Below are 51,999 nucleotides of genomic sequence, written 5' to 3'. Positions count from 1 at the left end.
CCTATTCCGACCCCGCGACCCCGGTCAATCCATTTTGTGATCTTTTTTGAAGGTTTTTTCAAACACCCACCCCAACCCGCTGAAATCAAACGGGTTGGGTGATGAAATTTCAAAACACGGATCATCTGACATCGGGATTGGGGGACATGGAATGTTTCGGGATCATAAGTATCCGAACAGATTCCGGTGACAATCCAGCCACGCGGCTAGGAACTTCCTACATGCTCGCGTTTTGAGCAAGCGACGTTGCCATTCAGAAGCCTTCCGGCAGGCATTTGCGAAGATGCAGCGTCACGGAAAATCCACCATTGGAGGGCAATGCTGCCGTCGCCTCTCCTCCACAGGCCTCGATGGCGGTGCGAACAATCGCCAAACCGAGCCCTGTCCCGCCAGTATCCCGGCTGCGGGAACGATCCGGGCGATAAAAGGGTTCGAAAAGCCGGGAAAGTTCGTCCGGAGGAACTCCCGGGCCATCGTCTGTCACAGTGATCTCTACAAAGTCGGGGCCATTTGCCGCATGGACCGCAATGTTCGCCTGAGGTCCGGCGTGAATCCTTGAATTGCGGATGAGATTCCCAATGGCTCTACCAAGCAACGAGCTGTCGGCAACAGCTGTTAGTTCCGGGGAAATCTGGATTTCAGGAGCTTTTTCTCCTCCCTCCCGTGCGGAGATTTCTCGAATGAGAGGCTCAAGGGAAACCATTTGAAGGCGGGGCGCACGGTTACCGGCTCGCGAGAAAGCCAGGATTTCCTCAACCAGCGTAGCAAGCTCTCCCGCATCGGATTCGATCTGGAGCAAGTTGGGCTGTTCGGATTCCGCCAGCTTCATTTCGAGGATTCCAAGCCCCGTTCGCAAGCGGGCAAGCGGGGCACAGAGCTCATGGGCGGCATCTCCAAGAAACCTCTTTTGTCCGGAAATCAGATGATCGAGACGGCTAGCCATTGTCTCGATCGCATGCCCCAGGTTTCCGAGTTCGTCATTACCACGGGAAGGCAGCGAGACATTGAACTGACCTGCCGCAATGCGATCGGCAGCGCCTGTTAGCCGCCGGATATAGCGGGTGATTCCCCAAACAAAGGGTGTCCAAAACGTAAGGCTTAGGGCAAGAACCGCCAAACCTCCCCACAGCCAGGGTTTGAAATCGAAGAACATTCCGGAGCCATCAAGGCTGTCGGCCCGCACTAAGAGCACCCTTGGATGTCGAGGTTGGCCGGGAGGCCCAGGAAGAACTACTTGGATACCGGCCCAGTAGCCATCTCCACCTTCACCCCGCACCAGAAAGGCGGGACGGCTGGGAGGAAGCGGATCATCCCGCCTGTTACCAACCACTCCCCCCAACGGTCTTCTGCCGGGTGGCGGCGGCCTCTCGTCAAAATCATCGGGAAACGGTAAATCATCGCCTTCCGGAGGTCCATCCGCGCCGATCGGAGGAGGCCCGCGACGAACCGGCGGACCGGGCTGGGGAGGAACCGAGGTCCTGGCCCTCTCCAACACATTTTTCGGAACCCGGAACGGAATGCTATCCGGACGCATCTGGTCGAACATCGCGGACCTAACATTTTTCGTCTTCGCCAGCGGCTCGATCAGGGCATTCCATTCCGTCGGCGGGTGATAGAGGATTTTTTCGCGGGCCTCATCGCCAAAAGCCCTCAGCCGGTCACCTGCGGAACCGCTGAGAAGCGAGTCGAGACCGAGGCCCAGCTGCCAACCCACGAATCCGACGAAGGCCAATGCCAGGATCAGGAGATGCAGAAGCAACCAACCTAACACCTTCGCCAGCAGGGGGACATGCGGGCGGGCATTCATGACTGGCTGAAATCGGAGGTCTCGGGCTCGTGGAGCGAGTATCCGATCCCGCGGATGGTGCGGATGAAACGCGGATTCTTCGCGTCATCGCCAAGTTTCCTCCGAAGCGACGAGACATGGACGTCGATGGAGCGGTCAAAGACATCGAAGCGCCGTTCAGACACCTCCTCGATGAGCCGTTCGCGGGTTTTTACGCGGCCTTTTGATTTGAGAAGGGCTGCTAGAATCGCGAATTCAAGAGTCGTTAGATCAAGCACGTTGTCGCCGAGGACAGCGGTATGGGTGTCTTCGCACAAACGCAGCGAGCCGGCAGTGAGTTCGCGAAGCCCATCTTCCTCCTCACTCACCCGAAGCCGCGAACGGCGGGTCACCGCCCGCAATCGCGCCAGCAACTCCCGCGACGAAAATGTCTTCGGCAGATAGTCGTCCGCACCGATCTCAAGCCCGACGATCCGATCCGCCTCATCACCCAGCGCGGTCAACATCAGAACGGGAACATCGGATTTTTTCCGAAGCTCGCGGAGGACGGCGAACCCATCCATTCCCGGCATCATCACGTCGAGAATCACCGCCTCGTAGGGAGAGGCCAACGCTTCCGCCAAGCCCTCCGGTCCGTTGTGGCGGAGTTCAACGTCATATCCCATCGGCGTCAAATAGTCGCGAATCAGACCGGCGAGCTTTCGATCGTCATCAACGACAAGGAGCCGGGGATTCCCCTGAGTTTTCATCATCGGTGATCTATTAGCAGGCCGGTTGGGGCCAAGCCCACCGCATTTACACAAATTTTACATTTTTGCGGTTGGTTCCACACACGGAGTTCACAAGAGGACTGTTTTATCGGCATCGTTCCCCATGGGAATGAGCCAACAAGCCACCTACAAAAACCATGAAAGCAAACCGAATCCCATTGTTACTCGCCTTGGCCGCCACCGCCGCGATCACCACTCTCACAGCCAGCGCCAAGGAGCCCAAGCCACCCCAACCCTTGCTTCCCGTTCTGGATGCCAATCGCGACGGCGAGCTCTCCCCGGACGAGATCAACAACTCTTCGAATGCTCTCGCCGACCTCGACAAGAACGGCGACGGCCAACTCACCCGCAAGGAACTCATGCCGCCACCGAAAAAGGGAAAAGACGCGGACATGGGGCCACCTCCACCACCTCCAGGCAAGCGTCCTCCCTTGCTGATCGCCGTGTTGGATCTGAATAAGGACGGTATTCTTTCCGCGGATGAAATCGAAGAAGCACCGACTTCACTCGCAACCCTGGACAAGGATGACGACGGCACCATTTCCCGCAAGGAATTGAATCCCGGAAAACCTCCGATCAAGGCCTGAATCCCCTCGGAGAAAATCCGCCAAAACAAAAGACCGGAGCCACGGTTCGATCCTTGGAAATCTCCACTCCGAACCAGCCCCGAAAATTATCTAACCATGAAAACACCAACCATCCAATTGGCCCTCGCCCTGGCAGCGTGCATCGCCGCCTCGGCCCAGCCACCCCCACCACGGGGCGACCGGCGTCCGCCGCCAGTCCCTCCCGTATTCGCCGCACTCGATACCGATCATGACCGGGTGCTTTCCGCAGATGAGATCAACGCCGCCGTCGAAGTCCTCAAGACCCTCGACAAGAATGGCGACGGTGAAATCACCCTCGAAGAACTGCGCTTGCCGCCGCCGAAGGACCCGAAACGTCCGAAGGATCCCAAAGGTCCGAAAGATCCCCCGCCTAACAAACCACCCGCTCCTCCGGTGATTGCCGCGCTGGATGCGGATCATGACGGCACGCTTTCCGCTGAAGAACTCGCGAACGCTCCGGAATCCCTCAAGGTTCTGGACAAAAACGGAGACGGCGAGCTTTCCCCCGAAGAACTGCGCCCGTTCGGACCACCACCGCCACCGCGCGATGATGCGAAGGACGAAGGCGTCGAATAAGAACGACCCGAAAAAACCCGATCCCGTTCCGGTGCAATGCCGGAGCGGGATTTTTGTTTCGGGATGGCAATCAAACGTCGTCCCAGAAACCGTGGATCTTGTCGATTTCCCGGCGGTCGCGCTTGGTCGGGCGGCCTTTGGTGGCTTCCCGTTTCGCGGCGAGCCAGAGTTTCAAAGCGTCGTAAACTTCCGGCTTGGTTAGATCTCCGTAACAGGCTTGGGCTTCCGGCGCGCCCACCCGCTTTTCAATCACTGCCTTCACGGAAATCAGCCGGAATCCCGGACCCTCGATGAAGGGAATCTCCAACAAATCCCCCGGCTGGACCGGCGAGGCGGATTTCATCGGATGGCCGTTGCGTTTCACCTTTCCGTTAGCGCATGCCTCCGCCGCGAGCCCGCGGGTTTTGAAAAACCGGGTCGCCCACAACCACTTGTCGGCACGGGAGGATTCAGACATGGCCGTTCATTTCGCCGGGGAATTTGCAAGAAACCACGGAAATCCGCAACAACGACCTCTTACATTCATCTCAGGCGATTGGAATAGCGGTTGCCGGGAAACCCGCTACAAGGAAGTCCTATGCAAACATTACCGTTTGGTCCGCCCTGCTACCTATCAGGAATCTTCGAAACCCTGTCACCCTACTCACTGTGGCTCTGGCCACTTGGCGCGCTGGTGGTGGTGCTGCTTTTTTGGCGAAAACTTCTCCAGGCACTCTTTGGCGTCGTCATCATTCCAGAAGACAGAATCGGACTCGTGACCAAGAAATTTGTCATTTTCGGCAAACACAAGGAGCTGCCCAGCGGCCGGATCATCGCGCTCAACGGCGAGGCCGGTTTTCAATCACAAACCCTCGCACCCGGCCTCTATTTCTGGAAATGGATCTGGCAGTATGAAATCACGCTGCAACCCCTGGCGGTCATCCCCGACGGCCTCATCGGACTGATCATGTCCAAGGATGGTGGAGAACTCCAAGCCGGTGCGGTGCTCGCGCGGCGGGTCGATTGCCAGATGTTTCAGGACGCGGAAATGTTCCTCCGTTCCGGCGGACAAAAAGGCCGCCAAGCCGCATTCCTTACGCCCGGAACCTATCGGATCAACACCTTCCTGTTCGAAGTCACGCTCGCGAAGATGACCCAGATCAAGGAAAACATGGTGGGCATCGTCACCACTCTTGACGGAGCTCCACTGCCCGAAGGCCAGATCGCCGGCCGCGTGACCGAGGGCCACAGCAACTTCCAGAACGCCGACGCTTTCCTCTCCGCCGGTGGCTGCCGCGGACTCCAACCGCAGGTGATTCTAGCAGGTTCTTATTTCCTCAACACCTGGTTCGTCCACATCGAGGAAATCCCGATGACTGAGATTTCCATCGGTTCCGTCGGCGTCGTCATCAGTTACTACGGTGACGACGGCGTGGACGTCAGCGGCCTTGATTTCAAACACGGCAACATCGTTGCCAAGGGCCACAAAGGCGTCTGGGCGGAACCGCTCGGACCTGGCAAATACCCGCTCAACACCTACATCCTGCGCATCGAGCATGTTCCCACCACCAACCTCGTCCTCAACTGGGCCAATGCCCGCAGCGAGGCGCACCAGCTCGACAAACACCTCTCCACCATCACCGTGCGAAGCAAGGACGGCTTCCCCTTCAACCTCGACGTCTCACAGATCATCCACATTCCCATGATCGAGGCCAGCAAGGTCATCGCCCGTTTCGGCAACATGAACAATCTGGTCTCTCAGGTGTTAGAGCCGACCATCGGCAACTACTTCCGAAACAGCGCGCAGGACAGCGACGTCATCGCCTTCCTCTCCACCCGTAAAGAACGCCAGGCCTCCGCCCGCAACCACATCAATGCCGTCCTCGACCAATACAACGTCAACGGCGTGGACACCCTCATCGGCGATATCGCCCCGCCCGATTCACTCATGAAAACCCTCACCGACCGGAAAATCGCCGAGGAGCAGAAGGTCACCTACGACACCCAGCGGATGGCACAGGAAACCCGCCAGAACCTCGAAAAACAAACCGCCATCGCGGACATTCAGAAACAGATCGTGCAAGCCGACCAAGGTGTGCAAATCGCCGAACGCGTCGCCGATGCCGCCGTGAAAAAAGCCGGTGGTGACGCCGCCAGCGTCAAGCTCAATGCCGCCGCCGAAGCCGAACGCGTCAAGGTCACCGCCGATGCCGAGGCCCGCCGCATCGCCCTCACCGGTAATGCGGAAGCCGAGAAGATTCTCGCGATCGGCAAGGCCAACGCCGAGTCCTATCAGCTCCAGGTCAACGCCATGGGCGGCGACAATTTCACCCGCACCAAGATCGCCGAAATCATCGGCAAGGACAAGGTGAAGGTCATGCCCGACATCCTCATCACCGGCGGTGGCAATGATTCTAACGGAGCGCTCTCCGGCTTGCTCGGGATGAAACTCATGGAAGAACTCGGCGGAAAAACCATTCCGGCGACGGTGCCGAAAGCGCAGACATCCGCACCTGCGGCTGATCCGCTGAGCTGAGTTTGAAATACGACATATGGGCCCCAATAGGACCTATGGGGCCCATATGTTTTCCATCCTGTTTCTAAAAACCCGCCATCACACTTGCGGGGTGGCCGCCCGGCCCGCTAAAACCGGGCGTGGCCGCAAAAAACATCGTTTATTTCGACTTGGAAACCCAACGCAGCTTCGGCGACGTGGGCGGATTTTCCCACAAGGCCAAGATGGGCGTCTCGGTGGGAGTGACTTACAGCACGGCTCGCGGGACCTATGAAATTTATGGAGAAAACGAGATGGAGAAGCTCGGCGAGGAGCTGGTAAAGGCCGACCTCGTCGTCGGCTGGAACCACATGCAGTTCGATTACCCGGTGCTCCAGCCCTACGTTTTCCACACGATGGTCGAGCAAACCATCAACCTCGACATGATGCTTGAGCTTGAAAAAATCATGGGCCACCGCCTCAAGCTCGACTCCGTGGCATCCGCCTCGCTGGGCACCGGAAAAACCGCCGACGGACTCGACGCCCTGCGCTGGTGGCAGGAGCACAAAAAATCCGGCCAGTTCGAACCACTCCGGAAAATCGCGGAATATTGCGCCTTCGACGTGAAGGTCACCAAATGCGTCCACGAATACGCCCTCGAACACGGGCTGCTCAAATACGACGACAAGAGCGGCAGGGTCGCCGAGGTCGCGGTGGACTGGAAATGAACCCTTGAGGAGGGCGGGACTTTGGCCCGCCCGGACGATGAGAAGAGATAGGAAAAGTGCTCCGCACAGCGCTTTCGCCATGCATCGGCTTCGTGGACGAGACGTCCACGCTCCTTATTTTACATCAAACCGATCTGCGCGAGCACCTTGGTCACGGTCCAGATAAAGACGATGGTCAGGGCGACGATGTAGATTTTCGCGGCGGCTTCGATGGAAGAACGGGTCATGGCGCGGGTTTTCTAGTATCCTCGTGAGATTTCGCCAAGGGCAAATAAGGACTCGACCGTCAAAAAACAGCAGCCGGATGACTCTTTAATAAATCATCATCGATAAATCCGGCTCCAGTCGATCACTCCAATGCGTAGTAAACCGAGTAAAGCGTATCAACCCCATCCACGATCTTCGACTTGAAGAAATTCAGTCCCACTGCGGTCGGCTTGTTCTTTTTGTTCTTATCCACGTGCGCGGTTTTCGGATTGGCCGGGCTTAGTGGATTATTCGCGCTGTATGCGTAGGAGAATTCCTCGTCGGTGACGTATTTCATGGAGAACCCGGGACCTGTCAGCTGGCCTTTGTTGCCAATGGTAAATTTGACGGTATCCCCCTTTTTGAATTTGGGAATTCCCAACGGAACCGGAGCTGGAACCTGCGCGACAGGATCGGCCGCCGGCCCCTTGGTCGAATAGGTATAAACCACCTTGAAACTGAAAGTCGTTCCCGGAGGGAAACCGCCCAAAGGCGCAGGTTGGCTAGGGGCGGCTGCATCGGCGAACGGGTTGGCCGAGGCCACGGAGCCGGATTCGAGCACAACGAGGGCGAGGAGGAATGCGAACAGCTGATTTTTCATGAATTGGGTATTTCTATCTGCCAAATCCACTAGCGGTTGCCGGCCTTCGCGGCAATCCCTGATTTCACGGCAGCGTCACCGCCCGAATGCCGCAGCCAGCGACGCAAGATCCGCCGGAGCGGCCTTATCGGCCGTTAGGATCGCCGCCTTTTGCAGGGAAATGATTTCTGAAATCCCTTTGCGCGAGAGTTCGAGCATGGCGGTCATTTCCTCGGACGAGAAAACCGCTTCCTCGCCGCTGCCCTGGACTTCAACAAACTCGGACGTCTCGGTCATGACGACGTTGAAATCAACCGATGCGTCCTTATCTTCCGGGTAGTTCAAATCGAGGACCGGCACGCCCTGATAGACTCCAGCGGAAACGGCTGCGACGAGTTTCTTGATCGGAAAATTCTTCAGTTTGCCCTGAGCCATCAGTTTATTGAAAGCGATGGCCATGGCCACACAACCGCCGGTGATGGAGGCGGTGCGGGTGCCGCCGTCGGCTTGCAGGACATCGCAATCGATCCAGATCGTGCGCTGGCCGACTTTTTTCAAATCGACTACGGCACGTAGCGCACGGCCGATGAGGCGCTGGATTTCCGACGACCGGCCATCGAGCTTGCCGCGTGAAATGTCGCGCGGTTTCCGTTCAAGGGTCGAGTAGGGCAGCATCGAGTATTCCGCCGTGAGCCAGCCGCCTTCGACGCGTTGGGCGCGCATCCAACGTGGCACGTCCTCCTCGATGGTCGCGGAGCAGATCACCCGCGTGTCGCCGAAGGAAACAAGCACCGAGCCGGTGGCATGCGGGGCCACGTTCGGGACGAAGGAAATCGGGCGAAGCTGGTCGTTCTGGCGGCCGTCGGGGCGTGTCATGAAAGAAGTGAAATCCACGCCCGCCCGCTCGGCAAGCGTGGAGAACTCCGGCGACCGGAATCAACCTTGCGGCGTCAGAATTCAAGCGATGCCCACGTGCCGAAAAAATCCACGTCGCGGCCACCATCGCCGGTAATCGCCGGGCCGACGAAGAAGTGGGAGTAATAAAAGGTCCAGGAAATGTTTTCCCGCAATTGCCACTCCAGCTCCAAGTTCACCTGATTTCCAACGTAGCGGGAATCACTTTGCCCAGCCGCCACCAGCGGACGTCCCGGCGGCGCGTAAACGGCATCGTTGACACGTTGCTTCCAGAAAACATTCCAGCTTGTCGTTAGGGTCACTTGATCTGACAGATCCAACGACAATGACGGATGCAAGTCCATGATGTTGGCCGGGGCGATCAACGATGCCTCGCTGAAATAGGGCTGCTTCGGAAAGAGGGCGTTGAAGGTGTTGAGGGAACCGTCTGACGGGTCTCCATCCCCACTCGCAATGTCCGCCTTGAAGCCGAGGCGGGGGGTGAATGGGGATGACTTCCACGTGAATCCGGTATCCGTTGCGATGGTCCATGCAACGATGTCCGCATCGCCAAAAGTTCCTGTCTGGATCAATGCCTCGTAGTTGTAGTCCCAACCACCCGGCTTGCCCCAGAGCCGTGTCCCGAATGAATTCCGGCGCTCGTCCCCAGTCCCCTGTTCAAATACGGCGTCATCGCGCTCCAGGCCCAGATAGTAGAGATCGACGTGACCATCCGGCAAAGCCTTCACGGGCAGAACGCCATACATTCCCCAGAGCGCTTCTCCCGGATTTGAATTGTCATTGAAACCACCGACTTCCAGTTCGACGGTGCGCAACGCGAAGGCATCGAACGTCGCCCCTCCCGAAGAAATAGTTAGACGAAGCCCATCAAAACTGCGGCGGATGTTAGCCCCTTCGCGCACGGACACCAGCCGTCCCGATCCAAGAGTCATTTGCTGCCTTCCCGCTCGGATCAACAGCGTGGCATTTTCCAAGGGAGTTGTGAAATCAACGAACGCCTGTTGAAAATCGATTTCATCCACATCCGTCGGGCTTCGCTGCGCTTCCTTGCCCGCTTCCAAATAATCTCCAAGCTGCACAAAGAACCGCAGACGGTCACCCACATGCACATCGGCATCAACCAACAACCGGTGCAACAGATAATCGTCCTGATCCAGTCCGCGCAACCCGAAGAATGGTTCGCTGTAGGCTTCGTATCGTTCGCGGATCTCACCACCGATCGACCATTGGAAATCGCCGGAACTCCGCACATCCCCCGCCCTAACTGCCGATGCGCAGATGAGACCAACAAGACTTTGTGCCCACGATCTCATCCAACGCATCCCTTCGGTAGAATCAACCGCGGATAAACTCCAGGAGATCCTCGTTAAGCTTGTCCTTGCTGGTATCGCCGAGACTGTGCGTGCCGCCCGGATAGATTTTCAAAATCGCATTGGGGACAAGCTTGGACGAAAGCATGGCGGACGCGCCGATGGGCACGATCTGGTCGTCGTCGCCATGGATAATGAGTGTCGGAACATCGAATTTTTTCAGATCTTCGGTGAAGTCGGTTTCCGAAAACGCCTTGATGCAATCGTAGGCATTCTTGTGGCCGGTCATCATGCCTTGAAGCCACCACGACTGGATCAACCCTTGGGAAATCTTGGCTCCCGGCCGGTTGAATCCGAAAAACGGACCGCTGGCGACATCGAGGAAAAACTGTGCCCGGTCGGCCAGATAGGCGGATCGGAATCCATCGAACACTTCGATGGGAAGTCCGCCGGGATTAGCCTCGGTCTTCAACATGATCGGCGGCACCGCGCCCATCAGCACCGCTTTAGCCACGCGCTTCGTGCCATGGCGTCCGATGAAGCGCGCGACTTCGCCGCCGCCGGTCGAGTGGCCGATCATGACGGCATCTGTCAGATCAAGCGCCTCGAACAATTCCCCGAGATCATCGGCATAGGTATCCATATCGTTTCCGTTCCACGGTTGGCTCGACCGCCCATGGCCGCGGCGGTCGTGGGCGATGCAGCGGTAGCCGTTCGAGGCGAGGAAAAACATCTGCGCTTCCCACGCGTCCGAGCTTAGCGGCCAGCCGTGGCTGAAGGTAACGACGGGTCCCGTGCCCCAGTCCTTGTAGTAAATTCCCGTGCCGTCCTTGGTGATGAATGTGCTCATGATATCGTTTGTTAGTTGGTTGGATCAAAAGGCGAAACAGTCGCAACCGGATCCCCAGAGGCCCGACAAGCCGGGCTTGTCATAGCCACCGCAGGTCGTCGTGTGGTTGTGCCCGAGTGGCGCGGCGAGTCGTTGATAATCGGGTGCGCCATAGCCGCCGAATCTAGCGACAGGCGACCAGTCGGGCATGACGGGAAGCGTTGGCGGAGCAAGTTCCTGGAAATCGCCGGTCGCATAAACCGGCTTGCCGTCGACGATTGTCAGGGTGGATTCGAGGTCGCGGATGCGCTCTTCGGAAATTTGAAAATAGTCGTCAGTTAGAACAACCAGGTCGGCGTAACGACCGGCAGATAGAATTCCCTTTTCCTCCTGCTCGCCGGAGAACCACGCGCTGCCGCTGGTGTAGAGCCGCAATGCTTCCTCACGGCTGAGCCGGTTCTGTTCCGGATAGAGTTCCAGCCCGCCTAGCGTGCGGCCGCTGACCAGCCAGTAGAGCGAGTTGAACGGGTTGTAGTTGGCCACGCGCGTCGCATCGGTGCCGGCGCCGACGGGGATGCCCATCTCCAACATGCGGCGGATCGGCGGAGTGCGTTCGGCGGCTTTCGCACCGTATCGATCCACGAAATACTCGCCTTGGAAGGCCATCCGATGCTGGACCGCAATGCCGCCGCCGAGCGCGCGGAGTCGTTCGAGGTTGCGGTCGGAGATGGTTTCGCAATGGTCGAGAAACCAGTGCAGATCGTGCAACGGTGCCTCGCGATTGACCTGCTCGAAGACATCGAGGAAGCGGGTGATCGATTCATCGTAGGTCGCGTGCAGACGGAAAGGCCAGCGGTTCGAGGCGAGCATCGTCACCACTTCCTGCAATTCACTCTCCATGTTAGGAGATAGGTCGGGCCTGGGTTCCAGGAAGTCTTCAAAATCCGCCGCGGAGAAGACCAGCATTTCCCCTGCCCCGTTCATCCTGAAAAACGGATCGCCTTCGCCGGGCTTGGTCATCCGCATCCAGCGGGCGAAGTCGTCTTTTTCCTCCTTCGGTTTTTGAGTGAAAAGGTTGTAGGCAATTCTAACGGTCAGTTCTCCGCGATCATGGAGCTGGCGAACGATTTCATAGTCATCCGGATAATTTTGAAACCCGCCACCGGCGTCAATACAACTGGTGATGCCGAGCCGGTTCAGCTCGCGCATGAACTGGCGCGACGAATTATACTGATACTCCGGCGGCAGCTTCGGGCCCTTCGCCAGCGTGGCGTAGAGGATCATCGCGTTCGGCCGGGCAATGAGCAGGCCGGTCGGCTCGCCGTTTTTGTCGCGTTGGATTTCGCCACCGGGCGGATTCGGCGTGTCGCGGGTATAACCACAGGCTTTCAACGCGGCGCGGTTCAACAGCGCGCGGCAATACAGGTGGAGAATGAAAACAGGCGTGTCGGGAGCGGCGGCGTTGATTTCATCCAACGTCGGCATCCGGCGTTCGGCGAATTGGAACTCGCTCCAGCTTCCGACCACGCGCACCCACTGCGGCGCGGGCGTCCGCTCGGCCTGTAGCTTCAACATCCGAAGCGCGTCTGCTAGAGAGGGGACTCCATCCCAGCGAAGCTCAAGATTGTAGTTAAGGCCACCGCGGATGAGGTGGAGGTGCGAGTCGTTGAGGCCGGGAATAACGCGGCGCCCCTTGAGGTCGATCGTTTTGGTGTCCGGGCCTGACTGATAGTCCTCAGCATCGTCCACTCCCACGATCCGGCCGTCCTTGATGGCAAGATTCGCCGCTTCCGGATACTTCGGATCGAGCGTGGTGATGCGGCCGTTGTATAAGATCAAATCGGGATAAGTATTCATTTCTTTGATTCCGTTTCAGGGTGCAACCAGGTGTGCAAAATGCGGGTGACCAGCGGCATGACCACCCAAGTCAGCAAGATCACCATCGAGATCGCAAAAACCGCCGATCGCAGCAACAGGGGCAACTCGTGCGTCAGGCGTCCGACCGTTTCCCCGAGAAACAAACTCGTCGGATAGACGCCGAGCGCCGTTGTTACCGCCATTTTCCAACGCGGCGGAGGATTGGAAGGCGAGCGGAACCATGCTTCGAGCCCATGCATTTGCCGATACTCCGGCTCGTCTTCGGTCAATACCCGGGCGCGTTCATCCCACGCCTTGAACATCGGTGTCCGATAGAAAGCATCGCGGTCCGCTTCGTTGGTGAAGGTGCGCAGGATGCCGTATTCCCGTGAATCGGAACCCGGCGGCGGCGTGAGCATGCTTGCGCCCAGGACGCTGCCGTGGCCGAACGAAGTCTGGAAAAATTCGCGCAATTCGTTTTGAAACTCGGCCTCGTGACCGGGCAGCACCCGCCGCGTGATGGCAACATGAATGGGCATGACGATTGATCAATCAAAGTGCGCGGGCAATCCACGATCGCCCGCTTCGTGTGTTGGTTAGTGATCCGCCTTCTTCGGCACAATCTGTGGCTTCTGCGCCGACTGTGGCGCGTGATGGACCATCGTGTAGGCATACTCGACGCCGACGCCGTAAGCGCCGCCCTGTCCCTTGATCAGGCCCATGAGATTGTTGTAATGTTCGCGCTTCGCCCAGTCGCGCTGCCATTCGAGCAGGGCGGGAATCGTGGTAACACGGATCGCACCCGCCTGCACCATGCGCGAGAGCGCCGCGTCATGCGCCGCCTGCGAGGTAGCGCCGCAGCAGTCTTCGACGACGTAAATGTTGTAACCCGCGCCGAGCATTTCGATCGTCGGCCAGGTCACGCAGACCTCGGTCCACAAGCCGGTCATCAGGATATTTTTTCTTCCTGTGGCTTCGATCGCCGCGCGGAAACCGGCGTCGTCCCATGAGTTCATCGAAGTCCGCTCGACGATGGGCTGGCCGGGAAAAACATCGAGCAACTGTGGCCAGATGTAGCCGCTGAATGATTCGGTTTCCACGGCGGTGAGCACGGTCGGGACGTTAAATTCCTTCGCGACTTTCGCGAGCAACGTAACATTGTTGATCAGCGAGGCGCGATCGATGTTTGCGACACCGAAGGTCATCTGCGGCTGGTGGTCGATGAAGACAACGGCGCTGTCTTCCGGAGTAAAGAGTTTGGTATAATGGTTCATCACGCTGCGAAGGTAGCAAGCATCGCGGGGCACGCCTATTGCCCGAGACGCTGATTTTTTTCTCCTTCGAAAGGAGGATGACAGACTTGGCGACGGCCGGCATGATCTGCGGCTGTTATTGCCGGGTGAAGAGATCGCCCGCTTACAATCTCCCCATCCCCATGAACCTCGCGACATTCACTCTCGTTCACATTCTGATCAGTCTCGCCGGGATCACCACGGGCTTCATTGTGGTCGGAGAATGGCTGGGTGGAAAACATCCGCGGGCGTGGACGAACTGGTTCCTCGCCACCTCAGCGGCGACCAGCATCACCGGATTCTTCTTCCCGTTCAAAGGCTTCACCCCGCCCTATGCTTTCGGAATCCTCTCGTTGCTGGTGCTCGGCGTGGCGGGTTACGCACTCTATTCCGCGCGGCTCGCGGGCGGCTGGCGCAAGATCCACGTCATCAGCGCGACCGTGGCCCTCTATCTGAATTTCTTCGTCCTGATCGCCGAGCTTTTCCTGAGATTGCCTGCTCTTAAAGAATTGGCACCGACAGGCACCGAACCATCTTTCGGCATTACCCAAGGTCTCGTGCTGGTGCTGTTCATTTTGCTTGGCCAGGCGGCGGTTCGGAAGTTTCCCGCCGCCGCCTTATACCGTCCGACAGCACCTCTCCAAATTCAACTAGAGCCGGATCAAACCGCGCTTGCTCGCCACGGTGAGCGCTTCGGTGCGGCTGAGCACGTTGAGCTTCCCGAAAACGCTGCGCAGGTGAGACTTCACGGTCGTCTCGCTGATGCAGAGGTTCGCACCGATTTCCTTGTTGCTCCAGCCCCTGGCTAACAGCTCAAGCACATTGAGTTCGCGGCCGGTGAGCGATTCGCTGCTCACGTTTGCCGCCAGCTTCGCGACGAGCGGCGCGGGAATGCACATCTCTCCGCGGTGGACCCGCCGGATGCAGTCGAGCAGTTCCTCGCGCGGCGTATCCTTGAGCAGATAGGCGCGGGCACCGGCCTTGATCGCACGGGTGATTTCGTGGTCGGTGTCGAAAGTGGTGAGTACGATCACACGGGCGGAAGGATCAAGCTTGCGGATTTCCTCCATGGTGCCGACGCCATCGAGTTCCGGCATCCGCAGATCTAGCAGCGCGACGTCCGGCCGGTGTTTCGCCCAAAGTGATAGAGCGGCCAGCCCGTCGGCCGCATCACCGACCACGGTCATGTCAGGCTGACGGTTGATGATCGCCGTCAGTCCTTCGAGCACGGTGACATGATCATCGGCGATGAGGAGGCGGATTTTTTTTGAATGGGGCATGGAAGTTAGATCGTCGCGGCGGAAAAGGGCAGAACGATGCGGATGGCGCAGCCTTGGCCGATGGCACTGTGGATCGTCAACAGACCGCTCATCTGTTGGACCCGCTCTTTCATTCCAAGCAAACCGAACCCCTCCGAATGCGCTTCCGGATCGAAGCCGGATCCGTTGTCGGAAAATTCCATACACAGCTCGCCGTCGGTAAAAACGAGCACTCCCTCGAAACGGGAGGCGCTGGCGTGGCGCAGCGAATTGGTGAGAATTTCCTGCCCCACGCGCAGAAGATTATCCTCCCATACCTCGGGCAGCGGCTTGGGTTCTCCGCTGGCTGAAAATGAACCCCGCAACGCTGTGCCCACCGTCCGTTTTTCTATCATCTCCGCAAGCGCCCCGCACAGGTCGTTTTTGGTCAGCGCTTGCGGACGCAAAGCCTGCACGGATCGGCGGGCTTCGTTCAGACTCTCACCGGCGAGCGCGCGGGCGCGGGCGAGGTGGGCGTCGGATTCGGCTTCCAGTCCACGGGAACGCGCGTCTTCGGCCGCTTCCAGTTGGACGATGACGCCCGTGAAACCCTGCGCCAGCGTGTCGTGGATGTCGCGTGCCATGCGGTTGCGCTCGGCGGCCACAGCGGTGAGACGGCTTCGCGAGGAGAGCCTAACAAGCTGGATCGCGAGCATCGCCTGATGCGCGAGCGCGCGTGCCAGTTCGAATTCGGCACAACCGAGAGGCCGCTTCTCCTTGAAGCGCAGACTGATCAACCCACGCACTTCGCCTGATAGAAGCAGCGGCACGCAGAGCGTCGCCACCACTCCCGAATCGATGAAGCGCTGCTGCATATTCACCACCATGGGATTGCCCACGACCGAGCTCAGCCACGAATGCCACTTGTTCCCGTCATCCAGACGGATGCGGGGCGGGTTCGCTTCGAGATCGCCGATGACACAACGCTCACCGCTGAGGAAAAACTCACTCCAGAGAGGGTGCGCGTCCGGTGGAATCATGCTTAGCAGAGGATCACCGCGCTCTTCGTCGGCGGCGAAAGTGACATGGTCGTTCTCGCATTCCCCCACCAGTTCCATGCGTCCGGTATGCTCGTTCATTTCCCATACTCCGAGGCTATCAGCCGCAAGCTGCCTCACGAACATCCGCAGCACGTGTTCGAGAAATTTTCCCGGCTCGGACTCCTTCGCGAGCGCTTCGAGTGTCCGGGTGAGGCCTTCGACCTGTCCGCGTGCGAGGTGCTTCGAAGCCCGAAGATCCTCGATATCGACATTCGCGCCGTACCATTTCGTGACCTGTCCTTGTGCGTCACGGAGAGGAACCGCCCGGAAGAGAAACCAGCGATACAGGCCGTCGTGACGCCGCAGCCGAGCTTCGTGTTCACCCGCCTCGCCCGCACCGAGGATCGATTTCCAATAGGCGACGAGCCCCGGCAAATCATCCGGATGAATCGCCGCCTGCCATCCCCAACCGCTCGCGTCCTCCAGCATGAGGCCCGTATATTCGAGCCAGCGCTGATTCAGATAGTCGATGTATCCATCCGATTGCGAACTCCAGACCAGGCCCGGGATCGTATCGATCGCAAGCCGCAGCTCGCGCTTGTTTTGCATCAGCTCGCGCTCGGCACACTTGCGTTCCTCGATCTCGAGTTCCAGCGCGGCATTGATGCGGGCCAGCTCCGCAGTGCGCGAGGCGATGCCTTCTTCAAGCACGGTTTGCAGACGGGCCGCCGATTCCTCCGTCCGTTTGCGCTCCGTGATATCCATCACCGTGCCGATGAAACGAACCGCCTGTCCCTCCGTGTCGAAAAATGCCTGCCCGCGCGCCCTGACCCAGCGCGGCGATTCGTCATCGGGGTGAATGATTTGATATTCGGAGGAATACTCGCCGCCGTTAGCTCCTGCCAACGCCTGCATCACGCCATCGTTGACCCGCTCGCGGTCGTCCGGATGCACGCGTTGCAAAAATATTTCATGGGTGACCTCCGTATCTAACGGTATGGCGAAAATTTCCTTCAACCGCGGCGACCAGTCACCCGAGTTGGCGACATCGGTCGAGTTCCAGACCCATAGGCCGATCCGTCCCGTTTCGATCGCCAGACGCAGGCGTTGCTCGCTGTCCACCAGAGTCCGGTTGACCTCTAGCAAGTCCGCCGCCTGTCGATGCACCAGCGCATCCGGGCCATCAATCTGGTGGGTGGTTCCTTCCATTTGAATCGTTTGGAAGCTGTAGTCCGAACCCGAAGGATTGGCAATATCACAGACCGAACGAGCCGGCGGGAGTTTCCTGACCCTACTCCCCCGGTTCCAGCAAGGAAGGACGCGCAGCCAGTTTTCCCTGGTTCACTTGGTCTTGCAGGCGCTTCATCGTCTCGCGCTTCTCGATGATAGCCGCCTGGTATTGACCCATCTGGCCGGGCGTTAGAATCCCATCGAAACACTTGAGGGTTTCCTCCAGCTCCTGCTTCTGGCGGTTCATCAGATTTTTCTGGATCTCTTCGGGATTGCCCATCGTGATCTTCTCGCCCATTTGGTTGAGCAGAAGGACGCCCTCCGGGGTCATCTCCTTGCCGCCGGTGGGCAGGATCGATTTCGAGAACAACAGGGTCGCCGCAGCCGGGATCGACTGCAGATCGGATTTCGATTTCTGGCGCAGGCGGCTGGCGATTTCCTCGCGCTGCTCGGGCGAAAGATCGATGTATTCGATGGCTTCGGTGAGCATCCGCTGGGCGCGGAACTCGTTCCGATTGTCGCGCTCGCGCTCTTGGATTTCCTGAAATTTCGCGAACTGCTCGGGGGTGAGGATTTTCTGCAAACCCGCCTCGATCGCCTTGCCACGGGTGGTCAGGTCCTCGATGGCGGACACGTCCAGATTCACCGCGGCCTGCGAGTCGCTGATGAGTTGGATGACGGAACCCTGCTGGTCGATCGATAGGCCAAGCGCTTCCGTGAGGCGCAGCATTTTCGCTTCCTCACCCGTCTTCGGCCCTTTTTCCGCTTGCTCGGCTAGCGGGAAATCCCCGGCTTTCACCTCGACGGGGCGCTTGCCGACATTCGTCGGCGTTTTTGGATTCGTCTCAGTCCGGGGCGGTCGAGCGGCGGTGGATTCCTCCGTTTTTGAAGCCACTGGAGCGGAAACCATCGTGACGCCCGGCTTGGCGATCCAAGCGAGGGAAAACCCGATCAGGGCGGTGGCGGCGGGAAGAATGACGTTGGATTTCATGAGTTGCGAATGGAGCGAATGGCGGCGGCCATATCCGGCGCGCGGAAGGTGGAGGAACCGGCGACCATCACATTTGCCCCCGCGGCAAAGCAGCGGGCGGCGGTGACGGCGTCGATGCCTCCATCCACTTCAACGTGGTAGGACAGGCCATTTGTCTCCCGAAACTTCGCCGCGGCTTCGATTTTCTCAAGCACTTCCGGCATGAACGCCTGTCCACCGAAGCCGGGAACAACCGTCATGCACAGCAGCAGGTCGATTTGATCGAGAAACGGTTCGGCCGCCTTCAATGGCGTCGCCGGATTGATCGCGAGCCCCGCCTGGCAGCCCGCCTCGCGGATCCGGCCCAGCGTTTCCGCCACATCGTGCTCCGCCTCGACATGCACCGTGATCAGGTCCGATCCGGCAGCAATGAACCGCGACAAATAGTGATCCGGCCGCGAAATCATCAGATGCACATCCAGGAAAATATCGTTCGACTCATGCACCGTCTGGATCACCGCCGGGCCGAAGGAAATGTTGTCCACGAAATGCCCGTCCATGACGTCCATGTGCATCCAGTCCGCCCCGGAGTGGATCGCCCGGCTGACCTCGTCGCCGATCCGTGAAAAATCCGCTGCCAGCAACGAAGGGGCAATCACCCGGTCTTTGAAATTTTTAGGAATCACGGGCGGAATACGAACCGCGAACTGCAGGCGATGCACGGAAAATTTTCCGGGGATATCAGTGTTCGATTGAAAAAATAGCACATTGACGGACACATGAACGTCCCGTTAGGGTACCTGTTCATGAAACTAAGCCGTGGTCACATGAAACCAGTCACGCCGCTGCTTGGAGCTGCCGGACTCCTTTATCTGAGCCAGCCTATTTCGGCCGCGGTTCTCACCTTGTTGGACTGGACCACGGTTCCTGTTCCTTCGGGAACGGACCATTCCGATACCTATACGCTTCCATGGGATATTAATTCCTTGTTGGCAGGGGGCCGGACGATCACCAGTTTGGAGTTGGATTACAATAATCTACCATTGGTGAGCGGATTGGGCATCCACCAGATTCTCGGCGCGGCCTTCCTATTTAAATCGAGCGATCTTGCGAGCACGACGGTAATCGAGAGTACGGCAGAAAGGTATTGGGCACGCATTGTTTTCAAAACCGTTCCTACCAACCGACAGTTAAACGGGCTCACGAACCAAAATGCACCCGCCTTTGTGGCGATGCACACGAACGCGTTTGGGAGCGCTACTACTTCAGCATATTGGACCGCAACCTTTTCGGATGGCAGCACTTCGTCATCCAACAACGGAATCATTCCCGAGCCCTGCGGTTTGGCATTGATCTCCGTTTCAGCGGTCTTTGCCATCTTCAGAAGAACGAATCGAAGGGGATCCCACTTTTGACGCCTATTGGAGGAAAAACTTCCGCTTGAGGGAGGACCGTCGCACACTTCCTGCGTGGAAAACGAAGGCCCCATCATCGACCTGCACAGCGACGCCTATTTCATGGGCCAGGCGCTGCGCGAAGCCCGTAAAGCCTATGCCGCCGGGGAAGTCCCCGTCGGTGCCGTCGTCGTCCGCGAAGGAAAGATCATTTCCCGCGCTTGGAATCAGGTGGAAATCCTCAAGGACGCCACCGCTCACGCGGAAATGCTCGCATTGACCGCTGCCCAGGAGGCTCTCGGCGATTGGCGGCTGGAAAAATGCACGCTCTACGTCACCAAGGAACCCTGCCCGATGTGTGCCGGAGCGATCGTCCATTGCCGGCCCGAGCGAGTCGTTTTTGGTTGCCCGGACAACAAGGCCGGAGCCGCCGGCGGCTGGATCAACCTGCTTGAGGCCAATCCCCCGCTCAACCACCGTTGCGACGTGACCGCTGGCGTCCTCGGCGAGGAATGCCTCTATTTACTCCAAAGCTTCTTCCGCGAAGCAAGGGAGCGGAAAAAAATCGAGCGCCTGAATGGCGACTCGCCGGAACCGGAGATCTGAAAACGTGTCCCGGCTGTCTCAGCCGGATTCCCCACTCCCGACTGAGACAGTCGGGACACATTTTTCCCCACACTTGCGCCGCCCTCCTCGCCCCTTTAAAAAATCCCCGTGGCCGCGAAACCGAAGACAACTCCCCAGAAATCCGGAAATTTCTACGCCGTCGTCGGCAGCGATGAAGGGCTCGTCCGCGAAAAGGCGCTGCTCCTCTATAACCAGCTCACCGGCGGCGTGGACGACGGATTCACCCACGAGACCATCGACGGCATCGCCGACAACTCCGAGTCCGCCTTCGAAATTTGCTCCAGCACCGTCCAAGCCCTGCTCACCCTCCCAATGTTCGGCGGCGACAAGGTCGTCTGGCTGCGCAACGCGAATTTCCTCGCCGACAACGTCACCGGCCGTTCCCAACGCACCGAAGCCGGAGTCGAATCCCTCCGCACCACTCTGGAAAAAGGCATCCCGGACGGCGTGAAATTCCTCATGACCGCCCAAGGCATCGACAAGCGCCGCGGGTTCTGGAAATTCATCGAAAAAGCCGCCGACGTCCAAGTCCACGACCGCATCGACACCAGCCGCGACGATTGGCAGGACCAGGTCGCCTCGCTCGTCACCAAGCGCGCCCGCGAACTCGGTCTCAGCTTCCATCGCGATGCCATGGAGCTCTTCGTCATGCTCGCCGGCGAGCAGTCCCAACAGATCGGCAACGAGCTGGAAAAACTCGACCTCTATCTGGGAGAAGAGCGCCGCGAAGTCACCGAGGACGACGTCCGCGTGCTCGTCCCGCTCAGCCGCGCCGCCGTCGTTTTTGAAATCGGCAAGGCCATCCAGTTAGGCAACGCCGGCCGCGCCATCCAGCTCATCGACCAACAGCTCGAAGCCGACGAATCCGCCATCGGCATCATGCGCGCCTCCATCATCGGCGTGGTTAGAAACCTCTTCATGGCCAAGCTGATCATCGAGAAATTCAAAGTCCCGACCGGCAACTACAGCGCCTTCTCCGGCGGCCTCAACCGCCTCCCCGAATCCGACCGCGCCTGGCTCCCGCAGAAAAAAGACGGCTCCGGCGTCAACGTCTTCCCCATCTTCCTCGCCGCCGACAACGCGAAGAACTTCGAACTCACCGGCCTCCAACAAGTCATGGAAGCCACCCTCAAGGCCGACCAGGCGTTAGTCACCACCGGCCTCGACCACCGGCTCATCTTGCACCGCCTCATCGTGGAAATCGCGTCCGCTAGGAAAGCGCCGACACGGAGAAGGTAATATCTCGTGAACGGAGAAACTCCTGAAGAACCGATGAATGGCCCACAAAAATCCGGGTGGGATACCTATCGGTGGTGGCGGAAGGCGATGTGGATATCCATCCCCGGGTTTTTATTGTTATACTTCACGTTATCCTATCTACCTCTGCCCGAATGGTTGCGCGCATTCTTGGCCTTCCTCCCGCCTTTCGTATCTTTGACTCGCCTGCAACACTACAAGTGCCCGCGGTGCGGCAATCAGTTCTTTTATGACGGAAGTTGGAATCCTTGGACAAAAAATTGCCGTCACTGCGGGTTGCCCAAATGGGAGGAAGCAACTTTTGTCGAACCGGAAGCCTTTGCCGATTTACCGCACAACCCCAAACCTGATCCAGCGGTTGCCGAACGTCTTCGCGTAAAAAATTTCCTCACCCTCGTCCTTCGCGACGATCCGGGAGCCATTCACCTCACGCTGGATTCCGAAGGCTGGGCCGACGTGAACAACTTGCTGACCCGCGCGAATCGCTACGGTTTCAAGCTCATCCGCGAGAATCTCACAAACGTGACCGCATCCACGGAAGAATCTCTACTCGAATGGGATCAGTCCGGCGACCGCATCAGGGCGCGCCGATGACTGAGGAGATTCATTTGCGGATCCCGCCTTGGACTGCGTGCAGCCTGCTGCCGCTTTCATCAGCCAGCCTGCTGGCCGGGAGTGGACGCTGCTTTCACGGGGAACCGCCACCCCTCCATCCGGCCCGCAGCAGGCTGCGTTAGCCAAAGCGGCAGCAGGCTGCACGCAGTCCAAGGAGTCCTATCGGCTCACAGCAGACAGCGGAGCCATTTTCCACAAATCCTGATACACGGCAGTAGAGAATTTTCACGGGGACTCAAACGCCACCCGCGCCAAATAGCCGGAACGCGACTCCTCATTTTTCTGCGCAACAACATCAATGCGGCGGAGAACTCGCTCGGTAAAAAAGATGTTGAGCCGCTTGGATTTCCCGGATGCGAGGCGAGGTCCATGTGGACAACAGCCCGGATCTTGCGGAGAGTCTGAACCTGCTTTCCTTCGTGGTGAAAACCGTTATCGTTTCCGGACTGTTCCTTTCCGATGAAAAAGATCCAGCTCCTCCCCGCACTCGTGCTTTGCTTTCTCCCGATGGTCTGCAAGGCGGACGACGCCGACAAGGATCGGATCAAGGAACTTGAACGCAAGATGGCGGAGTTGGAAAACGAGAAGGCCAGGCTAGCCGCAAAAAACGAAACGCCGGAGCCCGTCACCGCGAACGGAATTTTCGAAAGCGACGGCCGGATCAACCCGCGGATTTCGAATGCCGTGCTCATCATCGAGGGCGATGTCTCGGTCGGCACCGGGTTCATTGTCTCTGCCGACGGAAAAAAGTATGTTTACACCGCCGCGCACGTTTTTTCCGGCAACAGCAAGCTGACGATCCGCAATGCCAACGGCACCGCGTTCAAAAAATTCGGCGCGCTCGAAGCGGCCGAGGGTGCCGACCTTGTTAGGTTGGAGGTTCTTGAGGACGTGAAGGATTTTCTGGAAATCGTCCCGGCGGATTCGCTGTTGCAGATCAACACGAAGATCGCCGCGCTCGGCAATGGCGGCGGCAACGGCGTGGTTTCCGTAGAGCAGGGAAAAATCCTCGGCACCAGCGGCGATACGCTGGAGGTCGATGCCGGAATCATCCAAGGCAACAGCGGCGGGCCGGTGGTGGAACAGGCGTCCGGCAAAGCCGTCGGACTCGTCACCCATCTAACCAGCGAACGGAAGGATCTCTGGTCGGAAGGCACGCGTCAGGGCGAGGTCCGTCGATTCGCCTGCCGGCTGAACAAGGAGTGGAAGTGGAAGCTAACGAAAATCGGCACTTTCCTTGCGGAAGGAAAATCGCTGGCGGAATTCGACAACCAGACGCGGCTTTGTTTCGCCGTGGCGCAATTGCAGCCGCTGAAATCCGGCCTGAGACTCGATACCGAGGTGGGACAAGGCACCACCGCCATGCAGATCATCCAACAGAATATGGAAAACGCATCGGTCAAGGCGTTGATCACCATGAACACCGAACTCGCTTCCCGCAAAACCGGAGTGAGCGATGCGGATTTGAGGAAAAAGTTCAGCAGTCTGCTAGGCCAGATCCAGTCGCAAGCCGTCAGATCCAATGAAGCGCTGAAACCGCAGGATTTCGCCTGGTTCCACCGCAACCACGCCGAGGCATCCGTCCAGGCCCGCAAGGAATGCCTCACCGCGCTGAAGACGAATCTGGAGAATCTGAGGTAGTGATAGAGCGTTCGGAAACAACGATGAGTGACGGGAAAAAATCCGCGTGGGATCATTACCGGCGGTGGAACAAAATTTCCCGGATCGCGCAATGCGTCGCCCTGCCTACCTGGATCGGTCTCGTGTTTGCGGATTCGCTGCACCTATCGCAAGCCATCTTGTTCCCGGTTTTCCTGTTGTGCGTATTCCTGGAGATGCCGGCGCGGAATTTCCGTTGCCCAAAATGCGACGAATTCTTTTTCTTCAAACCATTCGGGTTCAATTGGAATTTTTCACCACAGAAATGCGTGCACTGCGGGCTGCCCAAATGGGAAGAACCGCCGGAAAAAACCGAGATCTATCCGATCCCACGCAAAAGCGCCCCCCGACCGGACCCAGCGATTGCGGAATCCGCTCGTCTGAAAAATTTCCTCACCCTCGTCCTGCGCGACGACCCGCGCGCCATCGGCCTGAAATTGGATTCAGAGGGTTGGACCGCCGTGGATCAGCTATTTACAAGAGCCGGAAAATACGGCGTGAAGTTCACTCCCAACGCTCTCGAAAAACTGATGGGCGAAGATGGGAATCCCGGCTTCGAGTGGAACCGGGCGACCCAACGCATCCGGGCAATTCAGATATAGGGGGAAGGGATCTCCGGTCCCTTCTTCTCCAGCGTGGCCGCAATTGAATGGACCGGAGATCCATTCCCCTTATTTTCGCCGCATCCCATGAGCCACGCTTCACCCCCATCCTCCGCCACCGAAGTCCGCAGTCTTCGGGATCTATCACCGCAGCAGGTGCGGTCCGGACTCGCTGCATGGCTGGGGTGGTTGTTCGACGGGCTGGACATGCATCTTTACACGCTGGTCGCGACGGCGTTCGTGGCGCAGCTGCTGATGACGGGCGAATCGGACCCGGAGGTGGGGAAAAAAGCGTCGATCATCCAGGCAGCATTTCTTGTCGGCTGGGCGCTGGGCGGAGGATTTTTCGGACGGGTGGCGGATCTGCTAGGCCGGAGCAAGGCGCTGGTGCTGACGATCCTGACGTATGCCTGTTTCACCGGGCTGTCGTATTTCTCGCAGGAGTGGTGGCATCTGATGGTGTTCCGGTTTCTCGCCGCGCTCGGCATCGGCGGCGAGTGGGCGGTGGGGGCTTCGCTTCTATCGGAAACTTGGCCGAAAAAGTGGCGACCGTGGATCGCGGCGACACTGCAAAGCGCGGTGAACTGCGGAATTTTGTTAGCCTGTCTGGCCGGGGCATTGCTGAAAGGTCATCCGCCGCAGTGGATTTTCCTCGTCGGCGTGTTGCCCGCATTCATCACGCTGTGGATCCGCCGGGCGGTGCCGGAGACGGAGGAGTGGAGCGAGGCGCGGAAGGACCAGCCCGCGCCGAAGATCCGGGAATTGTTCGGGCCGGAGGTGCGGAGCATCACATGGCGGGTGATGCTGATCTGCGCGGTTTCCCTAACGGCGCATTGGACGTTCATGTTCTGGCAGCAGAGCTACATCCGCAGCATGGCGGAGGTGGGCAACACGAAAACGGCGAAGGACGGAGCGACGGTGATGGCGCTGTTGTGGATCATGGTCGGCTCGCTGATCGGAAATTTCACGGCGGGCGGGCTGGCGAAACTCATGGGCTACGGAAAAGCGATCGCGCTGATGTTAGCCGGCTATTTCGTGGTGATGTGGTTCACATTTTCCAGCATCCACAGCTTGCAGGTGACTTATGGACTGTTTGCCGTCATCGGCCTAATGCAAGGCTGTTTCGGTTTGTTCACGATGTGCCTGCCGCCGTTGTTCCCTGTGTTGCTGCGGAGCACGGGCGCGGGTTTCTGTTATAACATCGGCCGCATCCTGTCGGCGGCGGGGGTGGTGTTTTTCGGAATCTTCAATAAGGTCCAGGGCGACTTCGCCGGAGTGCTGCTGATGGCGTCATGGTTGTTCATCCCAGCGGCGTTTTTCGCGCTGCTGTTGCCGGAGCACAATCAGGCCGAATGATCATTTGGCCACGCTTGCCTGATCCTTCCGCCGGATCTCCTCCTTGAGCAGATCAAGTTCCTGTTTGAACTGAAACGCCACCGACTTCGTCCGGGCGCATTCCTGACTCAATGTTGAAATTTCGACTTGGAGGTTGGCAATTTTGACTTCCTGCGAATTTTTGCGCGTTCCGAGAACACTCAGTCCGCAGATGGCCAGCAAAAGGAATAGCGACCAGCGCAAGGCAATCCATTTGGCGTTATTCATGAATGGACTGTCTCACCATTCGCGAGGCCGTCCATTCATTTTCCTACCGCGCAGCAATGCGGCTCCGACGAGCCGGTTACACGAGTTTTTCCGAAATGGCGGTCCACACCCGGGCCGCCTCCAGCTCCTTCTGGCAACGCATGTCCAGCGGGCACTTGTCCAGCAGGCAGGGCGCGCATTCGACGTGCCGCCGGACCACGGCGTGCCGTCGGCCGAGCGGTCTTTTCCAAGCGGGATCATTCGGGCCGAAGAGCGTGACGCAGGTCGTCCCGGCGTGGGCGGCGAGGTGGGGCAGCGAGCCATCGGCAGAGATGACCAAGCCGTGCACCGCGAGCACCGGCAGGGTCGATCCGAGAGGATTGGCGTGGAAAAATTCCACCCCGTCGCCCAGCTTGTCGACGAGGCGCTTGGCCAAACGCCGACCGCCATCGATACTCGTCACGGTAATGCGGCGTCCGGTTTTTAAAATGGCATTCGCGATTTCCTCCCAGCCTTCGAGCGGCCACTCGTGATTCGGGCCGAAGTCGGACGCCGGACAAAGCATGACCGCGCCCGCCACCGGCTCGATTCCCAGATCGGCGGGCACAAAATATTCCGGCCGCGCGGTATCGATTCCCAATTCCTCGACCGCCGCGAGATAGTGCCTGACCCGATGCTCCAGCGGACCGGCGGCAAATCCCATCGGGTGGGTCAGCAGTTTTTTCAATTTCCGCTCGTCCGGCCCCAGGCGTCTGGGGATGCGGGCGAGTTTGAAAATCTCGGCGGCCGGCCCGTTTTCCCAAGCGAGCGAGGCTTGCCAGGTGTCAGAAATTTTCGCGGCGACGGCCTTGGTTTTCGACCGCGCCGGGAAATCGACCACCGTCAGACCTCCCACGGTTTCCCAAAATTCGCGCTGTTCCACGGTGCAGAGAATTCCAATTTCCAAGCCACTGGCGGCCAAGGCACGCACCGCCGGGACGGCAAAACACGCCTCATCCCACCGCTCCGGCGCGGCCACCAACATTTGTCCGGAATTTGTCGACACCGGCGGACGCTAACCGCCACAGGGCGGCACGGGAATCGCAAAATCAGGTGGTTTCATCATCCTCCCACGCCGCATCGGCCTTGGCCTTGGCTTGGGCAAGCCCCCCCATCGTTCCATGTTCGCCGCACCATTTCTCGATGTAGGGCCAATCCAGCGCTTGTCCCTGCACCTGCATGACCGCCACCACATCCGCGAAATCCTTGGGCCTCTTCGCTCCGAGGCCCCAACGCAGCTTTTGGACAATCACATCTTCGGCCGTCGGAAGGAAAACCTTCACCCCTGAAAAAATTTCAACCCATTCCCGACGCTCGAAACGGGAGCGGTCGTGGGGATCGTCACTGAGGCGAAACAACTCGATCTGAAACAAGCTGTCTTTCACCCGTAACAATTCCCGCCGCGTTGAAGTGACCATTTCAAAGCTCGTTTGGTCATCCATCTCGATTCCTTCCGGCAGAATATCCGGCAATTTCGCCCATTCTGCCGAGGGCAGATGCACCACCAGATCCGCATCCTTTGTCGAACGCGGGATGCCGTAATAATTCGAGGAATACGACCCGACGATCATGTAGGGAATTTCGGCACGGTCAAAAACCACAACCAATTCCAACAGCGATTGCGTGCCGTTCATTGCATCAGGCGCTCGGCAAGTTCCAGCCTGCGGCGGAGTTCCCGGCGGCGTTCGCTTTCCGTGAAATGCGGGAACTTGGCGGCGATTCCCGCAAGCGTCCACAAGCAGGCTTCTTCGAACAGATCGGCACCCGCCCGGAATTTCATTTCCGGTGACATCGCACGGGCCTGCTTGATTTTCGCCCTCTCGGCAAATCGGGCATCGCTGGCGATCAATCCTTCCATCCGCGCAGTTTACACAACCCAAACGCCCGATCAAGCCCCCGGATTTGCGGATTGCCAAGGGGGAAAACCCGGCGTAGTTTCACCGCCCGGCAGGAAATCCACCTCGGACTTCTGCCCGCCAAACGATTTATTTACCGCCGTGGGATTTTTGGATGCCATCAAACGCTGGCGGTTGGCCCGGGAAGGGCTTTCGTCAGGTAAAAAACGCCGTGTTCACAGCGAAAATCCGGTCATTCAGGCCTTGGAGGACAGCTTTTGGGTGAAACTCGCGCTTTACGCCACCGTCGCGGTAGGCATCGCGGTGCTCGTGCTCAAGGCCGCTCCGGGAACTGCCTTTGCGGAAGATCCTTTCAAGGGTGCGATTTACGGATTCATCATCGCGCTGACCGCCATCGTGATGTTCCAGGTCAGCTTGCAGGATTCCTGCCGCCGGAACAGCCGCGTGGTGCTGGTCCTTGGCGGCGTGGTCGGCCATTTGCTGATGGTCAAAGCGGTCATGGCGCTGGTGGACGCGGGGACGATTCCCGAAATCTACCGGTTTTTCGCCGTACCGTTCGCCCTGGCCCCGATGCTTCACGGCGTACTCCTCGGTCGGGCGGTCGCTGCGTTTTCCGCAGTTTACGTCACGTTGATCGGCTGTCTGCTGGTTCCTCAAGGCGACGTCCTCGGCTACATGATTCTCAGTCTGGTCTGCGGAATGACGAGCGTCCTGCTCGCCTATCAGGTTCGCAAACGCCTCCAACTCCTGCAGGCCGGCATTTACATCGGCGCGGTGACCTTGGTCACAGGCGCGGTGCTGGGACGACTCAACATCGCCGATTGTTTCGGACCGAACGCGGTGGACCATCTGCAATTGTTAGGAACCGGCAGCGCGGCGGCATTCGGCACGGCGGTTCTCACCGCGCTTCTCATCAGCGGCCTGCTGCCGCTTTTCGAAGGCACGTTCCATCTCACCACGGACATCAGTTGGCTCGAGCTCAGCGACCTGAATCACAGGCTGCTCCGCCAAATGCAACTCGAAGCGCCCGGCACCTTCCACCACAGCCTGATCGTCGCCTCGCTGGCCGAAGCCGCTGCGGAGAAAATCGGCGCCAACGCTCCGATGTGCCGCGTTTGTTCGTATTTCCACGACGTCGGCAAGCTCAAGAAGCCCGGCTATTTCATCGAGAACCAGCACGGTGGCGGTGAAAATCCCCACGACACGCTCACGCCGACGATGAGCTCGCTGATCATCATCGCCCACGTCAAGGACGGCATCGATCTCGCGGTGAAACACAAACTCAACCCGCGGATCATCGACGTGATTCAGGAACATCACGGCGATTCGCTGGTCTATTTTTTCTATCGGAAAGCACAGGAGCAGAAAAAATCCGAGTTGGAAAAAGTGGATCGCCGTCTCGAAAATCCCGAGGACCTGCCGATGGTCGAGGAGAAGAATTTCCGCTATCCCGGCCCGCGTCCGAGCACCCGCGAAAGCGGCATCATCTGTCTGGCGGACACCATCGAAAGCGCCTCGCGCTCGTTGAAAAAACCCACTCCCGCGAAAATCCGCGCGCTCGTCGAAGACCTCATCCGGGCGAAGATCAACGACGGCCAGCTCGACGACTGCCCCCTAACACTCCGCGAGCTCGCCATCCTCAAGGACAGCTTCACCAGCACCCTGCGCAGCATGCTTCATAGCCGGATCGACTATCCGAAGGATGATTCCTCCTCAGCCACGGCCACCAAGCGGATCACCAACGACGCCACCCAGGGCGGCCGGGTCATCCCGATGCCGAAGCGTGCTTGAGTTTCCTTTTTCAAAACCCTCCCCAACTCCATGTCGCTCGAAGTCATCATCGGCAACAATCAGGAAGCCACTGAAATCCCTGAAAGCTGGCTCACCGCCCTTGAGAGCGTTGCCCACGAAGCCGCCCGGCTCGCCTTGGAAAATGCCGCCGAGGAAGACTCGCCGTTGTCCCATCTCGCAACTCTCGAAGTCGCCCTGGTGGACGATACCACCAGCGATCAGGTCCACCGCGATTTCATGGACATCGAAGGTCCAACCGACGTCATCACCTTCCATCATGGCGAGATTGTCATCGGTGCCGAAGTGGCCGAGCGCCAGGCTGCCGAATACGGCGAACCGCTCGCCCGCGAAATCCTCCGCTACTTCGTCCACGGCCTGCTCCATCTGGCAGGTCATGAGGATGCCGATCCCGAAGAGCGCGCCACCATGGAAGCCGCCCAGGAAAACATCGTCGCCGCTCTCTGGACCGCCGACCTGCGCGAGCGTTTGAGCTGTTATTGATTTTCCGAAATGAGTCTCATCCATCACTCCGTCTGCCGCTGGTGCTACGACAGCATCCCCCTCGAAGACCTCTGCATCGCTGCTAGAGAAATCGGCATCTCCTCCATCGAGCTCGTCATGCCCGAGGATATGCCTATTTTGAAAAAACACGGCCTCACCTGCGCGATGATCAGCTTCCCGGTTGGCGAAACGCCGGATGGAACGAAGGTCGGCCGCATCGAGAAAGCATTCAACCGCATCGAACACCACGACACGCTCGTCGAAATCTACGAGCCCCACATGAGAGCGGCCGCAGCCACTGGAGCGAAAAACGTCATCGTCTTCTCCGGCAACCGCGAGGGAATGAGCGACACCGAAGGCATGCAAAATTGCGCCACCGGCATCTTGCGCCTTTTGCCGCTCGCCGAACGGTTAGGCATCACGCTGGTGATGGAACTGCTCAACAGCAAAATCGACCACCCCGACTACATGTGCGATCGAACCGCATGGGGCGTCGAACTCTGCAAGCTCGCCGGCAGCCCGAATTTCGGCCTGCTCTACGACATCTATCACATGCAGATCATGGAGGGCGACGTCATCCGCACCATCCGTGAGAACCACAAGTTCATCACGCACTACCACACCGGCGGCTGCCCCGGACGGAACGAGATCGACGACACGCAGGAGCTTTTCTATCCGGCCATCATGCGGGCCATCGCCGATACCGGCCACACCGGCCACGTCGGGCAGGAATTTATTCCGTTAGGAAAAGATCCCCTCGCCAGCCTCCGCGAGGGCGTGGAAATCTGCAGCATCTGAAACCTTGGACTGCGCGCAGTCCAAAGGGAGGCTATTTGATCCCGCGCAATTTCGAGAAGGCCTCCTTGGCGGCGGCGTCATCCTTCGGCCAGTTCTGATAGATATTTTTCAGCGTCTGGTCGCGGTCCTTGCCGGGCGGCAGGGTCATGGCCCATTGCGCGGCGGTTTCCGGTTCGTATTTGGAAACGGTCTCGGCATAGGTGCGGATGGAAACATTCTTGGCGGGGCCATCGGGAGTCGATGAAAGCCATTTTCCAGCTGCCTGATAGTCGTTCTGGGTCCAGTTGCGGACCATGTTGCGGATACCGCTGTCGGATTTTCCTTCGGGGAGATTTCCCCCCATCCATTCAACCCATTTGCCGGTATCGTCGCTTTTGACGTTGTAGGAAAACCCGCCGTCGGCGACGCCAGCAAGCTGCTCCGGGGTGAATCCCGCGTTCTCGATCCATTTGCTGCCAGCCTCGAATCCTTCCTTCGCGGCGTTCTGAGCCAGCGACCGGATGGCGCTGTTCGCAGCCTGATCCCTCATCTCTCCCTCGGGCAGCGTGGCGAGGTGTTCGCGAAGGGCGGCGAGAGTTGCCGTCCGCTCTTCAGGACTTTTGGCGGCATCCACGATGCTGCGGATGGCGCTGTCCCCATCCTTGAGTCCCAGTTCGCCGATGAGCTGGAAGGCAAGCTTGGGATCGTTGGCGGCGGCTCCGGAAATCATGCCGCGCTTGGCGTCGTCGTTGACGATGTCGGGAAATTTCTCACCGTTCTTGCGCACCCAATCGAGCGCGGCCATCGGATCGTCCTTCGCCCACTTCGCAAGCGAGGAGGAAATCACGTGCTTGCTCATGCCGTTTTCGTCGAAGACATCCGACGACTCGGTGAGCAGCGCCAGCGCGGCCTGCGGGTGATCGTTGGCGAGGGTCATGATCGAGAAACCGATGAGGCCCTGGCGCGTCTCGTCCTTGAGGTCCTTGTTCGCGCGGACTTCGGCGATGAGGATTTTCAATTGCCCGGCATCCAGCGACATCATGCGGTCCATGAAATCCATGATCTTCTTCTGCGTGGCCTCATCGGGCGGACCGCCTTTTTTCTGCATGGCTTCCATCTCCTTGGCGAAGGCGATGAACTCTGCGGCTGCCTTTTTGGCATCCTTCTCCTTGTCCTCACGTTCGTGCTTGGTGACACGCACGCCTTCCTCGGGGTGGGTGGAATCCACGACGATGCCGGACTTGGCGGCCTCCGCAACGAGTTTTGCATGGCTCTCGCGAACGGTTTCAAGCCGCTGGTGGTCCTGCCAGCCGAGAGTGGCGCCGATGGCGAGGATAAGAAGCGATAGGGCGATGGAAATTTTCATGATCCGTTAGAAATTCATTTGAGTTCGTTGAGGATCTCGTCACGACGTTTCGGGTCGGTGATCTTCCCGGCGAGGATCCGGGCTTCCTCCTTGTGATGGTATCCCGGGCCATTTGATAGAAACCCGACGAGGACGTCGTCATTGCCACTGGCCTCGTGATACTGGGTGGCAAGTTCGGCAGCTTCGGAAAACTCGAGTTTTTTGTTCACCTCGGTGGATCGGCCGAGAGCCGTGCCGGTGACCTTGTCGGTCGTGCCCGGGGCCTGGGTGGTGGCCCATTCACGCAGTGCGTCGATGTCGTCACGGGTGATTTTCTTATTCTGCGAAAGCTGCTGGATTTTCGAATCCGCCGCTTCCGAAACGCAAACCGCGCGTTCGGCGGGGGTGGCTTCGATGCGATCGAGATATTCAGTAACTTTGGTGTAGCCCTCACCATAAGCATTCTGCGAAGCCTGCTGCGCCAAGGTGCGGGCTTGCTCTCCCTCGGGCAATTGCGCCCTGACCAACTTGGCAAACGCGAGCTGGTCCTCCTCCTTGACCGCGTTTCCCGTATTATTCCGCAGAACTTCGGCACGCTGGTCCGCCGGCAAAGCGGTCAATCGCGCGGCGGCACCTGCTGGATCGGTGGAGATTAAAGTTCCGATCAACATCCCCTCGAATTGCATCCGCGAGCGGCTCTTGCCATCAAGCGACTTGCTGTCGAATTTCCCGGCGGCGATCTGCTGGTCGAACCAAGCCGTCGCCTTCGCCGGATCCTTGATCGCCCACTCCTTCATCGCATTGGATAGCTGCCAACCCATCACGCCGCGGTCGCCGTTGAGCCGGTCGATGTAGCGGGTCAGAGCGAATTCGGGATCCTTCTGGCAAAGCGGTCCGATGAGCATCTGCTCGAGCATTTGCCGCGTCTCGTCGGGCAGGTCGAGAGCCGCGATTTCATCCAATGCGGAAACAAGCTCCTCCTTGGACATCGATTGCAGCTTTTGCTGCATGCGGATCATCGTCCGCATGTCGCCCATGCCGTTGGATTGCCGCATTTCCGCCATCTGCACGGCGACTTTCTTCCAATCGATGCGCTCCTTTTCCTTCGCCAGCTTGTCCGGCGATTTCGCTTTCGACGAAGAAGTGTCCGGTCCGGAACCGGAGGAACGGGCGGCCAGGCGCTCTTTCAAGACTGCGCTTTGCTGCTCCAGCGTGGAAATCGAATTGCGTTCGCTGCCGATCCAGCCGGCGACGACAACCAACGCAAGAACGGGCAGTATGAATAATGTGGGTTTCAAGGCTTCACACCCAATGAATTCCATGCCCCCGTGTCAATGGTCTTGGGGTTAGAAAACCGGAGCAATTTTCAACCCACCCGCCGCTTCAGATCATAATCGCTTTCACCGCCCTGGCCGGCTCGACACCCGTGAGCTTGTAATCGAGTCCCTGGAATTTCGTGGTGAAACGCGTGTGATCGATGCCGAACTGGTGCAACAACGTCGCATGCAGATCCCGGACATGGACGATGTCCTGGACCGAGGCGTAGCCGAGTTCGTCGGTCGCGCCGTGGATCATGCCCGGCTTGATGCCCGCACCGGCCATCCACAAGCTGAAGCCCTTGATGTGGTGATCGCGGCCCGTGCCCTGGCCCATCGGCGTGCGGCCGAACTCGCCGCCCCAGATCACCAGCGTATCCTCCAGCAGACCCCGTTGTTTCAAATCCTTCACCAACGCGGCGGACGGCTGGTCGGTGAGTTTCGCGGCAGCCGGCATGTTCGCCTCGATGTCGCGGTGGTGATCCCAACCGCGATGATAGAGCTGCACAAAACGCACGCCCCGTTCGAGCATCCGACGGGCTAACAGGCAGTTGCTGGCGAACGATCCGTCGCCCGGCTGTTTCACGCCATACATGTCGAGAATGTGCTGTGGCTCGTCGCGCATGTCGGAGAGTTCGGGTACCGACGACTGCATGCGGAAGGCCATTTCGTATTGGGAAATGCGAGTCTCGATTTCCGGATCGACGCGTTCATCACGCAACACGCCGTTGAGCCGCTGGATCTCGTCGATCACCTGGCGTTGGGTCGATTGGCACACGCCGTCAGGACTACCGACATAATGCACGGCGCTACCCTTGCTCTGGAACTGCACGCCCTGGAACTTGCTCGGCAAAAAGCCCGCGCTCCACTGGCGGGCGGAAATCGGCTGATCCGGCAACTCACCCCGCGAGACCATGACGACATAGCCGGGAAGATTCTGCGACTCCGATCCCAGCCCGTATAGCAGCCACGATCCCAAGCTCGGGCGGCCTTTGAGAATCGAGCCGGAGTTCATGAACGCGTGTGCCGGATCGTGATTGATCTGCTCGGTGACCATCGATCTAACAACACAAATATCGTCCGCAATGGAACCGATATGGGGAAACAATTCGGAAACCTCGATGCCGCTCTCCCCCCATTTTTTGAATTTCGCGAACGAGCCGCGGGCGATCAACTTGCTGCCTTGGAGTTGGGCGAGTTGTTGTCCTACGGTAAACGATTCGGGAAACGGCTGGCCATTGAGAGCGTCCAGTTTCGGCTTGGGATCGAAGGATTCCAGATGCGACGGTCCACCCGCCATGCACAGGTGGACGATGCGTTTCGCCCTCGCGGGAAAATGCAGTCCACCCTGACTCTGGAGATACGGCATTGAGCTGCTAGATCCTGCGCCGAGAAGTTGCGACAATGCCATCCCCCCAAGACCGGCGAAGCTCTTCTGCAGGAATGTCCGGCGGCTAAAGTCCTGCTGGAAGCGTTCGAATTGATCGACGAGTGGATGCTTCATGGCTCAGTAGCGGGTGATGGTTTCGTGAAGATTGAGGATCACCCGGCAGAGTTGCGCCCACGCCGCGAGCTCGGCGGGATCCTGCCCGGTGCCGGAATCGGAGAGGCCGATTTTCAGGAAGGCCTTCGCATCGTCCGGTTTGGTTTGGTAGAACGCGCGCTGATTCGTTAGAAATTCCGCGAGCGATTTCAGTTCTCCGGGCTTCGCCTCGCGGGCGAGAGCGAGCTTCACCGCGAGCCGGATCCGATCCTGATCATTGCCTGGATTTTCATGGGTCAAACGCAGGGCAAACCCTCTCGCGGCTTCGACGAACGACGGATCGTTCAAGAGCGTGAGCGCCTGTTGCGGGCTGTTGGACTGGAAGCGGTCCGCAGTGCATTCCTCGCGGCTCGGCGCGTCGAACCCGGCCAACATCGGATGCATGAAGGTGCGCTGCCAGTGCATGTAAAGCCCGCGGCGGTATTGGTCGTTGCCGGTGCTGGCTTGATAGTCGCGCTCGGGGAAATTGAGATTCACCCAATAGCCGGCCGGCTGATAGGGTTTCACACTCGGGCCGCCGATGACTCCGTCGCGGAGCAATCCGGAAATGGAGAGCGCGTTGTCCCTCACAAATTCGGCATCGAGCCGGCGGGCGGATTGTTCGGCGAGCAAACGGTTTGCCGGATCCTTCTCCGCGAGATCCCGGCGGGTGGCCGACACTTGCTGATAGGTCCGGCTGGTGACGATGAGGCGCACCATGTGTTTCACATCCCAGCCGGAGTCGCGGAATTCAGCGGCGAGCCAATCCAGCAATTGCGGATGGGACGGCCATTCTCCCTGATTGCCGAAGTCGTCGAGGACGTTGGACAAACCCTTGCCGAAAAACTGTTTCCAAAGCCGGTTGGAAAACTGCCGCGCGGTCAGGGGATTTTCCTTGTCGGTGAGCCACTTGGCGAGATCAAGGCGGCTGAGCCGCGCACCGTCATTTCTAACCGAGATATGCGGGAGAAATCCGGGAACCGCAGGCCGCACTTCGTCCGCGGGATTCATCCAGGCTCCGCGGGGAAGAATATGGGTCGCGGGAATTTGATCCGCCGGCACCGCTTGGGCGACCACGGAGTAGGCGTATCCTCCACGACAGGCGATGATCGACTCGCGGAGCTTTCGATAGGCATCGGGCAAGGCGGCATCCGGCATCGTGCCCTGCATCCAGGCGGCGGCGAGTTCGCGATGATCGCTTTCACTTCGCGCGGCGGATTTGAGTGCGGCCGCCAACTCGCTTCGCAACGCGTTCTCCTCTCCCACAACCGCATCTCCGAACGGTGTGATGCTGATGCGGACGCGGCCGATGTCGGCGCTGGTAAGCGTCACCTGCAACACACGCCCCTCGGCAGAGGGAGACGTTTCCGCCAGATGATAGAAAGCCTGATGCGGCAGAGTCGCGGCATTTCGGGGCTCTTCCCAAATCGCGGGCGCGGACTGCCATTCGGGTTCGAGCAGCGGGCTGTTGTCGCCATTGTTGTATTTGAGAGGCGTGCGGCGATCCGCCTGGCTCCAGGCGATTTTCAATGGCTGGGAGGCGATCGCGAACGTTGGAGCGACTGCGAATTTGCCGTTTTCCCGTCGTCCCACCTTACCCAAGTTCTTTTCATCCGGCAGGACTTCCAAACGGATGGAGCGGATTGATTGGTTAGGCAGCGGGAAATTCAACGTGATGATTTCATCCTTCTGCGGCGGACCGGTGAAGACGACGGATTGATCCGGCAAAACTTCGTGAGGCGTGCCTTTCGCCGCCGTAATCTCCGACGGAGCAAGCTCGGCCCAGCCGGTGGGATGGGCGGCGAGAAATGTGGCGCTTTGTTCGCTCCAGAGTTGAATTGCAGGCTCGTCTCTTTCCGCTTTCAAAGAGGACAACACCTCGACTCCTGATGTTCGAAGAGCAGCCAAACGTTTCTCGACCGACGGAATCCGACTGTAAATCTCAGGGGGAAACGGCCAATCGTTGTTCGCTCCGCGAAGCGCCGGATTCGGTGTGTAGGCGTAGTCTGCATAGACTCCCCACTGCCGCACGTCGGCGAAAAACGCTCCGAGCGAATAGAAATCCCGGGTGGTAAACGGGTCGAACTTGTGGTCATGACACTCGGCGCAGCCAGTGGTTAGACCGAGCCACGCCGCGCCGACGGCCCGCACGCGGTCGCCCATCGATTTCGCGAGATACTCCTTGGGCTGGGCACCGCCTTCGCGGGTCATCAGGTTGAGACGGAGAAATCCAGTGGCGATGCGTTGCTCGTCGGTGGGATTCGGCAGCAGGTCGCCGGCAAGTTGCTCGGTGGTGAACCGGTCAAATGGCATGTTGTCGTTGAACGCCTTGATCACATAGTCGCGATAAGGAAAAACGCGGACGTTCTGGTCGCCGTGATAACCGACGGTGTCCGAAAACCGGACGACATCGAGCCACGGCACCGCCATCCGTTCGCCGTAATGCGACGACGCTAACAACCGATCGACCTGTTTCTCGTAGGCATCGGCAGCCGAATCCGCGAGGAAGGCGTCGAGTTCGGCCGGATCCGGCGGCAATCCGGTTAGATCCAACGACAGCCGCCGCAACAAGGTCGCCTTGTCAGCCGGTGGAGACGGTTCGATTTTCTCATTCTCCAGCGAGGCGAGCACGAACGCGTCGATAGGATTCGCAACCGCATTCTGATGAGTGGCAAGAATGGGAACCGGCGATTTGACGACCGGTGTAAATGCCCAATGCTGCTCGTATTTCGCACCTTGTTCGATCCAGGCGCGGATCAGCCGTTTCTGCTGGTCCGTCAGATCCTTATGGAAATCCTTGGGCGGCATCACCTCGTCCGGGTCCGTGGAAACGATGCGCTTCAAAATCGCGCTTTGGTCGGGTTTGCCGGGAACGATCGCACGCTCCTCCGAGTCCTTGAGTTTGGCGAAGGCTCCTTCGGGCGTATCAAGCCGGAGATCGGCCTCGCGTTTTTTGGCATCGAATCCGTGGCAGGCGAAGCAGGTGTTGGAAAATATCGGCCGGATATGGGCGTTGAAAGTGACCTGTTTCGGCAAGGGATCGCCCGTGACGTTAGATACCGTCGCGGCGGAACTTTTTTGATCGCACCCGGAATTGAGAAAGACGGGGAGCAACGCGAGACAGGACAACCATTTCATGGAGCGAAGATGCGGATTTCGTTGAGACCGCCACCATGATTGGGGTTGTCCAAGGGGCGCTCGGGAAGGCGGTAATGACTGTCAACCACCACCTTGACGAACCTTGCCGTCACCGGCGCGAACGGAAAAGACTCGAAGGGAAAATCAACTCCCGGCGATGGAAGCTCTGCAATTCGTTGAAGTCGCCCATGAACGATTTCCCGGAAATCGCCCCCGTCGTCCGAGACAAGAATCCGGAATCCCCGGGTGCCGCGGTCGCCGTGAGTTCGGTTACGCGTGTTCTGCAGGTCGATCCGGCCGATCTCCGTCTTCTCCAACAGATCCACGGTGAACTCCCCATCGGTCTCGTTGGGCGAAAGCCAGAACGACCAGTCCCCCGGCGAGCCGGAGTCATTCAACCGACCGTCGGTTAGAGTTTGGGGCGGAAACAAGCTGCCGTGCGGCATGGAATAGAATGCCGGGCTGGATACCGGTTTGCCGAGTGCCAGATTCCCAGCCAATGGCGAAGGTCCGGAAGTAGTCGGCAGATGGCGGGCGGAATCCGCGAGATCGACGCGGTAGTCGCCGAGAGTGGAAATAAGGCGGGTGCCGCCAGTTTCGCGGACAATGGCCAGCGAATCGCCCGACAGAAGGCGCTTCCGCGGAGTTTCCTCTGCGGGAATCTCGATTTCACCGGAGAAGACCTCCGTTAGAATGACAGGACCCTCGACACCGGAACCGACGGCGACGCCGAACTCCGTGCCAAGATCGGTAATCCTTCCGGCGGGTGTGTCCAAGTGGAAACCCTTGAGCTTGTGCGGGACTTTCACCGTCGCTCTCCCGTGGGAGACGGTCATGGAAGTCTCCGAGGTGATTTCAAAGCGACAGGGCCCTTCCAAAATCACCCGCACGCCATTTCGGTAACTGACTTCGGCAAAGCCGCGGACGAGATCCATCGGACGGTCGAGCAATCCTGAACCGGCATTGTCCTTCCACTCGGCAGCGGTGGTTCCCGTCAACGTGGCGGCGGGTGCTCGATGGCTGTTGGAATAGAGACCTATCCCGATCACCACGCACGCCGCTGCTGCTAGAGAGGAAGAGCCGAGCCAGATCCTCCGGGTCGGCCGGACCGATTCGATCGAAACAACATTCTCCACGCGCCGGTGACGGATCAGCGCGGCGTGAATCCGCAGGCTCTTGCGATAGTGACCTCGAGCTTCCCGCGAACCACGGAGAATTGAGTTGAGCTCGTCGATGCTGGAATCATCCATCGTCTCGTCGAAGAGATGTTGCAGAAGCTCGTCGAGCCGGTTGGGATTGTAGTCCGCAGTCATGACGGCCGTTCGCTGAGTTTTCCCTCCACACAACTCTCCAGCATCTGGCGGATGCGGTGAAGCTGCACCGAGAGCGCACCGGGGCTGAGGTTGCACGAAGAGGCCATCTCGTTGACCGAAGAATCCGGATGATAACGATGAAGAATGAGATCGCGTTTCTCCTCAGGGAGCTGTTCGAGACAATCATGCAGGGCGTGATCGAGGGCGGTGGTCGCTTCGAGGTCGGAGTCGTCCTCGGCGGCTAACAGATCCAGCAATTCGGGATCGAAAACGTGCCGGTCGCGCGCGGCATCCCGGCGCGCGGCCTTTATTTGGAACCAAGCGATCCGGCAGGCCCATGGCATGAAGGGCTTGGCCTGATCGTAATCCGCCGCCTTGCGCCACAAAACCAGATTGGTTTCCTGGAGAACGTCGTCCGCCTTGGCCTGATTCGGCAGCAGCGAAAGGATGTAGGCGTGCAGCGCCGCCTGATGACGGGTGATCAGCGCGACCAGATTCTCCTGCGGGTCTTGTGGATGGCTCGCCATGGGTTCCGGTGAATATTACCGGAAATCGGCGGAATCTTACGCGGAGATTTGGCGATTTTTCAAAATCAGAGCTTGGTCAGCTTGGTAACCCGCCCGGTTTTATTCCAGTCCTGTACGTAGAGATTACCGACCTTGTCGAAGCTGAGGCCGTGTGGCGCGGTGAAAATCCCGAGCTGCTGCTCCTGCGGCGGCACTCCGAAATTCGCCCACTGCGCCTTGTTCGGGTTATCGCCGAGGAAGGAGACGGGGGTGCCGTTTTTGTCGAGAATGGTGACGCGGGATTCCAGTTCGGCAACAGCGAGGTTGTCCCCCATGAAACTAACAGAGCACGGCCGGCGGAGGTTGGAGGAATGGACGCCGATCCAATTCAAATCGAGATCAAGATGGACGAGCCGGCGCTTCTCACGGTCCGCAACCAGCAGTCGCGGCGCGCCGAAACGGGTGTCGATCGAAAGGCCATGCGGCGTGTTGAATTGCTTCTCGTCCGGTCCCTTGCTGCCGAAGGATTTGAGAAGTTTCCCGCCGGCGTCGAACTTGTGGATGATGTTGGAGCCGTAGCCCATCGAGGCGAAGATCGCACCGTCGGGCGCAATGGTCACACCGGTGAGCCCGTTCCAACCACCGGGGACTTCCCCTGTTGTGGCATTCGGTATTTCAAGCAACAGCTTGCCTTCCGTATCAATCTTGCACACCCGCAGCGGCGGTTTGTTGCTGTTGAGCTGGGCGCCATAGATCACGGTCTTGCCCTCTTCCTTGCGTATGGCCATCGCGTGGAACCCCTGGCACTGCGGCGCGATCGTTTTGATGAATTTTCCATCAGGCTGATAGACAATGACGGACAGTTCGGAATCCGTGGAAACATAGATCAGTCCGGTTTCCTCATCGATCACCACGCCGCCGTGGGTAGGCCCGATGATTTTTCCGTCCGGCAGCTCGCCCCAGTGCGGAACCGCTTGGTATTGCCATGAACCGTTGCCGGTGTGGACCGCGGTTTGCGGGTCGTCGCCGGGCCTGGTGCCGGGTTCGGGATGGGCGAAAGCGAGCGGGGCGACGAGGAATGGAATGAGGTAACGCATGGGTTTCGAAGATTCAATTTCAGCGGATGGCCGTGACACTAACGCGCTGGGATCGGCGTTGTATCGGCCTTTTTGAATTTTTTTCTTGGCAAGGCCGGCTTAATCCATACCGTTTGCTCCAGATTAACGAATGCACCTATCCAAGAAATCAGAGTATGCGCTGCGCGCCACGATCAATCTCGGCATTGCCACCGAAGTCGGTCGTACGACGGTTTCCGGCTCGGAACTGGCTGAAGCCAACCGCCTACCGCTGAAATTCGTCGAGCGGATCCTGCAGGAGTTGCGCGAGGCCGGCATCGTCGAAACCCATCGCGGGAAATTCGGCGGCTACGCGCTCGCCAAGCCCGCCGACCAAATCGGGATCGGCCAGCTCGTACGCCTGATGGACGGTCGCCTCGCTCCGATCTGTTGCGCCAGTGAAAATGCCTACCAGCCCTGCACCTGCCCCGACGAGGACCACTGCGGCCTGCGCATGATCATGATCGATGTCCGCAACGCCATCGCCAACATCCTGGACCGCTACACTGTGGCCCAAGTCGTCGAAGTCACCCTGCGAAAAATGCGCCGCGACGGCATCGTCCCGCCATTCGCCACCGCAGAATCGTTCGCCGTCGCGGACACCGCTCCGAAACGCAAAGCCGATCCCGCCGATGGCTTCCTCGCCGGCCTCTCCCAACTCGCAACACTCACTCAAGATCCCAATGAGCACGATCACCTCTGAACAAACCTCGTCCGACGGTCCACCGACCGACTGGCTTGAGATCGTTCGAAAAAACGTGGCCAATCTCCGCTTCGGTTCGGTCCAGATCACCGTCCATGACGGCCGCGTCACCCAAATCGAAAGCATCGAAAAAACCCGCTTCGTCGCTGGCCGCGACGACAGCCCCACAGGCAGGAAATAACTCAACACCCGGTGCGCCTAACATGCGCACCCGCCACACTTCAAGAGACCGACCGGACAACCGGAGGAATCGACAAGTGCCAGCCCGATCCGGCGCATCCGCGCCGGGGCCAGCAGCTTGTCATCCCTTCACATCCGGGACGGTCTCTTTTTTTGTCCGATATTTCATCACCTCCCGCCCACCCGACACCCGGAGGGGAAACCAACAACCACTGATCCCAGGATCACCTAACACGAAAATCCGCAGACATCCATGAATACCAAACCAACATCGCAGTCCTCCAAATTCGGAGTTCCATCCAGCCGCCTGTCCAGCACCGCCGCCCTGGCCATGCTCACCGCTTTGCCGATGCAGTCACATGCTGCTGAGGAAAAACCGACCGCGGCCTTCGCTCCCGAAGCCTTCGACCAACTCTGGAGCCTCGCCACTCTCTACAAAGACGACACCAATCCCATACTCGAGGAATTCAAACTGCGCGGCCGCTATCAGGGCCAATATTGGAATGTCGATGCGGATCAAGGCAACCAGAGCAACTGGGAGGACCGCCGCTCGCGTTTCGGATTCGACGCCAAGCTGTTCGAGAAGCAAATCGAAGCTCGTGTCGATTTCCAGAGCAACGATGGTTTCGATGATTTCTACGATGGCCTCGTCGATGCCTACATCCGCTGGAAGCCCGCGAAGTGGATCAGCATCACCGCTGGAAAAACCAAACCGCTGATCGGCCAATACGACTGGCTGGAATCCACCAACTCCGAACCGACTTTCGAACGGTCGCAGATTTTCAACCAACTCGGCATCAACCGCGCCAGCGCTCTAACGGTGGAAGGCACCACCGGCGATTACTCCTGGCGCGCCGGAGTTTATTCGAACGACACCCCGAGCACCACGGCGGATCCCGTCACCAAGGTGTCATCGGGGGCCTGGGGCGACGGTGAATTCGGTGATTTCGATGGCGGCGTTTCCTACTCGCTCGGCGCGGGATATGATTTCAAAAAGATCCTTTGCCTCGACAAGGCCGACGTCCGTCTGGACTGGCTTCACAGCGACCGGGAACCCGGCGATCTGGTGTTAGGAAAATACGATGACATTCTCTCATCGACCTTCACCGTGAAGCAAGGCCTGGCGGGAGTGGTTGTGGAAGGCTTCTACGCCAGCGGCGGAGACGGAACCAACAGCAACGTCTTCGGATTCTACATCGAGCCCACCTACGACATCATCCCCCACCGTCTCCAGCTCGTCGGTCGATACTCGTTCGCCAACAGCACCGGTCCGCTCGGCGTGGTCGGCCAATCCCGCTACGAGAAGAAAGTCGCCACCGGCGGAGGCCTCGGCGATTCCTACAACGCCATCTACGGCGGCGTCCAATACTTCATCTATGGCGACCGGCTGAAACTCATGGCTGGGGCCGAGTGGTCGCGGCTCGATGGAGAAACCGGCGATGCCTACGACGGCATCACCCTGCTCACCGGCGTCCGCATGTCTTTCTAACGTTTTCATCGCTCCCGCGCCCCCTCACCGGGGCACTTCCGAAAATCAATCCCCAAATCCCATGAGTACGAATTCAAACACCGACAGCATCATCCAACAGGAATACATTTCCATCGGCCAGCTCGCCGCCTACCTCGGATGGTCCACCCGTTTCATCGAGGGCCTCGTCCGTGGGGAACACCTGCCTGGTCTTGAAATCGACGGCCAGTGGCGCTTCCGCCGCGACGACGTCGTGGACTGGCTCGAACAGAAAATCCAAACGCTGGACACCGCACGGGTCTCCGAGCTTGAAGCAAAAATGGAATCCTCGCTGCTGGCCGACGGCACGTTCCGCACCACCCGCAGCGACCGTCTCACCTCGCGCCTGCCGCTCAAGGGCATCGCCCTCGACGTGAAAGCAGCCAACAAAGCCGAACTGCTCCGTTCTCTAACTACAGTCGCCGAAGCCACCGGCCTGTTGTTCGACCGGGAACACCTGTTGTCATCGCTGGTGGACCGCGAGTCGTTGTGCTCCACCGCCATGCCCGGAGGTGTCGCGCTTTGTCATCCACGCCGCCCGATCCCGTCCATCATCGAGCGCCAGTTCCTCTGTTTCCTGCGCACCACCACCCCGGTAGATTTCGGCGCGGAAGACGGTGAAGGCACCTCGCTCTTCTTCCTGCTTTGCACGCCGGACGATCGTTCCCACCTCCATGGACTCGCACGCCTCGCACGCATCCTCCGTGGAAACACGCTGGAACTCCTGAAGTCGCCCGCAAGCTCCGAGGACATCCTCAAGGTGCTCGCCGACGCGGAATCCAGAATCCAACAGAAAGCCTGACTCAATCCCATTTCCAACCTATCATGAAAACCAAACACCTCATCCCCGCGATCCTGGCCTCCGTTCTCGCGCTCGTCGCTTGCGAGAAAAACAAACCGACCTCATCCGCGAGCACCGCCACCGTCAAACTCCTCAATGTTTCCTACGATCCCACCCGCGAATTTTACGCGGACGTGAACGAGGTGTTCAAAAAGGATTGGGAGGAAAAAACCCATCAGAAAGTCGAGATCGAGCAATCCCACGGCGGCTCCGGCAAGCAGGCCCGCTCCGTCATCGAAGGCCTCGAAGCGGATGTCGTCACACTTGGCTTGGCAGGTGATATCAACAGCATCGTCAAGGAGTCCCAGAGCATCCCCGCCGATTGGCAGGGCAAGCTCAAGGACAACAGTTCACCCTACACCTCCACCATCGTGTTTGTCGTTAGAAAAGGCAATCCGAAAGGCGTCAAGGACTGGGCAGATCTCGTGAAGCCCGGCATCGAAGTCATCACTCCGAATCCGAAGACCTCCGGCGGTGCCCGCTGGAACTACCTCGCCGCATGGGCATGGGCTAACAAGGAGTTCGGCGGCGACCGTGCGAAGACCATCGATTACATCACCCGTCTCTTCAAGAACGTCCCCGTCCTTGATACCGGTGCCCGCGGGTCCACCACGACCTTCGCCCAGCGGCAGATCGGCGACGTGTTCCTCTCGTGGGAAAACGAGGCATATCTGATCGAGAAGGAATTCCCGGGCAAGACGGAGATTATCTATCCGTCCATCAGCATCCTCGCCGAACCCCCCGTCGCCGTCGTCGAGAAAAACGCGGAGAAACACGGCACTGCCGCGGTCGCGAAGGCTTACCTCGAGTTTCTCTATACCGACACCGCCCAGGATCTCGCCGGCAAGCATTTCTACCGCCCGCGGAACGCCGCGATCGCCGCCAAATACGTCGATAAACTCCCGAAACTCCCGCTCGTCACCATCGACGCGGATTTCGGGGGCTGGGCGAAAGCGCAGAAGGAACACTTTGACGACGGAGGCACATTTGATCAAATCTACAGTGGCAAGCAATGACGGTTCCGGCCCGGTGAATTCCTGATCCAATCCAGATGTCAAAACGACAAGTCATACCCGGCTTCGGCCTCACGATGGGATTCACCGTGAGCTACCTCGGCCTCATCATCCTGATCCCGCTGGCCGCCTTGTTTCTCAAGGCGGCCGGTCTCGGCCTGTCCCAGTGGTGGGCGCTTCTGAGTTCGCCGCGGGTGATTGCCGCCACCAAGCTCACCTTCGGCGCCAGCGCGGCGGCCGCTTCGGTGAGCGTGGTGCTCGGCCTGCTGGTGACATGGGTGCTGGTGCGCTATCAGTTTCCGGGCCGCCGCCTGCTGGATGCCATGGTCGATCTTCCATTCGCCCTGCCCACCGCCGTCGCGGGCATCACACTGACACAGATCTACGCACCTAACGGATGGGTCGGCCAATACATCGTGAAACTCGCGGAGTGGCTTCAGCCGCACTTCACGCCTAGCGGATGGATCGGTCTCCAACTCCACGACTACGCCACAAAAGGAGCCGCCTATAGCCCGTTAGGAGTTTTCATCGCCCTGACGTTCATCGGTTTCCCCTTCGTGGTCCGCACCCTGCAGCCGGTGATGGAGGATCTTGGAAACGAGATCGAGGAGGCCGCCGCCACGCTGGGAGCGAACCGCTGGACGGTATTCCGGCGGGTGATTCTGCCGTTGTTGATTCCAGCGCTGATCACCGGCTTTACGCTCGCCTTCGCCCGCGCCATCGGCGAATACGGCTCGGTTATTTTCATCTCGGGAAACCTGCCGATGAAAACCGAAATCCTGCCGCTGCTCATCGTCGCACAGCTCGAACAGTTCAAATACGAAGCCGCCGCCGTGATCGCCTCCGCGATGCTCATCGTATCCTTCGCGCTGCTGTTCCTCATCAATCTCATCCAACGCCGGCTCGACTGGCAGAACCGCTGAACTCATGGCTTTCCGCCCGTCCACCACCGAGTCCCCGCTCGTCCGCGCCATCCTGATCGCCCTTGCGGTCATCGTTCTCGGCCTGTTCCTGCTACTTCCGTTAGGTGCCGTCTTCGCCGAAGCGCTGCGCCGCGGATGGGAGGTGTTCCTCGCCTCGCTCCACGATGACACCGCTCTTTCCGCCATCAAACTTACGCTGATCGCGGCCGGAGTTTCCGTGCCGCTCAATACGCTCTTCGGAGTTTCCGCCGCCTGGTTGGTGACGAAATATCGCTTCAAGGGGCGCTCGCTGCTGCTTTCCCTGATTGATCTTCCCTTCGCCGTTTCACCGGTCATCGCCGGTCTGGTGTGGATGATGATCTTTGGATCGAAAGGCTGGTTCCCGCCTAACATGCTCGAGGATTTGCTCGCGCCACTCGCCCATGTCGCCGCCAATCTCTCGGAATACAAGGCGTTCGGCTGGCTGTTCACCGATCTCGCGGACTGGCTGGCGAATCCTAAAATCGTCTTCGCCACTCCGGGCATCATCATCGCCACGGTGTTCGTGACGTTTCCCTTCGTTGCCCGCGAGCTCATTCCGCTGATGGAATCCCAAGGCAGCGATCAGGAAGAGGCCGCCGTCACCCTCGGAGCCCGCGGCTGGCAGATCTTCCTGCGCGTCACGCTTCCTAACATCAAGTGGGGCCTGCTCTACGGCGTCCTGCTTTGCAACGCCCGCGCCATGGGCGAGTTCGGCGCGGTCTCCGTCGTCTCCGGCCACATCCGGGGAAAAACCAACACGCTGCCGCTCCACATCGAGGTGCTTTATAACGAATATCACTTCAGCGCCGCGTTCGCCTGCGCCACACTGCTGGCTTTCCTCGCCCTAGTGACGCTCGGCATGAAGAGTGTCGTCGAACATTTCTCCGGCCACTCCGCTTCCGGTCACAAATAAATCCTTTCCCATGTCGATCTCGATCCACTCCATCAACAAGACCTTCGGCAATTACGCCGCACTCGAAAATGTCTCCCTCGAGGTGCCCGACGGTTCGCTGACCGCTCTGTTAGGTCCATCCGGCTCGGGAAAAACGACCTTGCTGCGCATCGTCGCCGGACTTGAATTCGCCGATCCCGGAAATGGTAAAATCAAATTCCACGGCGAGGACGTGGGCGACATCCCCGCCGGAAAACGCGGTGTTGGATTCGTGTTCCAGCACTATGCCCTGTTCAAGCACATGACCATCGCGGACAACATCGCCTTCGGCTTGAGCGTGCTTCCGCGCTCCAAGCGGCCGCCGAAACAGGAAATCCACGACCGTGTGTTCGAACTCTTGAAACTCGTGAAACTCGAAGGCCTCGACAAGCGCCGCCCGCACGAATTGTCCGGCGGCCAACGCCAGCGCGTCGCACTCGCCCGCGCGCTCGCCATCCGGCCGAAAGTTCTATTGTTAGATGAGCCCTTCGGCGCGCTCGACGCCCAGGTTCGCAAAGGCCTTCGGCGCTGGTTGAGACAGTTTCACGACGAGATCGGCCTCACGACCCTCTTCGTCACTCACGACCAGGAAGAAGCGCTCGAACTCGCCGACCAGGTCGTGGTCATGCGCAACGCCCGCGTCGAACAGGTCGGCAAGCCGCAAACGGTCTATGACCAACCGCGCAGCCCGTTTGTTTACGAGTTCCTTGGAAACGTGAACAAGATGAGATCCGGCGCGGAAACCCAATACGTGCGTCCGCACGAAATCGAAGTCCTGTTCGCCGCCGAATACGACCCGACCACCGACTCACTGGCACGAGTGCAGCACCTTTTCTCCGCCGGACCGATCGCCACCCTAACCGTGAAACTAAACGACGGCCAGTTCCTCGACGTGGAGTTGTCGCGCAAGCAATTGGAAGAACTCGGCCTAAGCGTCGGTGACGAAGTCGCCGTGCGGCCGTCGCAAGCCGCGACCACCTTGTCGTGACGGGTATATGAGGAGCCACGACACTCTTGTCGTGGGGCGAATGAGGAGAGAAAGGAAATGCCTTTCAGATACCGATTTCGCCTCTCATTCGCTCCACGACAAGAGTGTCGTGGCTCCTTATGAATTTACCGCCGCTTGCGGCGTTTCGGCTTGTCCTTGGGACTGGCGTAGCGGCCTTCCTTCTGCTTCACCGCCGGACCGACCTTTGCGGCGGTCTTGGTGTGCGGCTGCTTGCCATGCTTTTTCGCGACCTTCGCCGCCGGGCGATGCGTGCCTTCGGTGGTCGGCTTGCCGGCCACGGCGAAATCGACGAAGCGCTTGTCGAAGTCGATGTTGATGACGCGCAGCGGAATCCGCATGCCTAACTGAATGACTTTTCCATCCTTGGAAACCCAGGCCATCCGGTGCGGTTCGAAAAACCAACGGCCTTCGGGCAGGTCCTCGCGTTTCACAACGCCGCGCACGCCCATGTCCGGGATTTCCACCATCAGGCCCATGGGTCTAACGTCGGTGATGAGACCGTTGAAAACCGGTGGAGTCGGCTGCTGTGCGACGCGGTCGAGATATTCCAACAGCTTGATCTGCTTCGTCTCGCTCTCCGCATCCGACGAGGTGCGCTCGGTATCCGAAATGTGGCGGGAAATTTCATACAAGTCCGCCTGTGACGGAGTGCGGTCGTGTGGCTTCGGCGGGTTTTCCAACAGCGGTTGCAGCGCGCGGTGTACGATGAGATCCGCGTAGCGGCGGATGGGACTGGTGAAATGGCAGTAGTCGGTCTTCGCGAGTCCGTAGTGGCCGATCGGCTCGGCGGAATAGACGGCGCGCTTGAGACTCTTCAACAGGCCTAGCTTGATGACGTGCTCCTCGGGGCTGCCTTTGGAATCATCTAGCAGCTTCTGAATGTGCGTGCGGTTGGTAAGGTCGCCGGGGCGGTAGCCGTGGGCCTTGGCCGTCTCGGTGTAATCCATGAGCCGCGATGGATCGGGATCCTCGTGAATTCGATAGACGGCGGGCTTCATCCGCTCGCGCAGGATTTTCGCAACAGCCTCGTTCGCCGCCAGCATGCATTCCTCGACGAGCTGGTGGCTCTCGGTGTGGACGACGGGTTCGGCCACGGAGGCGCGGCCCTGGTCATCGAGGCGGATCTTGATTTCCGGCATTTCGAGATCGAGCGCGCCGTGTTCGAAGCGGCGGCGGCGGAGCGTGGAGGCGAGGTTCCAGCCTTCCTTGACCATGCCGACGAGCTTGGGATCGGAGCCTTCCGGAGCGGGCTTGCCGTCGAGAATGGCTTGGGCCTGTTCGTAGGAAAGCTTGGCGCGGCTGTGGATGACGGCGTCGATGAATTTCGATTTGATGATCGTTCCTTCGTTTGAAATCTCGATCACGGCGCACTTCGTCAGGCGATCGACATCCGGCTTGAGCGAGCAGATTCCGTTGGAAAGTCCGGTGGGCAGCATCGGCAACACGCGATCTACCAGATAAGTGGAATTTCCACGCTCGATGGCTTCCTTGTCCATCGGGCTGCCCGGCTTGATGTAATGCGAGACGTCCGCGATGTGAACGGCGAGTGTCCAACCGGTTTTTGTTTTCTCACACCAGATCGCGTCGTCGTGATCCTTCGCGTCGGCGGGGTCGATGGTGATGACGAGCTTGTCGCGCCAGTCCTTGCGGCGCTCGATTTCGGATGCTTCCGGAAACTCGGGCACGGCGCGGGCTTCGGCCAGCACTTCATCCGGAAACGAGGTCCGCAAGCCGAAGCGGTGGATCACCGAAATGATGTCCACGCCGGGATCGCCGGGCCAACCTAACACCTCGATGACACGGCCGCGCGGATCGTTCTTCCGGTCCAGCCATTCCTCCAAATCAACGACGACCAGCTGCCCCGGCATGGCGGTGGTGTCGCCGACGACATCGACGCGGCCCTCGACCGCCTTGTCGTCGCAATCGATCCAGCCGAAGTTGCCTTTTTTTCGATAGATACCGACCAGCTTGCCCGAACGGCGGGCGAGCACCTGATCCACCTTGCCGCGCATTTCGTCCGAAGTATCCGGGGTGGATTCGCTGCGGGTGCGGAACGGACGGGCGACTTGTTTGATGATGGAAACGGCCACCTTGTCGCCATCGAGGGCGGTGCCGACGTTCCGGCGGTCGATGAAAATACGCGAGTGGAGTGTGAAATCGATGCCGGAGGCGATGTTATGCGCGTCGGTGATTTCCGGGAAAAAGAACGCGTGGCCTTTGGGGTGAAATTTGAGCGAGCCGGTGAGCTGGTTTTTCGGTGCGGCCGGCAAAACGTAGGTGTTCTTTTTGCCATCGATGATGACTCCTTCGTTCACCATCGTTTCAAGAGTGTTTTTCAACTCGGCGATTCGGGTGCCGGGAAGTTTGAGGCCACGGGAGAGCTGCGACTTGGAAAGCGGGTTGCCATTTGCATTGCGGAGGGCGTCGAGGATGGAATCTCGCAGAGTATTGCCGGGCATGCCGCGAGTTTGTCGCCTGCCCCTGTTCTCCGCAACGGCAAAGGCGGAAGAAAAAGATTGCGACAGGGAAAATGAGGGCTTAGGTGTTTACCATGTGAATGCGAGACCGATTGAGGCATTGTCAGCCCGTGATTTCTCGTATTTGCTCCGCAACCGTGAACACCAAATCCCAATCCGCCATGAAAACCCATCCAACACGCCGCAAGAGCGGCTTCACCCTGGTCGAGCTCCTCGTCGTTATCGCGATCATCGCGGTGCTTGCCGGCGCCGGATTCGCGGCGGGAAATGCCGCCATTCAGAAGGCTAGGAAGACCACAGCACTCGCCGCCTGCACGGCTATCGATCAGGCGGTCAGTCAATTCTACGCGGAATACGGAGCCATGCCCACGAAAGATACGACCAGTGGTGAGACCGATGCTCCGGCGTTGGACACAAAAACCGACAAGGAATTTCTCAATATCCTGCTAGGCCTCAACGAGACCGCGAATCCGCCTCTCAACACTCGGGCCAACAAGTTTCTTTCCGTTAAGGAAGGTAAGAAAAAGGGGACCACCGACGGGACCAACGGCATCATTTACAACGCAGACGGTAAAACTGTGCTCGGTCTTTTCGATCCATGGGGCGGAACCTATAAAGTCATTCTGGACACGGGATACGACGAACGAGTCATGCCAGCCCCCAAAGGAGGTGGTGGCCCTGTGAACCCGCTGAACGGGCGCCACTCCGCCACTTGGAGCGATGGAGCTGACGGGGTGGGTGCCGCCGCAGGCAACGCCGCCGACGACGTGAAGACCTGGTAAGCCGGGAAACACACAACTCTTCCAAACCCGTCCGGCTTAGGCTGCGGCGGGTTTTTTTGTGTGGCTTTTGGTTCGTAGTTTAACCCTTTAGGGCAATGCCTTTAAGGATTCAACCAGCTGTCTAACAGAGCGTTTTGCACTGGTACTTTTAAAACAGATGTTTTGATTGGGTGGGTGTCTGACCCATCCATCTCCCACCTGCCGTTTTTC

At 59.0% G+C, this 51,999-nt stretch carries 50 protein-coding genes; 24 read left to right on the top strand and 26 right to left on the bottom strand.

Going from position 1 to position 51,999, the window contains the following annotated elements:
* Positions 1-253: 253 nt before the first annotated feature.
* Both ABIQ96_RS19450 and ABIQ96_RS19445 read right to left on the bottom strand, forming a co-directional pair.
* Positions 254-1,807: a HAMP domain-containing sensor histidine kinase gene (locus ABIQ96_RS19450; protein ID WP_348216303.1), complete on the bottom strand. Its 1,554-nt coding sequence runs from the start codon at positions 1,805-1,807 to the stop codon at positions 254-256.
* A complete protein-coding gene (locus tag ABIQ96_RS19445) occupies positions 1,804-2,538 on the bottom strand; it encodes a response regulator transcription factor (RefSeq protein ID WP_348216302.1) in 735 nt (244 codons plus the stop codon). Before ABIQ96_RS19445 ends, ABIQ96_RS19450 begins: the two co-directional genes overlap by 4 nt.
* Before the next feature lie 155 nt (positions 2,539-2,693).
* Here ABIQ96_RS19445 and ABIQ96_RS19440 point away from each other — a divergent pair, with 155 nt between their 5' ends.
* Together ABIQ96_RS19440 and ABIQ96_RS19435 are read left to right on the top strand one after the other, a co-directional pair.
* The gene (locus ABIQ96_RS19440) at positions 2,694-3,143 is read left to right on the top strand and encodes a hypothetical protein (protein ID WP_348216301.1); all 450 of its coding nucleotides are present in this window, start codon (positions 2,694-2,696) and stop codon (positions 3,141-3,143) included.
* A 96-nt stretch (positions 3,144-3,239) separates the two neighbouring features.
* Positions 3,240-3,740, top strand: a complete 501-nt coding sequence (locus tag ABIQ96_RS19435; protein WP_348216300.1) for a hypothetical protein — start codon at positions 3,240-3,242, stop codon at positions 3,738-3,740.
* A gap of 70 nt (positions 3,741-3,810) precedes the next feature.
* Here ABIQ96_RS19435 and ABIQ96_RS19430 read toward each other — a convergent pair whose 3' ends face one another.
* Positions 3,811-4,197, bottom strand: a complete 387-nt coding sequence (locus ABIQ96_RS19430; protein WP_348216299.1) for an RNA-binding S4 domain-containing protein — start codon at positions 4,195-4,197, stop codon at positions 3,811-3,813.
* 120 nt (positions 4,198-4,317) lie between these two features.
* Between ABIQ96_RS19430 and ABIQ96_RS19425 the strand changes: the two genes are divergently transcribed.
* Together ABIQ96_RS19425 and ABIQ96_RS19420 are read left to right on the top strand one after the other, a co-directional pair.
* The gene (locus tag ABIQ96_RS19425) at positions 4,318-6,255 is read left to right on the top strand and encodes an SPFH domain-containing protein (protein ID WP_348216298.1); all 1,938 of its coding nucleotides are present in this window, start codon (positions 4,318-4,320) and stop codon (positions 6,253-6,255) included.
* A 119-nt stretch (positions 6,256-6,374) separates the two neighbouring features.
* Positions 6,375-6,941: a ribonuclease H-like domain-containing protein gene (locus ABIQ96_RS19420; protein ID WP_348216297.1), complete on the top strand. Its 567-nt coding sequence runs from the start codon at positions 6,375-6,377 to the stop codon at positions 6,939-6,941.
* A 349-nt stretch (positions 6,942-7,290) separates the two neighbouring features.
* Here the strand turns inward: ABIQ96_RS19420 and ABIQ96_RS19415 are convergent, their stop codons facing one another.
* The 11 genes from ABIQ96_RS19415 to rpe all read right to left on the bottom strand — a co-directional run bounded on the left by ABIQ96_RS19415 (position 7,291) and on the right by rpe (position 19,134).
* The gene (locus ABIQ96_RS19415) at positions 7,291-7,788 is read right to left on the bottom strand and encodes a hypothetical protein (RefSeq protein WP_348216296.1); all 498 of its coding nucleotides are present in this window, start codon (positions 7,786-7,788) and stop codon (positions 7,291-7,293) included.
* Between the two features lie 75 nt (positions 7,789-7,863).
* Positions 7,864-8,643 (bottom strand): ribonuclease PH, encoded by a 780-nt coding sequence (gene rph, locus ABIQ96_RS19410; RefSeq protein WP_348216295.1) that lies wholly within the window; start codon positions 8,641-8,643, stop codon positions 7,864-7,866.
* 74 nt (positions 8,644-8,717) lie between these two features.
* Positions 8,718-9,995: an alginate export family protein gene (locus ABIQ96_RS19405; RefSeq protein WP_348216294.1), complete on the bottom strand. Its 1,278-nt coding sequence runs from the start codon at positions 9,993-9,995 to the stop codon at positions 8,718-8,720.
* 22 nt (positions 9,996-10,017) lie between these two features.
* Positions 10,018-10,842 carry an alpha/beta hydrolase gene (locus tag ABIQ96_RS19400; protein ID WP_348216293.1) on the bottom strand — a complete coding sequence of 275 codons (825 nt, stop codon included), beginning with the start codon at positions 10,840-10,842 and terminating at the stop codon, positions 10,018-10,020.
* A gap of 24 nt (positions 10,843-10,866) precedes the next feature.
* On the bottom strand, positions 10,867-12,678 hold the full coding sequence (locus ABIQ96_RS19395; protein ID WP_348216292.1) for an amidohydrolase: 1,812 nt from the start codon (positions 12,676-12,678) through the stop codon (positions 10,867-10,869).
* Entirely contained in the window at positions 12,675-13,217 is a 543-nt protein-coding gene (locus ABIQ96_RS19390) for an antibiotic biosynthesis monooxygenase (RefSeq protein WP_348216291.1), read from the bottom strand. Before ABIQ96_RS19390 ends, ABIQ96_RS19395 begins: the two co-directional genes overlap by 4 nt.
* Positions 13,218-13,274: 57 nt before the next feature.
* Positions 13,275-13,952, bottom strand: coding sequence for a hydrolase (locus tag ABIQ96_RS19385; protein WP_348216290.1), 678 nt, complete (start codon positions 13,950-13,952; stop codon positions 13,275-13,277).
* A gap of 668 nt (positions 13,953-14,620) precedes the next feature.
* Complete coding sequence (locus tag ABIQ96_RS19380; RefSeq protein WP_348216289.1) at positions 14,621-15,250, bottom strand: response regulator transcription factor; 630 nt, start codon at positions 15,248-15,250, stop codon at positions 14,621-14,623.
* 5 nt (positions 15,251-15,255) lie between these two features.
* A complete protein-coding gene (locus ABIQ96_RS19375) occupies positions 15,256-17,457 on the bottom strand; it encodes a PAS domain-containing protein (RefSeq protein ID WP_348216288.1) in 2,202 nt (733 codons plus the stop codon).
* Positions 17,458-17,539: 82 nt separating this feature from the next.
* Positions 17,540-18,469: a hypothetical protein gene (locus tag ABIQ96_RS19370; RefSeq protein ID WP_348216287.1), complete on the bottom strand. Its 930-nt coding sequence runs from the start codon at positions 18,467-18,469 to the stop codon at positions 17,540-17,542.
* On the bottom strand, positions 18,466-19,134 hold the full coding sequence (rpe, locus tag ABIQ96_RS19365) for a ribulose-phosphate 3-epimerase (RefSeq protein ID WP_348216286.1): 669 nt from the start codon (positions 19,132-19,134) through the stop codon (positions 18,466-18,468). Before rpe ends, ABIQ96_RS19370 begins: the two co-directional genes overlap by 4 nt.
* A 141-nt stretch (positions 19,135-19,275) precedes the next feature.
* Between rpe and ABIQ96_RS19360 the strand changes: the two genes are divergently transcribed.
* From ABIQ96_RS19360 to ABIQ96_RS19325, 8 genes are all read left to right on the top strand, one after another.
* Positions 19,276-19,863 carry a hypothetical protein gene (locus ABIQ96_RS19360; protein ID WP_348216285.1) on the top strand — a complete coding sequence of 196 codons (588 nt, stop codon included), beginning with the start codon at positions 19,276-19,278 and terminating at the stop codon, positions 19,861-19,863.
* Positions 19,864-19,917: 54 nt separating this feature from the next.
* A complete protein-coding gene (gene tadA / locus ABIQ96_RS19355) occupies positions 19,918-20,448 on the top strand; it encodes a tRNA adenosine(34) deaminase TadA (RefSeq protein ID WP_348216284.1) in 531 nt (176 codons plus the stop codon).
* 108 nt (positions 20,449-20,556) lie between these two features.
* Positions 20,557-21,708, top strand: coding sequence for a DNA polymerase III subunit delta (gene holA / locus ABIQ96_RS19350; RefSeq protein ID WP_348216283.1), 1,152 nt, complete (start codon positions 20,557-20,559; stop codon positions 21,706-21,708).
* Between the two features lie 6 nt (positions 21,709-21,714).
* Entirely contained in the window at positions 21,715-22,320 is a 606-nt protein-coding gene (locus ABIQ96_RS19345) for a hypothetical protein (protein ID WP_348216282.1), read from the top strand.
* A 28-nt stretch (positions 22,321-22,348) separates the two neighbouring features.
* Positions 22,349-22,546, top strand: a complete 198-nt coding sequence (locus tag ABIQ96_RS19340; RefSeq protein WP_348216281.1) for a hypothetical protein — start codon at positions 22,349-22,351, stop codon at positions 22,544-22,546.
* Between the two features lie 254 nt (positions 22,547-22,800).
* Positions 22,801-23,982: a serine protease gene (locus tag ABIQ96_RS19335; RefSeq protein WP_348216280.1), complete on the top strand. Its 1,182-nt coding sequence runs from the start codon at positions 22,801-22,803 to the stop codon at positions 23,980-23,982.
* A gap of 287 nt (positions 23,983-24,269) precedes the next feature.
* Complete coding sequence (locus ABIQ96_RS19330; RefSeq protein WP_348216279.1) at positions 24,270-24,602, top strand: RNA 2'-phosphotransferase; 333 nt, start codon at positions 24,270-24,272, stop codon at positions 24,600-24,602.
* Between the two features lie 87 nt (positions 24,603-24,689).
* Positions 24,690-25,958 (top strand): MFS transporter, encoded by a 1,269-nt coding sequence (locus tag ABIQ96_RS19325; protein ID WP_348216278.1) that lies wholly within the window; start codon positions 24,690-24,692, stop codon positions 25,956-25,958.
* On the opposite strand, the gene ABIQ96_RS19320 is transcribed toward ABIQ96_RS19325, so the two are convergent.
* The 4 genes from ABIQ96_RS19320 to ABIQ96_RS19305 all read right to left on the bottom strand — a co-directional run bounded on the left by ABIQ96_RS19320 (position 25,959) and on the right by ABIQ96_RS19305 (position 28,080).
* On the bottom strand, positions 25,959-26,204 hold the full coding sequence (locus ABIQ96_RS19320) for a hypothetical protein (RefSeq protein WP_348216277.1): 246 nt from the start codon (positions 26,202-26,204) through the stop codon (positions 25,959-25,961).
* A 76-nt stretch (positions 26,205-26,280) separates the two neighbouring features.
* A complete protein-coding gene (locus ABIQ96_RS19315) occupies positions 26,281-27,228 on the bottom strand; it encodes a glycosyltransferase family 9 protein (protein WP_348216276.1) in 948 nt (315 codons plus the stop codon).
* A 43-nt stretch (positions 27,229-27,271) separates the two neighbouring features.
* Entirely contained in the window at positions 27,272-27,856 is a 585-nt protein-coding gene (locus ABIQ96_RS19310; RefSeq protein ID WP_348216275.1) for a nucleotidyl transferase AbiEii/AbiGii toxin family protein, read from the bottom strand.
* Positions 27,853-28,080, bottom strand: a complete 228-nt coding sequence (locus tag ABIQ96_RS19305; protein ID WP_348216274.1) for a hypothetical protein — start codon at positions 28,078-28,080, stop codon at positions 27,853-27,855. The genes ABIQ96_RS19310 and ABIQ96_RS19305 overlap by 4 nt, the downstream gene beginning before the upstream one ends.
* Positions 28,081-28,219: 139 nt before the next feature.
* Here ABIQ96_RS19305 and ABIQ96_RS19300 point away from each other — a divergent pair, with 139 nt between their 5' ends.
* Genes ABIQ96_RS19300 through ABIQ96_RS19290 form a run of 3 tightly spaced genes read left to right on the top strand, consistent with a single transcriptional unit; the run spans position 28,220 to position 31,168 of the window.
* Entirely contained in the window at positions 28,220-29,869 is a 1,650-nt protein-coding gene (locus ABIQ96_RS19300; RefSeq protein WP_348216273.1) for an HDIG domain-containing metalloprotein, read from the top strand.
* A gap of 30 nt (positions 29,870-29,899) precedes the next feature.
* Entirely contained in the window at positions 29,900-30,370 is a 471-nt protein-coding gene (ybeY, locus tag ABIQ96_RS19295) for an rRNA maturation RNase YbeY (RefSeq protein WP_348216272.1), read from the top strand.
* Positions 30,371-30,379: 9 nt separating this feature from the next.
* Positions 30,380-31,168, top strand: a complete 789-nt coding sequence (locus tag ABIQ96_RS19290) for a TIM barrel protein (protein WP_348216271.1) — start codon at positions 30,380-30,382, stop codon at positions 31,166-31,168.
* 31 nt (positions 31,169-31,199) lie between these two features.
* Here the strand turns inward: ABIQ96_RS19290 and ABIQ96_RS19285 are convergent, their stop codons facing one another.
* From ABIQ96_RS19285 to ABIQ96_RS19255, 7 genes are all read right to left on the bottom strand, one after another.
* Complete coding sequence (locus ABIQ96_RS19285; protein ID WP_348216270.1) at positions 31,200-32,513, bottom strand: hypothetical protein; 1,314 nt, start codon at positions 32,511-32,513, stop codon at positions 31,200-31,202.
* A gap of 14 nt (positions 32,514-32,527) precedes the next feature.
* The gene (locus ABIQ96_RS19280) at positions 32,528-33,790 is read right to left on the bottom strand and encodes a hypothetical protein (protein WP_348216269.1); all 1,263 of its coding nucleotides are present in this window, start codon (positions 33,788-33,790) and stop codon (positions 32,528-32,530) included.
* A gap of 85 nt (positions 33,791-33,875) precedes the next feature.
* Entirely contained in the window at positions 33,876-35,312 is a 1,437-nt protein-coding gene (locus ABIQ96_RS19275) for a DUF1501 domain-containing protein (protein ID WP_348216268.1), read from the bottom strand.
* Positions 35,313-35,315: 3 nt separating this feature from the next.
* Positions 35,316-38,468, bottom strand: coding sequence for a PSD1 and planctomycete cytochrome C domain-containing protein (locus ABIQ96_RS19270; RefSeq protein ID WP_348216267.1), 3,153 nt, complete (start codon positions 38,466-38,468; stop codon positions 35,316-35,318).
* A complete protein-coding gene (locus tag ABIQ96_RS19265) occupies positions 38,465-39,781 on the bottom strand; it encodes a discoidin domain-containing protein (RefSeq protein WP_348216266.1) in 1,317 nt (438 codons plus the stop codon). The genes ABIQ96_RS19270 and ABIQ96_RS19265 overlap by 4 nt, the downstream gene beginning before the upstream one ends.
* Positions 39,778-40,308 (bottom strand): sigma-70 family RNA polymerase sigma factor, encoded by a 531-nt coding sequence (locus tag ABIQ96_RS19260; protein ID WP_348216265.1) that lies wholly within the window; start codon positions 40,306-40,308, stop codon positions 39,778-39,780. Before ABIQ96_RS19260 ends, ABIQ96_RS19265 begins: the two co-directional genes overlap by 4 nt.
* 65 nt (positions 40,309-40,373) lie before the next feature.
* On the bottom strand, positions 40,374-41,384 hold the full coding sequence (locus ABIQ96_RS19255) for a 6-bladed beta-propeller (protein WP_348216264.1): 1,011 nt from the start codon (positions 41,382-41,384) through the stop codon (positions 40,374-40,376).
* Between the two features lie 130 nt (positions 41,385-41,514).
* On the opposite strand from ABIQ96_RS19255, the gene ABIQ96_RS19250 reads away from it, so the two are divergent.
* The 8 genes from ABIQ96_RS19250 (at position 41,515) to ABIQ96_RS19215 (ending at position 48,509) form a co-directional block, all read left to right on the top strand.
* A complete protein-coding gene (locus tag ABIQ96_RS19250) occupies positions 41,515-42,105 on the top strand; it encodes an Rrf2 family transcriptional regulator (RefSeq protein ID WP_348216263.1) in 591 nt (196 codons plus the stop codon).
* Positions 42,086-42,286: a YezD family protein gene (locus ABIQ96_RS19245; protein ID WP_348216262.1), complete on the top strand. Its 201-nt coding sequence runs from the start codon at positions 42,086-42,088 to the stop codon at positions 42,284-42,286. The genes ABIQ96_RS19250 and ABIQ96_RS19245 overlap by 20 nt, the downstream gene beginning before the upstream one ends.
* A 252-nt stretch (positions 42,287-42,538) precedes the next feature.
* Entirely contained in the window at positions 42,539-43,774 is a 1,236-nt protein-coding gene (locus ABIQ96_RS19240; protein WP_348216261.1) for a porin, read from the top strand.
* Between the two features lie 61 nt (positions 43,775-43,835).
* Positions 43,836-44,594: a PTS sugar transporter subunit IIA gene (locus tag ABIQ96_RS19235; protein ID WP_348216260.1), complete on the top strand. Its 759-nt coding sequence runs from the start codon at positions 43,836-43,838 to the stop codon at positions 44,592-44,594.
* Between the two features lie 23 nt (positions 44,595-44,617).
* Positions 44,618-45,649 carry a sulfate ABC transporter substrate-binding protein gene (locus ABIQ96_RS19230; protein WP_348216259.1) on the top strand — a complete coding sequence of 344 codons (1,032 nt, stop codon included), beginning with the start codon at positions 44,618-44,620 and terminating at the stop codon, positions 45,647-45,649.
* A gap of 35 nt (positions 45,650-45,684) precedes the next feature.
* Positions 45,685-46,569 carry a sulfate ABC transporter permease subunit CysT gene (locus ABIQ96_RS19225; RefSeq protein ID WP_348216258.1) on the top strand — a complete coding sequence of 295 codons (885 nt, stop codon included), beginning with the start codon at positions 45,685-45,687 and terminating at the stop codon, positions 46,567-46,569.
* A 4-nt stretch (positions 46,570-46,573) separates the two neighbouring features.
* The gene (gene cysW, locus ABIQ96_RS19220; protein ID WP_348216257.1) at positions 46,574-47,503 is read left to right on the top strand and encodes a sulfate ABC transporter permease subunit CysW; all 930 of its coding nucleotides are present in this window, start codon (positions 46,574-46,576) and stop codon (positions 47,501-47,503) included.
* Positions 47,504-47,513: 10 nt separating this feature from the next.
* Positions 47,514-48,509 carry a TOBE-like domain-containing protein gene (locus tag ABIQ96_RS19215; protein WP_348216256.1) on the top strand — a complete coding sequence of 332 codons (996 nt, stop codon included), beginning with the start codon at positions 47,514-47,516 and terminating at the stop codon, positions 48,507-48,509.
* Between the two features lie 125 nt (positions 48,510-48,634).
* Here the strand turns inward: ABIQ96_RS19215 and rnr are convergent, their stop codons facing one another.
* The gene (gene rnr, locus ABIQ96_RS19210) at positions 48,635-50,989 is read right to left on the bottom strand and encodes a ribonuclease R (RefSeq protein ID WP_348216255.1); all 2,355 of its coding nucleotides are present in this window, start codon (positions 50,987-50,989) and stop codon (positions 48,635-48,637) included.
* Between the two features lie 179 nt (positions 50,990-51,168).
* Between rnr and ABIQ96_RS19205 the strand changes: the two genes are divergently transcribed.
* Positions 51,169-51,789 carry a type II secretion system protein gene (locus ABIQ96_RS19205; protein ID WP_348216254.1) on the top strand — a complete coding sequence of 207 codons (621 nt, stop codon included), beginning with the start codon at positions 51,169-51,171 and terminating at the stop codon, positions 51,787-51,789.
* Positions 51,790-51,999 lie beyond the last annotated feature (210 nt).

This window comes from Luteolibacter sp., assembly GCF_039920825.1.
Classification (GTDB): domain Bacteria; phylum Verrucomicrobiota; class Verrucomicrobiia; order Verrucomicrobiales; family Akkermansiaceae; genus Luteolibacter.
This window is presented reverse-complemented; position numbering and strand designations above follow the sequence as displayed.

Bases quoted from the DNA above. Each gene is read 5' to 3' on its own strand.
- ABIQ96_RS19385 (WP_348216290.1), bottom strand. From the start codon at position 13,952: ATGAACCATTATACCAAACTCTTTACTCCGGAAGACAGCGCCGTTGTC.
- cysW (WP_348216257.1), top strand. From the start codon at position 46,574: ATGGCTTTCCGCCCGTCCACCACCGAGTCCCCGCTCGTCCGCGCCATC.
- ABIQ96_RS19370 (WP_348216287.1), bottom strand. From the start codon at position 18,469: ATGAAATCCAACGTCATTCTTCCCGCCGCCACCGCCCTGATCGGGTTT.
- ABIQ96_RS19250 (WP_348216263.1), top strand. From the start codon at position 41,515: ATGCACCTATCCAAGAAATCAGAGTATGCGCTGCGCGCCACGATCAAT.
- ABIQ96_RS19205 (WP_348216254.1), top strand. From the start codon at position 51,169: ATGAAAACCCATCCAACACGCCGCAAGAGCGGCTTCACCCTGGTCGAG.
- ABIQ96_RS19255 (WP_348216264.1), bottom strand. From the start codon at position 41,384: ATGCGTTACCTCATTCCATTCCTCGTCGCCCCGCTCGCTTTCGCCCAT.
- ABIQ96_RS19445 (WP_348216302.1), bottom strand. From the start codon at position 2,538: ATGATGAAAACTCAGGGGAATCCCCGGCTCCTTGTCGTTGATGACGAT.
- ABIQ96_RS19265 (WP_348216266.1), bottom strand. From the start codon at position 39,781: ATGACTGCGGACTACAATCCCAACCGGCTCGACGAGCTTCTGCAACAT.
- ABIQ96_RS19275 (WP_348216268.1), bottom strand. From the start codon at position 35,312: ATGAAGCATCCACTCGTCGATCAATTCGAACGCTTCCAGCAGGACTTT.
- ABIQ96_RS19450 (WP_348216303.1), bottom strand. From the start codon at position 1,807: ATGAATGCCCGCCCGCATGTCCCCCTGCTGGCGAAGGTGTTAGGTTGG.
- ABIQ96_RS19235 (WP_348216260.1), top strand. From the start codon at position 43,836: ATGAGTACGAATTCAAACACCGACAGCATCATCCAACAGGAATACATT.
- ABIQ96_RS19380 (WP_348216289.1), bottom strand. From the start codon at position 15,250: ATGCCCCATTCAAAAAAAATCCGCCTCCTCATCGCCGATGATCATGTC.
- ABIQ96_RS19260 (WP_348216265.1), bottom strand. From the start codon at position 40,308: ATGGCGAGCCATCCACAAGACCCGCAGGAGAATCTGGTCGCGCTGATC.
- ybeY (WP_348216272.1), top strand. From the start codon at position 29,900: ATGTCGCTCGAAGTCATCATCGGCAACAATCAGGAAGCCACTGAAATC.
- ABIQ96_RS19225 (WP_348216258.1), top strand. From the start codon at position 45,685: ATGTCAAAACGACAAGTCATACCCGGCTTCGGCCTCACGATGGGATTC.
- ABIQ96_RS19375 (WP_348216288.1), bottom strand. From the start codon at position 17,457: ATGGAAGGAACCACCCACCAGATTGATGGCCCGGATGCGCTGGTGCAT.
- ABIQ96_RS19390 (WP_348216291.1), bottom strand. From the start codon at position 13,217: ATGCCCATTCATGTTGCCATCACGCGGCGGGTGCTGCCCGGTCACGAG.
- rph (WP_348216295.1), bottom strand. From the start codon at position 8,643: ATGACACGCCCCGACGGCCGCCAGAACGACCAGCTTCGCCCGATTTCC.
- ABIQ96_RS19325 (WP_348216278.1), top strand. From the start codon at position 24,690: ATGAGCCACGCTTCACCCCCATCCTCCGCCACCGAAGTCCGCAGTCTT.
- ABIQ96_RS19360 (WP_348216285.1), top strand. From the start codon at position 19,276: ATGAAACCAGTCACGCCGCTGCTTGGAGCTGCCGGACTCCTTTATCTG.
- ABIQ96_RS19215 (WP_348216256.1), top strand. From the start codon at position 47,514: ATGTCGATCTCGATCCACTCCATCAACAAGACCTTCGGCAATTACGCC.
- ABIQ96_RS19400 (WP_348216293.1), bottom strand. From the start codon at position 10,842: ATGAGCACATTCATCACCAAGGACGGCACGGGAATTTACTACAAGGAC.
- ABIQ96_RS19415 (WP_348216296.1), bottom strand. From the start codon at position 7,788: ATGAAAAATCAGCTGTTCGCATTCCTCCTCGCCCTCGTTGTGCTCGAA.
- ABIQ96_RS19240 (WP_348216261.1), top strand. From the start codon at position 42,539: ATGAATACCAAACCAACATCGCAGTCCTCCAAATTCGGAGTTCCATCC.
- ABIQ96_RS19405 (WP_348216294.1), bottom strand. From the start codon at position 9,995: ATGAGATCGTGGGCACAAAGTCTTGTTGGTCTCATCTGCGCATCGGCA.
- ABIQ96_RS19425 (WP_348216298.1), top strand. From the start codon at position 4,318: ATGCAAACATTACCGTTTGGTCCGCCCTGCTACCTATCAGGAATCTTC.
- ABIQ96_RS19440 (WP_348216301.1), top strand. From the start codon at position 2,694: ATGAAAGCAAACCGAATCCCATTGTTACTCGCCTTGGCCGCCACCGCC.
- ABIQ96_RS19395 (WP_348216292.1), bottom strand. From the start codon at position 12,678: ATGAATACTTATCCCGATTTGATCTTATACAACGGCCGCATCACCACG.
- ABIQ96_RS19230 (WP_348216259.1), top strand. From the start codon at position 44,618: ATGAAAACCAAACACCTCATCCCCGCGATCCTGGCCTCCGTTCTCGCG.
- ABIQ96_RS19435 (WP_348216300.1), top strand. From the start codon at position 3,240: ATGAAAACACCAACCATCCAATTGGCCCTCGCCCTGGCAGCGTGCATC.
- rnr (WP_348216255.1), bottom strand. From the start codon at position 50,989: ATGCCCGGCAATACTCTGCGAGATTCCATCCTCGACGCCCTCCGCAAT.
- ABIQ96_RS19285 (WP_348216270.1), bottom strand. From the start codon at position 32,513: ATGAAAATTTCCATCGCCCTATCGCTTCTTATCCTCGCCATCGGCGCC.
- ABIQ96_RS19290 (WP_348216271.1), top strand. From the start codon at position 30,380: ATGAGTCTCATCCATCACTCCGTCTGCCGCTGGTGCTACGACAGCATC.
- ABIQ96_RS19305 (WP_348216274.1), bottom strand. From the start codon at position 28,080: ATGGAAGGATTGATCGCCAGCGATGCCCGATTTGCCGAGAGGGCGAAA.
- ABIQ96_RS19430 (WP_348216299.1), bottom strand. From the start codon at position 4,197: ATGTCTGAATCCTCCCGTGCCGACAAGTGGTTGTGGGCGACCCGGTTT.
- ABIQ96_RS19245 (WP_348216262.1), top strand. From the start codon at position 42,086: ATGAGCACGATCACCTCTGAACAAACCTCGTCCGACGGTCCACCGACC.
- ABIQ96_RS19310 (WP_348216275.1), bottom strand. From the start codon at position 27,856: ATGAACGGCACGCAATCGCTGTTGGAATTGGTTGTGGTTTTTGACCGT.
- ABIQ96_RS19320 (WP_348216277.1), bottom strand. From the start codon at position 26,204: ATGAATAACGCCAAATGGATTGCCTTGCGCTGGTCGCTATTCCTTTTG.
- ABIQ96_RS19270 (WP_348216267.1), bottom strand. From the start codon at position 38,468: ATGAAATGGTTGTCCTGTCTCGCGTTGCTCCCCGTCTTTCTCAATTCC.
- ABIQ96_RS19335 (WP_348216280.1), top strand. From the start codon at position 22,801: ATGAAAAAGATCCAGCTCCTCCCCGCACTCGTGCTTTGCTTTCTCCCG.